Below are 57,671 nucleotides of genomic sequence, written 5' to 3' on the forward strand. Positions count from 1 at the left end.
AGGACGAGGCCCTGGCCCACTACCGCGAGGAGGGCACTCCTCTGGTCAGGGGGCAGGTCGACGGCCGCCGGGTCGACCTGGCAAGGGCACGCTGGACGGGGCCGCCGCGGAACGGGTGACCGGCCGATCCGGGGTGCCGCGAAGGGGCTGTCGGGTCCGGGTGATGGAATCTGGGGCGTGCTGACCCTGCGCCGATCCCCGGGCCTGGCCGTCGACGCCCCGCGGCTCGACGCGCAGCAGCGCGCTGCCGTCGAGCACCGCGGACCGGTGCTGCGGGTGCTCGGTGGCCCGGGCACGGGCAAGAGCACCGTGGCGGTGGAGGTCGTCGTCCACCGGGTGACGACCGGCGGGGTCGAGCCTGACGAGTGCCTGCTGCTCACCTCCTCGCGGCTGGCCGCGGCGGGGCTGCGTGAGCGCGTCACCGCCCGGCTGGCCCGGACCTCGACCGAACCCCTGGCCCGCACCCACCAGTCGTTCGGGTTCGGCATCCTGCGCCAGGCCGCGGCCCTGCGCGGCGACCCGGCCCCCCGGCTGCTCAGCGGCCCCGAGCAGGACGTCATCCTCCGCGACCTGCTCGAGGGGCACCGACGCGGCGACAGCCCCGCGCCCGACTGGCCCGAGCGCGTGCACGAGGCCCTGGCCACGCGCGGGTTCCGCGCCGAGCTGCGCGACCTGCTCATGCGCGCGGTCGAGCACGGACTCGAGGCGTCGGACCTCGCGGCGCTGGGCCGCGTCCACGGCCGCGACGAGTGGGTGGCCGCAGCCCAGGTGCTGGCCGAGTACGACGAGGTGACCGCCCTGTCGGCGCCCGGGGCATACGACCCCGCGTGGATCCTGGGCGCTGCCGCAGACCTGCTCGAGGACGACGCCGACGCACTCGACCGCCTCCGCTCCTCGGTGCGCCTCGTCGTGGTCGACGACGCCCAGGAGATGACCGCCGCGGCGGCCAGGCTGCTGCAGGTCGTGGTCGGCCCGGCCACCGACGTCGTGCTGCTCGGCGACCCCGACAGCGCGGTGCAGACCTTCCGCGGAGCGGACCCCCGCCACCTGGCGTCCGGGTGGACCGCCCTGGGTGAGGGGCCGACGGTGGTGCTGCCCACGGCATACCGGCTGCCTGCCGCGGTGGCCCGGGCGGCAGCGGCGGTCACCCCCAAGATCGGGGCGCTCGGAGGCGGGCTGCAGCGCGAGGCGACCCCGAAGTCGGACGGCGGTCGCGTCGACGTGCACCTGCTGCGCGCGGTCTCGCAGGAGGCGACGATGGTGGCGGCCGAGCTGCGCGAGGCGCACCTGCGCGGCGGTATGCCGTGGTCGGACATGGCGGTCATCGTCCGCGGGCAGGGACGCACCGCGACGCTGCGCCGCGTGCTCATGGCTGCCGGCGTGCCCGTCGCGGGCTCGGCCACCGACCTGCCGGTGCGCGACGAGGTGGCGGTGCGGCCGCTGCTCGCGCTGCTCCGGGTGGTGCTCGACCTCGCGAGGGGGCAGGCGGCGGGCGTGGACCCGCAGGTGGCCGTCGACACCCTGTTGTCGCCGATCGGCGGTGCCGACGCGGTGGCGCTGCGGCGCCTGCGCCGTGCCCTGCGACGCGAGGAGCTCGCCGGGGGCGGCGGCCGCACCAGCGACGAGCTGCTCGCCGAGGCGCTCGTGCACCCCGACCGACTGGCGACCCTCGGCGCCGAGGCGTTCCCCGCCCGACGGGTGGCCCGCACGATCGCCGCCGGTGTCGAGGCAGCCCGGGTGCGCGACGACGGGGGCGTCGTGCGGTGGGAGACCGGCGTGAGCGCCGAGTCGGTGCTCTGGGCCATGTGGTCGGCCACCGGGCTGGCGAGCGCGTGGCAGGAAACCGCCCTCGGGTGGGGCCCGGGCGCCCAGCGCGCCGACCGCGACCTCGACGCCGTGCTGGGGCTGTTCGACGCCGCGGCGAAGTTCGCCGACCGGCTGCCGCAGGCCGGCCCGGAGGAGTTCCTCACCCACATCCAGAGCCAGGACATCCCCGGCGACACCCTCGTCGCGCGTTCGCCGGTGGGCGAGAGCGTCACGCTGATCACCCCCCAGGCCGCGGCCGGGCGGGAGTGGCGCTTCGTCGTCGTCGCCGGTGTGCAGGAGGGCGTGTGGCCCGACCTGCGGCTGCGGGGCTCCCTCCTCGGCTCGGAGCAGCTCGTCGACGTGGTCACCGGGCGCAGCGGGTCGTTCCGCGGCGCCCAGGCGGCCGTGCGCTACGACGAGACCCGGCTGTTCCTCGTGGCCCTCACGCGGGCCAGGGAGCGCGTGCTGGTGACCGCGGTGCGCAGCGACGACGAGCAGCCGTCGGTCTACCTCGACATCGTCGACCCCCTCCCCGACGAGAGTGACGGGCAGCGGCCGTTCACCGAGGTGCGCCGGGCCATGACCCTGCCGACGCTCGTGGCCCAGCTGCGGCGCGAGCTGGTCGACGCCGACGAGGACAAGCGAGCCGTGGCGGTCGGGGCACTGGCCCGGCTGGCGGCCGAGGGCGTGCCCGGCGCCGACCCGTCGGGCTGGTGGGCCCTGCGCGACCTCAGCGACGACCGGCCGCTGCGCGGTGCCGACGAACCTGTGCGGATCTCGCCCTCGAAGGTCGAGTCGTTCGGCCAGTGCGGGCTGCGCTGGCTGTTCAGCGCCTGTGGGGGCGACGGGCCGTCGGTCGGAGCCGCGAGCATCGGCACCCTCGTCCACGACATCGCCGCCGAGCTCGGTGACGTCGACGCCGCCAGGCTGCGGGCCGAGGTCGACGCCCGGTGGGGGCGCCTCGGGCTGCCCGCCGGTTGGGCCTCGGACCGCAAGCGCACCGAGGCGCACGCGATGGTGGGCTGGCTGGCCCGCTACTTCGAGCGGGCCGAGCGCGAGGGCTGGCAGCGGCTCGGCGCCGAGCTCGAGATGAAGGTCACCCTCGGCCGGGCGGTCGTGAGCGGCCGGGTCGACCGGCTCGAGCGCCTGCCCGACGGCTCGCTGCGCGTCATCGACTACAAGACCGGGTCGTCGAAGCCTCGCGAGGACGACCTGCCCACCCACCCCCAGCTCGGCGCCTACCAGGTGGCAGTCGACGCCGGCGCGTTCGGCGAGCACGGCACCACCTCCGGTGGCGCGGCCCTGCTGCAGATCGGCAAGGGCGCCAACAGGCGCGACATCACCCTGCAGGAGCAGCGGCCGCTGCACACCCACGACGACCCGCAGTGGGCGCAGCGGCTCATCGCCGAGACCGCCGACGGCATGGCCGGCGCGACGTTCACCGCCACGGTCGGCACGTGGTGCGAGCAGTGCGCCGTGAGGTCGAGCTGCCCTGCCCAGCCCGAGGGGAAGACGCTGTGACGACCCGGACCGACCTCGCTGGCACCTCGCCCACGGCCACGGCCACGCTGGCCTACAGTGCCGACGACATCGCGACCGCGCTCGAGATGCACCGGCCGACCGACGAGCAGCGCGCCGTCATCGAGGCGCCCCTCGCGCCCCTGCTCGTCGTGGCCGGCGCCGGGTCGGGCAAGACCGAGACCATGGCGTCGCGCGTCGTCTGGCTGGTGGCCAACGGGCTCGTCGACCCCGACCAGGTGCTGGGCCTGACCTTCACCCGCAAGGCAGCCACCGAGCTCGCCGAGCGCATCACCCAGCGCCTGCGCCGCCTCCAGCGCGCCGGCCTGTGGACCCCCGAGGACGAGGAGGACGCCGAGACCCTCGGCGGCACGCCGACCGTCTCGACCTACCACTCGTATGCCGGTCGGCTGGTGCGCGAGCACGCGCTGCGGCTCGGCTACGAGTCGGAGTCCCGGCTGCTGTCCGAGGCGGCGGCCTGGCAGTACGCCGCCGAGGTGGTCGCCTCCTACGACGGGCCCATGGACGCCGTGACCAAGGCCGAGAGCACGATCACCGCAGCCGTCGTCGACCTCGCGGGCGAGATGGCCGAGCACCTGCTCACCCCGGCCGACGTCGGCGACTACCTCGCCCGGGTCGACGCCGCGCTCGCCGCGCTGCCCAAGGGCTCCAGCCGCGCCAAGGACCTGCCCAAGGAGACCAGGGCCGCGCGCGACGCCCTGCGGGAGCGGGCCGCCGTGCTGCCCATCGTGGAGCGCTACCTGCGGCTCAAGCGCGAGCGCGACGCCATGGACTTCGCCGACCAGATGGCCCTCGCCGCCCGGCTGGCGACCCGGTTCGACGACATCGGCGCCATCGAGCGGCAGCGGTTCAAGGCGGTGCTGCTCGACGAGTTCCAGGACACCTCGGAGGCCCAGCTCGAGCTGCTGCGGGCGCTGTTCGTGGCACCGGGGGAGCCGGTGCCGGTGACCGCGGTCGGCGACCCCAACCAGTCGATCTACGGTTGGCGCGGGGCGAGTGCGACGACCCTCAGCCGCTTCCCCCGTGCCTTCCGCGAGGAGCAGGACGCCCTCCAGCTGCCGCTGTCGACCAGCTGGCGCAACCACCGGGCGATCCTCACCGTGGCCAACCACGTCGCGGCCCCACTGCGGGAGGCCGCCAGGGTGCACGTCGAGGAGCTGCGGCCGTCGCCCAGCGCCGGACCGGGGCGGGTCGGCGTGGCCCGACTGCTCACGGTCGAGGAGGAGGCCGCCCACGTGGCCGAGTGGATCGCCGACCGACGGACCGCCGGGGCGCAGACCGCGGCGGTGCTCTGCCGCAAGCGGTCGCAGTTCGCCCCGGTGATCGACGCGCTCGAGAGCCGTGACATCCCCTACGAGGTGGTCGGGCTCGGCGGTCTGCTGCTGACCCCCGAGGTCGAGGACATCGTGGCCCTGCTCCACGTCGTGCAGGACCCGACCCGCGGCGACCAGCTCATGCGGCTGCTCACGGGTCCGCTCTGCCGGCTCGGACCGGCCGACCTCGACGGCCTCATGGCCTGGGCGCGCCACCAGCAACGGGTCCGCAGCGGGCTGGCGCCGGACGACGCCGCTGCCGGCGCGGCTGCCGGCGCGGGCGAGGCGACCGCCGAGCCTGCTGGCAACGGCGACGAGGACGGGCCGGTCACCGACCCCTCGGGGGTGCGCGAGCAGTCGCCCGACGCCGTCGACCAGCCGAGCATCGTCGAGGCCATCGACGACCTGCCCCGCCCCGGGTGGCGCAGCCACACCGGGCAGTGGGTGAGCGAGCCCGCGCTGCAGCGCCTGGCCGGGCTCCAGCAGGTCATCCGACGGCTGCGGTCACTCACCGGCCTGCCGCTGGCCGACCTCGTGGGGGAGGCCGAGCGGGCGCTGGGCCTCGACATCGAGGTGCTGTCCCGACCCGGCTACAGCCCTGCGGCGGCCCGGGCCCACCTCGACGCCTTCGCCGACGTCGCGGCCGGCTTCACCGCCAGCGCCGACCGGCCCAACCTCGCGGGCTTCCTCAGCTGGCTGGAGGCGGCCCTGAAGGAGGAGCGCGGCCTCGACAAGGGCTACATCGAGGCCTCGCCCGACGCGGTGCAGATCCTCACGGTGCACGCCGCCAAGGGGCTGGAGTGGGACGCCGTGGCGGTGCCCGGCCTGGTCGAGGGGTCCTTCCCGGCGCTCAACTACGCCAAGTCGACCCACGACGGCGCCGAGTGGGTCGTGGCCGCCCCCAAGGACCGCGGCTGGTGCGGGGGGCTGTCGGGCGTGCCCTACGACCTGCGCGGCGACCGCGACGGCCTGCCGGTGTGGGAGTGGCGCAGCGCCGAGGACTGGACCGACGTCGAGGCCAAGGCCAACGCGTTCATCCAGGCCGGGGGAGAGCACGGAGTCGTCGAGGAGCGCCGGCTCGCCTACGTCGCCCTCACCCGCGCACGCGGCGAGATGCTGCTGACCGCCCCGGTCTGGGCCGGCCCCGGCACTCCGAGGGTGACCTCACGCTTCCTCACCGAGGTGGTCGAGACGCCCGGGCTGCCCGTCGAGCGGCAGGTGTGGGTCGAGATGCCCGACCCGGAGAAGCCCGAGACCTGCCAGAACCCCCGTGACGCCGAGGCCCTCGCGGTGCAGTGGCCGGCCAGCCCCGAGCGGGCCGAGGACCTCGTGCGCGCGGCGGCGGCCGTCAGGTCGGCCGTGGAGACGGCCGTCCCCACCCGCAGCGAGCCGCGCGGCATCGACGGCCAGGCCCCCCTGCCGATCCCCGGTGAGGAGGTGCCGATCCTCGAGGAGCTCGAGCTGCTGCTCGCCGAGCGCGCACGGCTGACCCAGCGCCGTGAACAGGTTGTCGCCGTGCCGCGCCACCTCTCGACGTCGGCGCTGGTGGCGCTCGCACAGGACGCCGGCGCCTTCGCCACCTCGCTGCGCAGGCCGATGCCGCAGCCGCCGGCGCTCGCCGCCCGCCGGGGCACCGCCTTCCACGCCTGGGTGGAGCAGCACTACGCCCGGGCGGCCATGGTCGACCTGCTCGAGCTCCCCGGCAGCGCCGACGAGGACCCGGGCGACGACGCGGAGCTCCCCGCCATGAAGGAGCACTTCCTCGCCAGCGAGTGGGCCGGCCGCGCCCCGGTGGAGATCGAGATCGCCGTCGAGACCGTCATCGACGCGATGGCGGTGCGTGGGCGCATCGACGCGGTCTTCCGCCGGCCCGACGGCGGGTTCACCATCGTCGACTGGAAGACCGGTGCCAAGCCGACCGGTGAGGCCGCCCGGACCCGGGCGCTCCAGCTGGCCGCCTACCGGGTGGCGTTCGCCCGACTGCGCGGCCTGGACCTCGAGCAGGTGGACGCCGCGTTCTACTACGCCGTCAGTGGCGAGACCGTCTGGCCCGACCTTCCCGACGAGGCGGGCCTGGCCGAGGTGCTCGGCGGCATCCCGAGCTGACCGGCCTCAGGGCCGGGGGTCGTAGCCGGGTTCGAACTGCGGGCCGGGCTCCTCGAACTCGACCTCACGCCGGGACCCCTCGGCGTCGGCGGGGTCGGTGGGGTCGGCCCCCTCCGGTGGCGCGTCCTCGTCGGAGGCGGTCCTGGCGAACATCACCGCGACGTCGTGGTCGACGTCGTCCTCGTGGTCGTCGTCGCCGAGGTCGAAGTGCGGCGGCACCAGCAGCGGACCGGTGCGGGCCGGGCGCACCTCGGCGGCGTGGCGGTAGTCATCGGCCGCCTCCGCCTCGGCGTGCACGCGGTCGTCGAGCCGCCGCAGGGCCGCCGCGTGGCGGTCGATGAGCCTGCGGTCGTCGGAGGCCACCGCCCCCATGAGGTCGGTGACGACGCGCATCTCGGCGGCCAGGCGGGCCCGCTGCTCGAGGTTCTTGTCGGGCCGCTCGACCCGCGCGTGCGCGTAGGCCTCGAGCACCGTCTCGAAGGCCTCCGGGGAGGCTTGCCACACGAGGGAGGCGAAGTCGTCGGCGGGGTCGGCCACCTTGGCGTCCTCCCAGCCGGTGAACGCCCGGATGCGTCCCGTGGAGACGTCGCCCTCGTCGTCGAAGACCGCGAGCACCTGGTCGCCCGTGAGGTCGCCATGGGTCGGAGTCGGGGCGAACCGCCACAGCGAGACGTCCTCGAGGGCACGCTCCCACCGGCCGAGCAGCGCGGTGGGCACGTGGCCGGTGGCCGCGGCCCGGTCGAGCTCGGCGAGCCGGCGGGTGCGGTAGGTGTCGGGGTCGTAGGCCGGGAGGCCCGCCTCGTCGAAGAGCTGGTGGTCTGCGTTGTGCAGCGCCGCGATGGTGCGGCCGAGCTCAGCGGCCAGGCCGGGGCCGGGCGGCAGCGCCGCGAAGCTGATGTTCTGTCCGGCCAGGTAGGGGTAGACGGCGGCGCGCCCGCCCTCCTTCAGCTGGGCGAACCCCTTCGGTGTGGGGACCGCGAACGGCAGGCGGCGGGCCAGGAGTCCCAGCAGCGCCACCGTGACGTCCATCTGCGCCCCGGCTGCCTGGGTGCGTGGCGCCCGCACGACCCACCGCCGGTGCTGGGTGTCCTGCACGAAGGCCACGTCGAAGAGCTGGCCCGGCTCGCTCGGCAGGGCCTCGACGCTCGCCGGGTCGAGGCCCGGCACGGCAGCGCTGGCCAGGGCGGCGAGGTAGAGGGGGCTGCGATCCACGCGCCCACCGTATGCCGGGGACCGGCCCTAGGGTTGGACCTGTGGGCCGACCCCCCGAAACTCTCACGAATCTGTCCCTCGCCCGGACCGCGCTCGACCGCGCGGCCCACCGCCGCGACGACCCGCAGCTGGTGGCGGGCCTCCTGGACGACCCGGCCACCCGGGTGCTCGCAGTGGTCGACGGCTCGGCCGAGGTCTGCCAGCAGGACGGCCGGCCGGCCCTGGCCCTGCGGGGTCCGCTCCCGGCGGACCGCAACGCGCTCGCGGTCTTCCTCGGCGAGGACGGTGACGGCACGGCATACCTCGCAGTGGACGAGACCGCGGCCGACAACGCCGATGCGCGCGACCTGCGCACCCTGCGGCAGGTCGGGGTCGACCTCGACGCTCGTGACGCCGGACTGATGACGACCGCGCTCGGGCTGCTCAACTGGCACCGGACCCACGGGCACTGCCCGCGCTGCGGCACCCCGACCGTGCCGGAGCAGGGCGGCTGGCTGCGCCGCTGCCCGGCCGACGGCAGCGAGCACTACCCGCGCACCGACCCGGCGGTGATCATGTCGGTGGTCGACGACGCCGGCCGGCTGCTGCTGGCTCGCGGGCCGCAGTGGGCGGAGCGGCGCTACTCGGTGCTGGCCGGCTTCGTGGAGCCGGGGGAGAGCCTGGAGGCCGCGGTGGCCAGGGAGGTGCTCGAGGAGGTGGGGGTGCGGGTGGCCGACGTGCGCTTCCTCGGCAACCAGCCGTGGCCGTTCCCCTCCTCGCTGATGCTGGGGTTCACCGCCCGGGCCCTCGACACCGACCTGACACTGCAGGCGGGCGAGATCGCCGAGGCCCGGTGGGTCACCCGCGAGGAGCTGCTGGCCGAGCTGGCCGAGGGCGGCACGGGCATCCCGCCGCGGCTGTCGATCGCCCGCAGCCTCATCGAGCACTGGCTGGGGCAGGAGGTGCCGGGCCGCCCCTGAGGGCTCAGCTCAGGCGCGCCTTGACCTCGTTGATCGAGGGGTTGGTGGCCGCCGAGCCGTCGGGGAAGAGCAGGGTCGGGACGGTCTGGTTGCCGCCGTTGACCTTCATGACGAACTCCGCGCTCTGCGGGTGCTCCTCGATGTTCACCTCGGTGAAGTCGATGCCCTCCCGGTTCATCTGGGACTTGAGCCGTACGCAGTAGCCGCACCACGACGTGGTGAACATGGTGACGGTGCCGGCAGCGGGAGCCTCGATGGTCATGGGCCAACTCTCGTTGAGGGGTCAATTAACAGGCGGTTCAACGCCGCAATCCTCTCAAAACTTCCCGATCGAGCTCCGTCGGGGAGGTCTGAGAGACTCACCTGCGATGTCGACGACCAGCCCTGCCCTCCCCACCCATCCCACCGCCGACGCCGTCCTGGCCGCGCTCGACCCCGAGCAGCGCGAGGTGGCGGCGAGCCCGCTGGGGCCGATGTGCGTGCTCGCCGGGGCAGGCACCGGCAAGACCAGGGCGATCACCCACCGCATCGCCTACGGCGTCCTCGCCGGCGCCTACCAGCCGCAGCGGGTGCTGGCTGTGACCTTCACGGCGCGTGCGGCCGGTGAGATGCGCACCCGGCTGCGCGACCTCGGCGTCGGCGGCGTTCAGGCCCGTACCTTCCACGCCGCTGCGCTTCGCCAGCTCCACTACTTCTGGCCCCAGGCCGTCGGCGGAGCGGCGCCGGAGGTGATGAGCCACAAGGCGCCCGCCGTGGCGCAGGCCGCGGCGTCGCTGCGGCTGCAGTTCGACCGCACCGGCATCCGTGACCTCGCCGCCGAGGTGGAGTGGGCCAAGGTCAACATGCTCACCCCCGAGACGTATGCCGCGGCCGCCACCGCCGCGCGTCGGGAGCCACCGGGCATCGACGCGACGGGGATGGCTCGACTCCTCGAGGTCTACGAGGGGGTCAAGGCCGACCGGGGCGTCATCGACTTCGAGGACGTGCTGCTGGTGACGGTGGGCATCCTCGCCGAGCACGACGACATCGCGCGCACGGTGCGCCAGCAGTACCGCCACTTCGTCGTCGACGAGTACCAGGACGTCAACGCCCTCCAGCAGCGCCTGCTCGACCTGTGGGTGGGCGAGCGCGACGACGTCTGCGTGGTGGGCGACCCCGCCCAGACCATCTACTCCTTCACGGGCGCCAGCCCTCGGCACCTGCTCGGGTTCACGCAGAAGCACCCCCGGGCCAAGGTGGTGCGGCTCGTGCGCAACTACCGGTCCACGCCCCAGATCGTCTCGCTGGCCAACCTCGTGGTCCGCGGCCCCGGAGGCCAGGCGCGCAGCCACAGCGTCCAGCTCGAGGCCCAGGGCGAGCCAGGGCCGCAGCCCGTGCTCAGCTCCCACCCCGACGACCCGGCCGAGGCCGCGGCCATTGCGGGGGAGATCGCCGAGCGGGTGGCTGCCGGCGCCTCGCCCGCCGACATGGCGATCCTCTTCCGCACCAACGGGCAGTCCGAGGCCTTCGAGTCGGCGCTGGCCGAGCGCGACATCCCCTACCTCGTGCGGGGTGGTGAGCGCTTCTTCGCCCGCAAGGAGGTGCGCGACGCCATCCTGCTGATGCGCGGCGGGGCCCGCTCCGACGACGGCAGCCAGCCCCTGACCGACCTCGTGCGCGACATCCTCGTCGGCGCTGGGTGGACGCGCGAAGCCCCCTCGAGCGGAGGAGCGACCCGTGAGCGCTGGGAGTCGCTGGCGGCGCTCGCCGCGCTCGCCGACGAGCTCGTCGCGACCAGTCCCGACGCGCGGCTGTCCCAGTTCGTGCGCGAGCTCGACGAGCGGGCCGCCGCCCAGCACGCGCCCACCGTGCAGGGCGTGACGCTGGCGTCGCTGCACGCCGCCAAGGGCCTGGAGTGGGACACCGTCTTCCTCGCCGGGGTCTCCGACGGCTTCCTGCCGATCACCATGGCCGACACCGCGGAGGCGATCGAGGAGGAGCGTCGCCTGATGTACGTCGGCATGACCCGCGCCCGCCGCGAGCTGCGCCTGTCGTGGGCCGGGGCCCGCACCCCCGGCGCGCGGGCCACGCGGCGGCCCTCGCGCTTCCTCGACGGCACGGCGAGCATCCTCGGCGACGGTGCGCGGGCGCCCCGCAAGGCGGCCCGTGCCGCAGGCTCGCGGGGAGCCTCCCTCAAGCCGTCCCTGCCGGCGAAGTGCCGCGGCTGTGGCGCCGAGCTGGCCACTGCGGCCCAGCGCAAGACCGGCCGGTGCGACGAGTGCCCGCCGAGCTACGACGAGGCGACCTTCGAGCGCCTGCGCGAGTGGCGGCTGGCCACCGCGCGCGCGGCGAGCGTGCCGGCCTACGTCGTCTTCACGGACGCGACGCTGACCGCCATTGCCGAGGCGGAGCCGGCCGACGAGTCCGATCTGTCACGCATTGCCGGTGTGGGCGCACGCAAGCTCGGCCTCTACGGCGCGCAGGTCCTGGCCATCCTCGGTGGGTCCGACGCCGTCGAGGTCTTCGAAAGCGCCTCTGCCGCAAGGGAATCCGGGGGCTGAAAGGAAGTCCTGCAAATTCTTGGCAGGAAACCCGATAAATACGTTGCTGGCCCTTCTCGCCAGCCGCTACTCTTTTCGAACGTCAAGCCCAGCGGCCCGCCGGCCGGCTGGGGACCGCGAGAAACAGAAGGAGGGATGGCCCTGATGGAGAGCATCACCATGACGACGACGACGCAGATCTCCAGCGTCCTTTCCGTCTGCCCGCAGGCCAACCCGATCCGCCTCGCGGACACTCGTGTCTGGATCCAGGGGACCACTGTGTCCGGCGTCGCCTCCGATGCCCGTGGCGTGTTCGCCGTCAAGGTGCGCCCGGCCTTCTACGCCGGTCGCCGCTTCGGCGCCACCGCCCCCAAGACCACCGTTCTCGACCACATGGATGTCGTCCACCTCCGCACCGGAGAGCCACCTGTCTAGGCGAAAGCCCCAGGTCTCTCCAAAGGCCGCGGAACCCGACATCCGGGATCCGCGGCCTTTCTGTTTGTCCCAGCAGACGGGTTTGCCTCGGACCACACCAGCAAAGGCAGACCAGCACCAGATGGCAGCACCACCGATGAATGAGCAGGACAGCACCGATCAGTACCGGTCGAAGGCCCTCCACCAGGGGTTCGGAGACCTGACCAGCAGCCGAGAGGCCGTCACCACCGTGACGGGGACGAAAAGGGGAGGTGACACCCGATGCAGTTGAGCGCACTCCACGACCTGAACGAGCAGGCCGCTGTGGCCGGCGCCGGCATCCCGTGTCAGGAGAACGACGCCGAGATGTGGTTCGCCGAGAGCCCGGAGGGGGTCGAGTTCGCCAAGGCGCTCTGCGGCACGTGCCCGGCCCGCGCCGCGTGCCTGGCGGGAGCCATCGACCGCGCCGAGCCGTGGGGCGTCTGGGGCGGTGAGCTCTTCATCCAGGGGGCGATCGTCGCCCGCAAGCGTCCCCGTGGCCGCCCGCGCAAGAACCCGGTGGCTGCCTGATGACGACCACCGCCGCCCTCCACACCTCCGGTGCGCTCGTGGGCTCGGCCGTTGCCGCCGAGCCCGCGGGCCGCACCCACCCACCAGATGTCTTCAGTCTTGTCCTCACCAGGAGATCCACCATGTTCCAGTCCTTGCACGCGGACCTCGCCCGAGCCCATCGCAGGCGCCGCCAGCGCGAGTTCGAGCGCCAGCTCCAGCGGCGCGCCCAGCAGGAGCTGATGCTCCAGCTGCCGCGCATGCTGGCCCGATGAGGTGACGCACCACCACGCGAACCCACCCGGACGCCGAGTCCGGGTGGGTTCGCCGTTGTGCGGCAAGGGGCGCCCCTAGGGTTGGGCCATGTCCCGTGATGCCGTCATCGCCGCGCTGTGCGCCCCCGACCTCGCCGCCATGGTCGACCTCGTGCTGTGGGTGGAGACCGCGGGTGACGGCAGCCGCGTGGCACACGCCGCCAACCACCTCGGCCGGGTGAGGCTGCACCCCGGTGGTCGGCACGAGGTGCTCGAGGGCACCGACCCGATCGCCAGCGAGGACCCGATGGCGTTCCTGCCGTACGAGCGGGAGATCGACGGCGAGGGGCCGCGGGTGTCCACCGACAACGCCTACCCCTATGCCGCCGAGCGCATCCTCTCGCTGTTCGCCCACCCCGAGCGCAGCCCCGACGTCGCAGTCGTGCACACCCCGCGCCACTTCTTCCCCGATGAGGGCGGGCACCACGGCGAGCACGGCTCCCTCGACGTCATCCAGTCCCGGGCGCCGCTCATCCTCTCGGGGGCGCGGGTCACCCGCCGTGGGCCGGTCGACGAGCACGCGCGGCTGGTCGACGTCGGGCCCACCCTGGCCCACCTGGCCGGCGTGCCAGACTCCGACCTCGTTGACGGAGAAGGGGACCCGCTCGACGGCAGCCCGCTCACGGCATACCTCGAACCACTGCCCGAAGGGCAGCCGCGCCGGGTCGTCGGCATCCTGTGGGACGGCGCCCACTGCAGCGACCTGCTGCACCTCGCCGAGAAGGGCGAGCTGCCGGGCGTGGCCCGGCTCATCGAGCGCGGAGTGGCCCTGCGCGGCGGTGCGGTGGCGGAGTTCCCCAGCGTCACGCTGACCAACCACACCTCGATCCTCACCGGACTGGGGCCGGGGCGGCACGGCGTGCTGGGCAACGTCTACTTCGACCGGGCCACCGGCGAGCGCGTCGTGCCCAACGACGAGGCGACGTGGCACCGCAGCGCCGAGTGGCTGCACCCCGAGGCCCGCACCGTCTTCGAGATGGTGAACGACCACGTGCCGCCGCGGCAGGGCCCGCGCACGGCCAGCGTCGACGAGGCCATCGACCGCGGCGCCGACTACGCGACGATGCAGCTCATCCGGGCCAGCGGCAACAGCCGGGGCGCAGGCGGGCTCGGTGACCAGCTGCCCGACCCGCACACCTCGCCGTTCCTGGGCGACCCGGCGTACCTCGACGACGGCTACTTCCGCTGGGGGGTCCAGGTCGACGACCTCGGCCTGCAGCAGATGCTGCAGCTGTGGGCCGACCCGGCCACCGCGCCGGTGCTCACCTGGTGGGCCAACGTCGTCACCGACGCCGGCCACCACGGGGCGGGTCCGCGCTCCGACATGGCGCGTGACGCCTTCCGGCAGGCCGACCGGCGGCTGGTGGCGTTCCTCGACCACCTCGACGCCCTGGGGGTCACCGACGAGGTGACGTTCCTGCTGACCGCCGACCACGGGTTCGAGGGCGCCGACCAGACCGTGACCGGCTCGTGGGCCCCGGCGCTCGACGCGCTCGGCATCCCCTACCGCGACGAGGGACCGGGGTTCGTCTACCTGCACTGACCCACGCACGGGTACCGGCCGCCGCGCGCCGCTGGCTACGCTGCCGCCATGGCCACCGCCCAGCCCACCATCCGCATCGCCCAGGACGAGCACGCAGACGAGGTGCTGAGCAGCGACCCGTTCGCCCTCCTGGTGGGGATGCTGCTCGACCAGCAGTACCCGATGGAGCACGCCTTCCGTGGCCCCGCCAAGGTGCTCGACCGGTTCGGCACGCTCGACCCGGCGCGCATCGCCGAGGCCGAGCCGGAGGCCTTCGCCGACCTGTGCGCGACGCCCCCGGCGATCCACCGCTACGGCCGCTCCATGGCCGGGCGCATCCAGGCGCTCGCCGCCGTGGTGCGCGACGACTACGACGGCCGGGCCGAGACCCTGTGGACGGAGGCGGCTGACGGCGCCGACCTGCTGGCCAGGCTCAAGGCGCTGCCCGGGTTCGGCGACCAGAAGGCGCGCATCTTCGCCGCCCTCCTCGGCAAGCAGCTCGGGGTCCGGCCGGCCGGTTGGCAGGAGGCGATCGGCCCCTACGCCGAGGACGGCTCCTACCGTTCCGTCGCCGACGTCGTCGACCCGGCGTCGCTGCAGAAGGTGCGGGAGTTCAAGCAGGCCGCCAAGGCGGCGGCCAAGGCGTCCGGCCCGAAGAAGGGCTGAGGGGTATGCCGGGGGGACCGGACCCCGCCGAGACGCCGGCCGCGGTGGGGCAGGCGGGCCCCGTGGTGTGCACCACCTGTGGCGCGACCCCCGGGGACGAGGCGCTGGCCCGGCTCACCTGGACCCGAGGGGCGGAGAACGGCCGCGACGTCTGGACCTGCGACCGGTGCAGCCGGCAGCACCTGCGCAGCATCGAGGGCAAGCTCGACTCGTCGTGGTGGTGATCAGTCGGTGGCGGGCGGCAGGTGGCGCAGCCGCATGCCCGGCATGTGCTCGATGATGATCGCGCGCGCAGGGACCACGCCGTCGAGCTGGCACAGGACGCCGATGCCGCCGAGCCAGACCCGGTGGATCAGCAGGTAGGACGGCGGCAGGTTCAGCTTCATCCCGGTGAGGAACTCGGGCTGGCGCACGTCGTTGATGTGCTGGGCCATGCCGCGCAGCCAGGCCCGGCTGAACTCGAACTCCTCGTGGCGCATCGGCTCGATGAGCGGGTCGAGGTAGGTCAGCACCTCGTGCGGGTCGACCTGCATCGCCGGCTTGATGAAGCCCTCGCGGCGCAGGCCGTCGGCGAGCGCGAGCGCGTCGCCCTCGAGCGCGTCGGAGATGAGCTCTCCCATCGCCGAGGGCAGGCCGCCGGGGAGCCGGTTGACGGCCCCGAAGTCGATGACGCCGAGCCGGCCGTCGGGCGTGAGCCGGAAGTTGCCCGGGTGCGGGTCGGCGTGCAGCAGGCCTGCACGGTGCGGGCCGACCATGAGGAACTCCAGGTAGAGCCGGGAGGCCTCGTTGCGCTGCTCTCGGGTGCCGGAGGCCACGATCTGCGACAGCGGGGTGCCGTCGAGCCACTCCGAGACGATGACGTGCTCGCTGTTCACCAGCACGTCGGGCACCACGAAGTGCGGGTCGTCGCGGAACACCTTGGCGAAGCGCCGCTGGCTGGCCGCCTCGAGGTTGTAGTCGAGCTCCTCGCGCATCCGCGACTTGAGCTCGTCGGTGATCGGCTTGATGTCGATGCCGGGGATCCAGCCACCGGCCACCCGGGCCACCCGGGCCAGCTGGTTCAGGTCGCTGACGAGGGCCTCCGCCGCCCCGGGGTACTGGATCTTCACGGCCACCGGCCGCCCGTCGCGCCAGACCGCCCGGTGCACCTGCCCGATGGAGGCGGCCGCCGCGGGGGTGTCGTCGAAGGACTGGAACTTCGCGGTGCGCCAGCGTGGCCCGAGCTCCTCCGCCAGCACCCGGTGCACGGTGGCGGCGGGCATGGGCGGGGCGGCCTCCTGCAGCTTGGTGAGGGTCGCCCGGTAGGGCCCGGCGATCTCCTCGGGCATGGCCGCCTCCATGACGGACAGTGCCTGGCCGAACTTCATGGCGCCGCCCTTGAGCTCGCCGAGGACCTTGAACAGCTGCTCGGCTGTGCGGGCCTGCAGCTCGGCGGCCACCGCCTCCGCGGGCTTGCCACCGACGCGCTTGCCGAGCCCCACAGCGGTCCGCCCGGCGAACCCCAGCGGGAGGCTGGCGAGGCGGGCGGTGCGGCTGACCGCTTTGCGCGGAAGGTCACTCACCCCGCCATTGTCGCTGACGCACCGGAGGATCGGCGCTCCGGCTCGGGCTTTGCCCCACCCGCCCCAGCCGGGGCGTCACCGGCGGGGCAGCCGCACTGCGGGTGCGGTGCCCAGACCCGCTCGCTCAGGCGGGGGACCGACAGGCCGATCCGGACGGAGGTGCCGGGGGCGCTCTCGTGGCCGTCGAGCGCGGCCAGCACCGTCATGGCCGCCAGGCCCGCCGTGGCGAAGACCAGCGAGGTCTCGCCCGAGACCTCCGCCGGCGGGCCCACCGCGGCCGGGGTCAGCTGGGCCAGCACGGCGGGCCAGGCGGGGTCGTGGTCGGCCCGGGTGAGGTCGAGGCAGCGCAGGCACGGCCCGGTGCCGGGCACGACCAAGGGGCCGACCTCGGCGCTGGTGCCGTGCAGCACCACCGGCAGGTGCGGCACGCGGGCGCGCACCCAGGCGTTTGCCGCGTCAGCAGCCAGCGCGCCGACGGCGACGAGCACCACGACGTCGGGCGGTGCCCCGGTTGGCGCGTCGGCCGCGTACCGCCCGCTCGTGACCAGGCCCACCCCGGCCTGCCGCAGCGCCTGCGCGAGCAGGGCCGGCAGGCTGCCGGCGCCCACCACCAGGACCCGGCGGCGCGTGCGGCGGCCGAGCACGGCATACCCGTCGTCGCGGTTGCGGTAGGCGCAGGCGAGGGCCTCGGCGTCCGGGCGCAGGGTGGCGCGCAGCGGCGAGGGCAGGCTGGCGAGGTCGAGCCGGTGCGCCGGCGACTCCACCGTGAGGGCGTGGCTGCGCAGGGTGTGCAGGATGGCGGCCACCCGTTCGGACGGGATGCCGCGCTCGGCCGCCCAGGCGGTGGCGCCGGGCTCGTCGAGGCTGCCGTCGAGCCGCTCGAGCAGGCAGATCTCGTCGTCGGCGAGCCCCTCGAGCACCACCCCGACGGCGGGGTCGAGCCCGAGCTGCACCTGCCCGGCACCACGCCGCAAGGGGCGGAACTGCGCCTTCAGGCGGGGCCGGGCGACCATCGACCGCCTCCTCGCGGGCCGGGCTGGTGGGGTGGAACGCCCAATCTGGCACAGCGCGGGGGAGCCGCAGCGGCGTCGTCCACAGGGCCCCCCACCGCCGCAGCGCCCGCCGGGCACGCGAGAGGGGCGGGACCCGGCCGAAGCCGGACGTCCCGCCCCTCGCGCGTTGGCTAGCTGGGTGAGGCTGTGCCTCAGGCCTTGCCGAGAATGCGGTTGAGGTTGGTGCCGCAGACGGGGCACACACCCTTGGCCATGCGGCGGCCGTTGGTCTCGACGACCTTGCCCTCGGCCTCGCGCTTCTCCTTGCACTTCACGCAGTAGAACTCGCCCTTGTAGGTCTCGTCAGCCATCGCGTCTGTCTCCTTGTCGATATCACCGCACGGTTGCGGTGCTGGACTTCGGCAACCGTAGACCATGCTGAGCACAAAATCGCGTACCGGGGCGTGTCGGCCGTGCTCAGCGGGACCCCCCTAGGCTCTCGCCCATGACCCCCGAATCGCCGGCGCAGTGGTGGACCAGCCCCTTCGAGGACCTGCGGGTGGAGGCGCGGGAGGCCTCCGGCCGACGGATCGCCGTCGTCACCTTCGACCTGCCCGAGCGCCGCAACTCGATGAGCACGGCGATGACCCGGTCGTGGGTCCGGCTCGTGGGGCTGCTCCGCGAGGACCCCGGGCTGGCCGCCGTGGTCGTCACCGGCGAGGGCTCGGCGTTCAACGCCGGCGGCGACCTGTCGTGGATCGTCTCCGAGCCCGACGCACCCGTCGTCGACCTGCGCGAACGCATGCTGGCGTTCTACCGCTCATGGCTGACGGTCAAGCAGCTCGAGGTGCCGACCATCGCGGCCCTCAACGGCCACGCCATCGGGGCCGGCTTCGCGCTCGCCCTCGCCATGGACATCCGGTATGCCGCCGATGACGCCAGGCTGGGGGTGCCGTTCACCTCCCTGGGGCTGCACCCCGGCATGGCGACGACCTGGTCGCTGCCCGACGTCGCCGGTCACGCCGTGGCCCGCGACCTGCTGCTCACCGGTCGCATCGTCACAGGTCAGGAGGCTGTCGGCCTGGGGCTGGTCTCGCTGGCGGCGCCGGCCGAGGAGGTGCTCGGCCACGCCCTCGAGGCGGCCGACCGGATCGCCGCGGCCGCCCCGATCGCGACCCGGCTGACGCTGCAGGCGGTGCGCGACGGCGGCCACGCCACCTTCGAGCGGGCGCTGGAGTGGGAGGCCCTCGCGCAAGCCGTCACGCTGGCGAGCGAGGACCTGCACGAGGGCATCGCGGCCGCCGCGCAGAAGCGTGCGCCGGTCTTCCACGGCCGCTGACCTGCTTCCCCGTTCGGGGTATTCGCGCGCATCATGACCCTCGCAGATACCCCGACCCGGTGTGGGGTTGGCCGCAAAAACCTAGGTCAGCGGGCATCGGTGGCCTATGTTCGGGGAGTGGACACGCCCGAGGTCGAGGTCCGGCGCAGTCGCCGGCGCCGTCGCACGGTGAGCGCCTACCGCGAGGACGGGCGCACCGTCGTGCTGATCCCTGCCCGCTTCACCAAGGCCGAGGAACGCCAGTGGGTGTCGACGATGGTCCACCGGCTCGACGCCGGTGACCGCCGTCGCAGCCCCAGCGACGCGGAGCTGACCGCCCGCGCCGAGGAGCTCTCCCGGCGACACCTCGGCGGGCTCGCCAAGCCGGCCAGCATCCGGTGGGTCGACAACCAGCAGTCCCGGTGGGGGTCGTGCACCCCGGCCGACGGCAGCATCCGCATCTCCACGCGGGTACGCGGCATGCCCGGCTACGTCCTCGACTACGTCGTGCTGCACGAGCTCGCCCACCTGATCGTGCCCGGGCACGGCAAGGACTTCTGGTCGCTCGTCGGCGGCTTCCCCCGCACGGAGCGGGCCCGGGGCTACCTCGAGGGCGTCGCTGCCGCGGCCCAGCTCGACCTGGCGCAGGCCGGCTCCGGCGGGGAGCCCGAGGAGGCCAGGGGGCAGGACGGCGTCGCCGCGCTCGAGGTCGACCCGCCGCCGGGCTCAGCCGAGTAGCCGGCGCGCGGCTCGGGCCAGGGGCAGGATCTCCTCGCCGCTGTCTGCGGGCAGGTCGTCCACGTCCCACCAGCGCACGTCGAGCGACTCCTCGCTGACGGCGAACCCGGCCTCGTCGGTGGCCACGCCGGCATACCGCAGGTCGAGGTGCTCGCGGCAGCGCCCGAACCCCGACGCGATGAGGCGGTGCCGGTCGACGTGCACCAGCGCCGGGACCAGTTCCAGGGCGGCGATCCCGGACTCCTCGCGGGCTTCGCGCGTGGCCGCTGCCAGCACCGAGGTGTCCTGCGGCTCGAAGTGGCCGCCGAACTGCAGCCACAGGCCTGCCTTGGCGTGCAGGGTGAGCAGCACCTTGTCGAGGCTGGGGTTGAGCACCAGAGCGCTCGCGGTCAGGTGGGCGGGCGGTCCCTGCTTCCACATGGCGTCCTCGTGCACGTCGAGGTGCTCGAGCAGCTCGACGCGCAGCGCGTCCTGCTGCGCGTCCGGGGCGTCCCACGAGCGCAGCACGGCGCGCGCGTCCTCGCGCAGCGCGAGGTATGCCGTGGGGGCACCCGTCGAGGCAGCCGTCACCGGCCGTCCCCGCCGGTGCCGCCCTCGCCGCCGGTCCCGTCCTCGCGCAGCAGCTCGTCGAGGGCGGCATCGAGGTCGCTGCCGGTGGGGGACCCGACGCGCTCGACGTAGCCGAGCGGGTCGTCGAGGTCGGCTGCGGTCGGTGCCACGTCGGGGTGGCCCCAGGCGGCGTCGCGGGCGGCGGCACCGTGCTTGGCCTCCACCGCTGCGAAGAGGTTGGCGGCGTCGCGCAGGCGTCGCGGGCGCAGCTCGAGGCCGACCAGCCCGCTGAACACCTTCTCCGCCGGCCCACCGGTGGCCCGGCGGCGGCGCACCGCCTCCCCGAGGGCCGCGGTCTGCGGCAGGTGGTCGCGGGTGGCGCGCTCGGTGACGACGTCGACCCAGCCCTCGACGAGCGCGAGGTAGGTCTCGAGCCGGCCGAGGGCGGCCTTCTGGGCAGGGCTGGGGTCGGGTCGGAAGAGCTGGTCCTGCAGCGCGGCCTGCAGGGCCTCGGCGTTGGTGGGGTCGACCTGCTGGAGGCCGGCCTCGATCCGCTCGGTGTCGATGGTGATGTCGCGTGCGTAGTCGCGCACCGCGGCGAGCAGCTGGGGCCCGAGCCAGGGCACGTCGGCGAACAGCCGCACCCGGGCGGCCTCGCGCACGGCGAGGTAGATCCGGACCTGGTCGAGGTCGACCTCGAGGCCCTCCGCGAACGCCGCGACGTTGGCCGGCAGCAGGGCCACGGCCTGGTCGCTGACCAGGGGGAGCCCGACCTCGGTGCCGCTGACGATCTCCTGGGCGAGCGCGCCAACCGCCTGGCCGACCTGGAGGCCGAACATCGAGCCGCTCATCCGGGCGAGCATCGGCTCCACCTGCCCGAGCAGCGTCTTGGGGTCCATGCCGGCAGGGAGCACGCCCTCGGGCAGGGCGCCCTCGCCGAGCTGCTCGAGCTGGCCGCGCATGGCCGCGCTGATCGCGCGTCCGACGCCCTCGGCGACGGGCTCGACCAGGCTGCGCCAGGTGGGCATGGTGGCCTCGACCCACTCCGAACGGCTCCACGCGTGGGTGCTGATCCCGGGCGGGCCGAAGTCGGTCACCTGGTCGAGCCAAAGACCGGCCACCGAGGCGGCCTGAGCGACCTTGGCCGCCTCCGAGGCGGAGACCGACGGGTCACCGGCGGCGGCCACGGCCTTGCGCGCGGCGTCGGTGGCCATGGCGAGGTTGAAGGGCTCGTCGCTCGAGCCGGAGAACATCGCCTGCACCTGCGCGGTCATCATCTGGAGCATGGCGGGGTCGATGTTCTCGATGCCCATGCCCTGCAGCATCCGGGCCATCTCGGGGTCGAGGCCCTGACCTCCGGTGAGGCCGGAGAGCATCGCCTCGATCTCCGGCGGGAGCCCGGAGCCGCCGGTGCCCTCGCCCGGAGCCGCCCCGGCTCCGGCTCCGAAGCCGGCGGGGCGCGACGGGCCGGGCGTGCCGGACTGGCCGGGCGAGCTGGGGCGCAGCGGCTCGAAGCGCGGCCTGCCGTCGCCCTGGTCGCCCGCGTCGGGCTGGTCGGGCTGCTCCCTGTCGTCACCCCGCTGGTCCCGCTGCTCGTCATCGGGATCGGATGGTCCGGGGGTGATGGGCTGGTCTGGCACGACGGCTCCTGTGGCCTGCTGCGAGGATGTGTCTCCACTAGACAACCACGTGGAGGCCACAGTGAGTTCCCCCCGGGGCGCGGTTCGCTCCCGGCGTAGCGCCGTCACCGTCGCCGTGGTCGGCGCGCCGGGGCCCGTCGGCCGTGCCGTGCTGCGCGAGCTCGTGGGGGCGGCAGCCCGTGGCGGTGCGGGCGAGCGCGGCGGCGCCCGCATCGCGTCGGTGGTGGCGGTCAGCCCCGAGCCTCCCGAGGTGGGCGGCACCGAGTGGCGCCAGGGCGACCCAGGCGACCCGTCCCTGGCCGCAGCCTTGCACGACGTCGACACCGCGGTCTACGTGGCGGCGCGCGACGACCTCGCCCGCGAGCTCGCGGAGGGGCGGGCCGTCCGCCGGGACCGCAGCCTGCGGCGGGCGCAGACGGTCATCACCGCGGCGGCGGCGGCCGGCGTGGGCCACCTGGTCGTCGTCACCAGCGCGAAGGTCTTCGGTGCGCGACCGGACAACCCCGTGCCCCTCGACGACGACGCGCCGCTGAGGGCGGTGGCCGACGGGGGCCAGGTGGGCGACCTGATGGACGTCGAGCAGCTGGTGGCGGTGGCGCGTGAGGTCCACCCGGGGCTGCGGATCACGGTGCTGCGGCCGGCCGCCCTGGTCGGCGACGGCGTCGACACGGTCATCACGCGTCACTTCGAGGCCCCGCGGCTGCTCACCGTCAAGGGCGCCGAGCCGGTGTGGCAGTTCTGCCACGTCGACGACCTCGGATCGGCGGTTGCCGTGGTCGCCAGCCACGGTCTCGGCCCCGCCCTGACGGTGGGCAGCGAGGGTTGGCTGACCCAGGACGAGGTGGAGCGCCTCACGGGCATGCGGCGGGTCGAGCTGAGCCTCGCCGTCGCCCAGGGAACCGCGGACCGGCTCCACCGCGTTGGGGTGTTGCCGACCCCGGCCAGTGACCTGGCCTTCGTGCTCCACCCGTGGGTGGTGTCCTCCGGGACCCTGCGCGCACACGGCTGGGAACCGGCATACGACAATGCAACGTGTCTCGGCGTCCTGCTCGACGGGATCCGGGGATCGCACGCGGTGGCCGCCCGACGGCTCGACCGCAAGGACGCGGCGCTCGGCGCCGCCAGCGCCGCAGTGGCCATGGTGGGCACGGCGGCGATCATGCGGCGCAGGCGCCGCAGGGGAGGTGGATCGTGACCAGGCTGACCGGCGAGGGTGCCACGAGCGGCGAGGACGCCGCTGCGGCAGCACCGCCCACCACGGTGGTGCTGTGCGACGTGCGCGAGGAGCGGCTGTCGGTGGACGAGGTGCTCACGGCGGTGAGGCACCCCGAGTGCGGCGGCATCGCGCTCTTCGTCGGCGTGGTGCGCGACCACGACCACGGCAGTGACGTCGCGGCGCTGGACTACTCCGCGCACCCGAGCGCCGTCGAGACCCTGCGGCGGGTGTGCGAGGAGGTGGGTGGCCGGCACGGCATCGGGCGCCTGGCCGCCGTGCACCGCACGGGCCACCTCGAGGTGGGCGACACCGCAGTCGTGGTCGCCGTGGCCGCCCCGCACCGGGGCGAGGCGTTCACCGCCTGCCGCGACCTCATCGACACCCTCAAGTCGACCGTGCCGATCTGGAAGCACCAGCGCTTCTCCGACGGCTCCGACGAGTGGGTCGGCCTCCCGTGACCCGGATGCCCAGCCCTCCGCCCCCGTCGTCCGGGCCGCCTGCACCGGCGCTCGACGGTCCCGACCCCTACCGGTTGTCCCGCCGCTCGGTCTACACGCTCGCCGGGGTCTTCCTCGGCATCGCGCTCGCGGCCGTGCTGTCGATCGTCGGCATGCCCTACGTGGTGATGCAGCCGGGTCCGATCTCCAACACCCTCGGCACGATCGAGGACAAGCCGCTGATCACGGTCAAGGGCGCCGAGACCTTCCCCACGAGCGGGACCCTCGACTTCACGACCGTGCGCGTGCTCGGCGGCCCCGGCGACAAGGTCAACGCCTGGGAGGTGCTCTGGGCCGCGATCGACCCGACCAGCGACCTCTACGACGAGGAGCTCATCTTCCCCAAGGGCCTGACCAGCAAGCAGGTCGAGGAGGAGAACACCGCCGAGATGGTCGGCTCCCAGCAGGAGGCCATCGCGGTGGCCCTCAAGGCGCTCGGCAAGCCGGTCACCGAGCGGGTGACCATCGCCAAGGTCGCGGACGACGCGCCGTCGGCCGACCAGCTGAGGAAGGACGACCAGATCGTCGCCGTCGACGGCCAGCCGATCCGCAGCTCCGAGGACGTGCGCACGGTGATCCAGAAGCACGAGCCCGGCGACACCGTGTCGATGCAGCTGCGCCGGGACGGCTCCCTGGTCGACGTGGAGGCCACGACCCGCGACTCCGACGGGCGCGCGACGATCGGCGTCTTCCTCGGGCGCGAGTTCGACTTCCCGGTCGACGTGCAGATCCACGCCGGCGACGTGGGCGGTCCGTCGGCGGGCACCATGTTCGCCCTGGGCATCTACGACACCCTCACGCCCGGAGCCCTGACCGGCGGGCAGCACATCGCCGGCACCGGGACGATCGACTCCTCCGGCGCGGTCGGGCCGATCGGAGGCATCCGGCAGAAGCTGGTGGGTGCCCGCGACGGCGGTGCGAAGTGGTTCCTCGCCCCTGCGGACAACTGCGACGAGGTCGTCGACCACGTGCCCGACGGGCTCCGGGTCGTGCGGGTCTCGACGTTCGACGAGGCGCGCAAGGCCGTGCAGGACATCGCCGCGAAGCAGGCGGACGCCCTGCCGACCTGCACGCGCTGACGCGCAGCCCTGCCGGTATGCCGCGTGCAGGGCTCAGTCCTGCAGCGTCGCCCTGAGCGCGTGCACCAGGCCGGGGGCGAGGTCCTCGCCCATGGCGACCTGGTCGTCGCTGTCGTGGGCGCGCTGGCGCAGCAGGCAGCGGCTCTGCCCGTCACGGGTCACGGCGACGAGCAGCCGCACGTCACGCCGGTCGGGGTGGCCGGCGAGCGCCTCCACCGCCTGCTCCGGGTTGGCGGGCAGGTCGCGCTCGGCCTCCGGCGGCACCACGACGCGCTCGACGGCGAGGGCGACGCCCACCACGGTCTCGGGCCACGACATCCGGCCCAGCAGCGACTCCATCGAGGAGGTGCGGGGCAGGTCCTCCTGCTCGACCGCCGACAGGGCGCCGGGTGCGAGGTCCGGGCCGCTCAGGCCGGCCCGCAGGTGCGGCTCGCGCTCGAGCAGGTCCGCGGTGGGCACGAGCGCGAAGATCCGGGGGTTCTGGTCCCACCCCGAGGCGGCGACGTGGCGCTCGGTGTCGAGGGCGGCGATGGTCAGCGGGTCCGCGACGGGCTGGGGCTGGGAGGTCACGGGGCCATGGTGCCCCATGCCCGGCGGCACACGGCACGGGGGCCGGACCCGGTATTCGCAGACCCTGTGGGGAACCCCGACAGCACTCGGTAAGTTGGCACTGAATGAGGCGGTGCTTCGGGTGCCCGCCCCAGGCAGATCGGGCGTGTCGTGAGTTCTTCAGAGTGGTTTGGCGCCGGTGGCCCTCCGCACGAGGGCGGTCGGCCCACGCCCCCGGGCATGGGACGCCCCGGCGGTGGGCGTCCGGGCGGACGTGGTCCGCTGGGCCTGCGCAGGAAGCGGGGACCGCTCGGACCCACGGTCGCGATCCTAGGTGCCCTGGCTGTGCTGGTGTCGCTCGCGGCAGGCCTGTGGACCGACATCCTGTGGTTCGACTCCCTCGGCTACACCCACGTCTTCACCACGGAGGTCACCACCAAGGTCCTGCTCTTCACGGTGGGGTTCATCCTCACCGCGGGCCTGGTCGCCTCGAGCCTGGTCGTCGGCTACCGGACCCGGCCGGTCTACGCGCCCGTCACGCCGCAGCAGCAGAACCTCGACCAGTACCGCGAGGCCATCGAGCCGCTGCGCCGCGTCGCGACGATCGGCATCCCGGTGATCCTCGGGTTCCTCGCCGGCACCGGCGCCGCAGGGCAGTGGAAGGCGTTCCTCCTGTGGCGCAACAGCGTGCCGTTCGGGAAGAAGGACCCGCACTTCGGCATCGACATCGCGTTCTTCGTCTTCACGCTGCCCTGGCTCAGGTTCGTGCTGGGCTTCCTGACGATGATGCTGATCATGGCGCTGATCGCGGCGGCCTTCACGCACTACGTCTACGGCGGGGTGCAGCTCCAGGGCCGCGGGGAGCGCACGACCCGGGCGGCCCGCACCCACCTCGCCGTCCTGGTCGCCGCCCTCGTGGTCGTCCGCGCCGGCAGCTACTGGGTCGACCGCTACTCGCTGGTGACCAAGGAGTCGGACCTGCTGACCGGCCTCAAGTACACCGACGCCACGGCCGTCATGCCCACCAAGGCGATCCTCGCCGTCGCGTCGCTGATGACGGCAGCCCTGTTCATCGCCTCCATCTGGACGCGCTCGTGGCGCCTGCCGGTCATCGGCGTGGCGCTGCTGACGGTGACCGCGGTCGTGGTCGGCGGGATCTACCCGGCCCTCATGCAGAACTTCCGCGTCAAGCCGTCGGAGAAGACGTACGAGGCGAAGTACCTCGACCGCAGCATCAGGGCGACCCGGGCCGCCTACGGCCTCGAGGGGGTCGAGACACAGGTCTACGAGGCCGGCACCACGGCGACGCGGAACCAGCTGCGCGACGACGCCGACACCATCCCCGGGATCCGGCTGGTCGACCCCAACGTCGTGTCGCCGACGTTCCAGCAGCTGCAGGCGGTGAAGTCCTACTACGGCTTCCCTGACTCCCTGGACGTCGACCGCTACACCATCGACGGCAAGAAGCAGGACACCGTCATCGCGGTGCGCGAGCTCGACCTGGCCGGCGTGCCCGCGAACCAGCGCAACTGGCTCAACGACCACACGGTCTACACCCATGGCTTCGGGCTCGTGGCGGCCTACGGCAACCGTCGCGGCGAGGACGGGCAGCCGGTCTTCTACCAGCAGAACATCCCGCCGGTCGGCAAGCTCCCTACGTTCGAGCCGCGCATCTACTTCGGCGAGAAATCGCCGACCTACTCCATCGTCGGTGCCTCGGAAGGCACCCGGCCGCGCGAGTTCGACTACCCGGACAGCAGCGCGGCGGGTCAGAAGAACAACACCTACAACGGCAGCGGCGGCGTGGAGATCGGGTCGTTCATGCGCCAGGCGGCCTACGCCATCAAGTACCGCGAGCTGAAGTTCCTGCTGTCCGACGCGGTGAACGAGGACTCCCGGCTGCTCTACACGCGTGAGCCGCTCGAGCGCGTCAAGAAGGTCGCGCCCTGGCTGACCCTCGACGGGAACCCCTACCCGGCCGTGGTCGGCGGCCGGATCCAGTGGATCGTCGACGGCTACACGACCTCGGCCGACTACCCGTACTCGCGCCTGCAGGACATCGACAACGCCACGTCGGACTCGGTCACCGAGACCTCGAGCGCGGTCCGGGCCATCAGCACGGGGCAGATCAACTACATCCGCAACTCCGTCAAGGCGACGGTCGACGCGTTCGACGGCAGCGTGCGGCTCTACACCTGGGACGAGCAGGACCCCGTGCTGAAGGCGTGGTCGAAGGCCTTCGACGGCACGGTGCGGCCGATGAGCGAGATCAGCGGCGACCTGATGTCGCACCTGCGCTACCCGGAGGACCTGTTCAAGGTGCAGCGCATGGTGCTGTCGCGCTACCACGTGACCGACGCGGACTCCTTCTACGGCGGCCAGGACTTCTGGCGTGTGCCCAACGACCCGACCCGGGAGGACACCGCCTCCGCCGTCTACCAGCCGCCCTACTACCTGACGCTCGCCATGCCCGGCCAGCAGTCGCCGAGCTTCTCGCTGACGACGACCTTCCAGCCCACGGGTGACCGCGAGGTGCTCTCGGGCTTCCTCGCCGTGGACGCAGACGCAGGCTCCGAGGACGGCACGCGCAAGGCCGGCTACGGCAAGCTGCGGCTGCTCGAGCTGCCGCGCGACACCACCGTCAAGGGTCCGGGTCAGGTCGCGAACGACATCAACTCCTCGAACGTGACGTCCGAGGCGTTCACGCTGACGCTGAACCAGTTCCTCAACCAGAGCCGGCAGCAGGGCTCGCGCGTCACGATGGGCAACCTGCTGACGCTCCCGGTCGGCGGCGGGCTGCTCTACGTGCAGCCGATCTACGTCCGTGCCAGCGGGACCTCCGCCTACCCGCTGTCGCGGGCGACCGTGGTGGCCTTCGGTGACAAGCTGGCGTGGTCCGACACCCTCACCGGCGCCCTCGACGGGCTCTTCGGGGGCAGCTCCGGCGCCGAGGCCGGCGACACCGGCAGCGGGTCCGGACCAACGCCGACGAAGCCGCCGACCGGCAGCGATGCTGCTGCGCTCGCCCAGGCGCTCGAGGACATCCAGGCCGCCTACGACGACGGCCGGGAGGCGCTCAAGAACGGTGACTTCGCGGCCTACGGGGAGGCGCAGAAGCGCCTCGACGACGCCATCCAGCGGGCGGTCGAGGCCGCTCCGCAGGGCGGCACGGCCACGGTCACCCCGACCCCGACGGGCACCGCCACGCCGACCCCGACGACGACCAGGTGAGGCAGCCGGGGGCGGGTGCGCCCGACCCGGTCCGGGGGCGGATTTGCCCCTGAAAGGCCCGCTCGCGTAAGGTTGGTCCTACCGACGCGGGGTGGAGCAGCTCGGTAGCTCGCCGGGCTCATAACCCGGAGGTCGCAGGTTCAAATCCTGCCCCCGCTACTGAAGGCAGTAGCCCGAAAGCGGCCCTCACAGACACTGTGAGGGCCGCTTCCGTCTGTCCACCGGTCACCCGTCGGATCGCGGGCCTCGCCCACTCGGAGCCCGTGCCTCATCCGTTCGGCCACAAAGAGCAGGCCGCAGGTCCCGTCCACGCCCCGGCGCGCCCTCGTCGCCGCCGCCGACACCTAGCCTTGCGCCGGCCGATGTCCACCCGGACGGCCCCCGTGCCACAGCGAAGGACTGCCCACGGCCATGACGACCCCGCCTGCCACCTCCCGCCGACGGATGATCGCCACCGTGCTCGCCACCGCCCTCATCGGCACGGTGGCCTTGGCGGCCACCGGGCTCGACGCCTACCGGTTGCTGGCGAGTGGTCCGCAGGCCGCCGTCCTGGGGCCGCTGGACTGTCCCAGCGGCCTCGAGCGCATCCCGCCGGCCGCGGGCTCCACGCTGTGGTCGTGCGGCCACGGTGACGTGGCCCCGCCGGGGGTCGACGTCACCAAGGCGCGCGGCACCGCTGAGCTGGTGGCGCGCGACGGCGCCGCGGAGGCCGCCATCGACGCTGCCGAGGTCGCCGGCGTGCCCACCCCCGAGGCGCTGGAGGCGGCCGCCACCACGGGGTCGCGCAACGTGACGTGCGACGGCGACGGCACGTCCGGCTACCGGGTCCAGGCGATGTACGCCTACGACCCGGCCAAGGCGGCGGGGAGCGCTGGGGGAGACCGGTATGCCGCCCTCAAGGCCAGCATCCAGACCTGGGCGGCCGGCGTCGACACCGTCTACAACCGCTCTGCCGCCCTCACCGGCGGCTACCGCAAGATCCGCTGGGTCACCGAGCCCGACGGCGCCGGAGGCTGTGTGCCCTCGGTCGTCAAGGTGCCCGTCCCGGGCACTGCCCTGGCCAGCGGCTCGCTGACCCCCACCCGCGACGCCCTGGTCGCAGCCGGCTACAACGCGAACATCCGCAAGTACGCGGTCTGGGCCGATGCCACCACCCTCTGCGGCATCGCCAGCGTCTACTCGCAGGGCAACCTCGGCGGCCGGTACTCCACGCCCACTCAGGACAACTGGAACAACGGCTTCGCGGCATCCCACGCCCGCATCGACACCGGCTGCTGGGGCCTAAGCGACTCCGTCGAGGCGCACGAGATCTCGCACATGCTCGGTGCGGTGCTCAACACGGCCCCCAACGCCACGGCATACGGCCACTGCACCGATGGCGCGGACCGGATGTGCTACCAGGACGGGGCCGGCACCGTGATGCGCAACGTGTGCCCGCCCGACACCGAGGCCCTGCTCGACTGCAACGGCAACGACTACTTCTCCACCTACCCCGGCCCCGGCACCTTCCTGGACCAGAACTGGAACAGCGCGAGCTCCCGGTTCCTGCTCGGCGGCGGCAACGGCGCCACGGGCGGCACGGCCGGCACGAACCGGGTCGCAGTCCTGGGCAACGACGGGGCCGCCGGCCTGCCGACCCAGGTGTCGGCCGCCGTGACGGTCCCCGTGGGCCGCACCCACACCACGGCGTGGAGCACCCGCACCGGCGGCTGCGCGCTCACCGCCGAGGGCGGCCAGGCGACGGTGCGCTGCTCCCCGTCGGTGGCCGAGGCAGCGGTCACCGCGACGGTCACCGACTCCGAGGGCGTGGTGTCCACCGGCTCGCTCCGCCTCGTGTTCGACCAGGCCGCGCGGCCGTCCACCCTGGCCCTCAGCAGCCAGGGCACCGCGGCGTGCCTGCCCGCGTCGCCCGCCCTGGCTGCCCGCCTCACCGACACGGCCACCGGGGCAGGGGTGTACGGCGCGCAGGTGCAGTTCGTCCAGGACGGCGCCCTGGTCGCGCAGGCCACGACCGACGCCACCGGTGTCGCGCGAGCCACCCCGACCATCAACGCCCCCGGAACGGTCACCGCGGTGGTGGTGGACCCCATGTACTCCGGAGCCACCCGCACCGGCGTCGTCACCATCACCGACGAGTGCCCGCCCACGGGCGTCGCCGGTGCCCTGTCGGCCACCTCCATCCGCCACGGCGACCCCGTCAGCGCCTCCGGCACCGTCACCGGCGTGCGGGGCGGGGTGCCGGACCAGGCCGTCGCCGTCACCGTCGGCGGCAGCACCACCACCGTGCGCACCGACGCCTCGGGGGTGTGGACGGCCTCGTTCACCGGCGTGACCGCCGGGGGACCGGCCAGCGTGGCGGTGGCCGGACTGCCGCCGGTGTCCCTCGGCACCCTCACCGTGGCCTCGTGGCAGACCACGCTCGCCACCGGCTCGGTCAGCGTCGACGCCGGCTCCGCCGCGGTCCTGACCGGCCGCCTGTACGCCTACGACCCCGTGACCGGCCGCACCACCGCGCCCGGCCCGACCGCCATCACCGTGGCGGGGGGCGGCTGGACCGGGACGGCCACCACCGCCGCGGACGGCACGTTCGAGGTCGAGACGCCGCCGCTCTCCGAGGCGACGCGGTTCACCATCACGTCACCGGCCAGCGCCGCCCTCGCCGGTGCCACCGCCACCGTGCTCGCCGGCATCCGTGGGACGGGCACCCACGGCTCTGCGCTGGCCCTGACCGGCCCGGAGTCGGTGTGGTCCGGCGCGAGTGCCACCCTGTCCGGCACGCTGACCGTCACCGGCGCCGACGGCACCGCCAGCCACCCGGGCGGGCAGGAGGTGGCGGTGACCTGGTCCCGGGCCGGCAGCGAGGCCGTGTCGGTCGTCCCGGTGGTCACCGACGCCGACGGCTCCTTCTCGCTGGTGCTCGACGACGTCACCGCCGATGTCACGGCGTATGCCGCGTTCGCGGGCTCCGACGCGGGCCCGGCGGTTACGAGCGCGACGGTGACGGTCACGGCCACCCCCGTCACCTATGCCACCACCACCGCGATCACGGCGGTCCCGTCCTCGGTGCTCTACGGCACGACCCCGACGGTCACCGGCACCCTGGCTGTCACGGCCTCCACCGGTGAGACGGTGGGCACGGCCGGTGCCCGGGTCCGCGTCGTCCACACCCCCTCGGGGCTCTCCCCGGTCACCGCCTACGCGACGGTCGCCTCCACCGGCACCTGGAGCCTGCGGCTCCCCGCCCAGACGCGCGCGACCACGGTGGCCGCGTACTTCGACGGCACCGACCTGTGGCCGGCCTCGAGCTCGGGGTCCGCCCGGACGATCGCGGTGGCCAGCTACACCGCTCTGCCGGCCGTCAGCTCTTCCACGGCCGCGCTCACCGGCGCCGGCACGACCACCGTGACCGGGACCGCCTACAAGACCTTCGGCACCACCAAGGTGCTCATGCCCGGTGCCAGGGTCTCGGTCGTGCACCACGACGCCTACGGGAAGGCTCGCGGTGTCGGCACGGTCACCGCCGACGGTTACGGGATGTTCACCGTCCGGGGCACCGTGCACTTCACCGGGACCCTGCGCACGTCCATCGCCTCAGCGGCCGGCGTCACGGCGGCAACCGCGCCGGCACGTTCCATCACGGTCAGGGCCAGGCCGGCCATGGCCGCCTCGACCAGGTCGACCTACTACAAGCGGTCGGTGACGTTCTACCTGTCCACGTCGCCGGTGCGCTCCTCCAAGACCGTCTACCTCCAGCGCTACCACGGCGGCAGGTGGGCCACCGTCAGCTCGGTGAAGACCGGCACGACCGGCAAGGCCTCGCGGGCGTACACCCAGACGATCCGGGGCACGGTCGGCTACCGCTGGTACTTCCCCGGTGACCGCTACAACACCACCGGGTACTCGGCGAACCTCTGGGTGAGCGTCCGGTGAGCCCCGCGCAGGGGTGAGGCGACCCCGAACCCCGGCGAACAGCCGTCCCGGACCACGTCGGTGGTCCGGGACCGCTGTCGGTTCGTGCCGTCAGTGGCAGGTGGTCGTGCCCTTGTCGGTGAAGACCGGTGAGGCCGGGTAGGCCTGGACGTACTCCCAGTCGTAGCTGCTTGCGCCGAGGTCGAGCCTGAGGACGCCGAACGTCTTGTCGTCGCCGGCCTCGAAGTTCGGCAGCCTGGGGCTGGCGAGCGTGGAGTGGCTCTTGCCGCCCGTGCCGACGATGAAGGCCCGCAGCCCCTTGGCGGTGTCGACCTTGCTGTCCGGGTTCTGCTGCGCGTACCGCGCGTACAGGTGCGAGTTGCCGGTCAGCACCACGTCGGCACCGCCGTCGTAGAGGGCCTGGATGATCGGCTTGAACTTCCGCACCGTGTTGCCGTTGGACCAGTAGGGCCGGTGCATGACGGCCATGATGCAGCGCGCGTTGGTGTCGGCCAGGTCCTGCTTGAGCCACTTCACCTGGGGGCTGCTGCCGCTGCAGCCGCCGACGCCCGGTTCGGCACATGCGGTGTTCAGGGCCACCACGTGCCAGTTGTCCCCGATGTCGTAGCTGTACCAACCCTTGCACGCCTTGGTGCAGTCGCCCTGCTGGGCCCGGGAGGCGAAGTAGGTGAAGTAGCCGGAGGCGCCGGGCGTCGAGCAGCCGCCACCCGAGTACTCGTCCTCACCGACGACGGGGTAGGTCTTGTCGAGGTACTTCCCCCAGGTCTTGTCGTACGCGTTGTAGTACGCGTTCAGCTGTCCGCAGTTGTACTGGTTGTCGCCGACGGTCAGCACGTGCGTGGCGTCCGCCAGCTTCTCCGCCGTCAGGTCGTCGCGGCACTTCCGGCCGCGGCTCGAGCCCGGGGCGCAGGCGATGTCGCCTGCGACCATGACCACCGGGTCGCCCGTCAGCTCTGCCGTGGCACCGGTCGTGGTTCCCCCCGGCGTGGCGGCCACCGCGCTGGTGCCCCATCCGAGACCTGCCACGGTGAGCACCGCGGCGGCCACTCCTGCGGCCGTTCGCCCCCACGTTCGTCGCATACCCATCCCCTCTGCTGTGTTGTCAGTCGACGTCGCTGCCGGCCGGCAGCTGTACGAGTGAGAGTCGACCGCCTTCGGCGGCCATGGCAGTGAACGACCCCCGACCCACGGGGATGCGCCACTGCTCGCCATCGGTGCCCTCGAGCGCCGCCACGGCCAGCCGGATCATGACCGCGTGCGAGATCACCGCGACGCGCTCTCCCTCGTGGCGGGCGGCGATGATCTGCAGCGCTTCCAGCATGCGCTTCTGCGCGTCACGCAGGCGCTCGCCGTTGGGACAGACCGCCGTCGAGGGTGAGGTGCGGTAGGCCTCGAAGGCCTCCGGGTCGTACATCTGCGCCTCGTGGGCGGTCAGGCCCTCCCACGCCCCGTAGTCGACGTTGATGAGCCCGTGCATCACGCGGATGTCCGGGATCCTCGCCTCGTCGGCGATGATCTGCGCCGTGGCGATGGTCCGGCGCAGGCCACCGGTGTAGACCGCCTTGAGGCCCACCTTGGAGAGCTGGCGCGCCGCGTCCACGGCGTCCTGGTAGCCCTGCGCGTCGAGCGGGACGTCGCACCGGCCTCGATAGCGGTTCTCGACGTTCATGGTCGTCGTCCCGTGCCGGACGACGTACATCAGGCAGGTCTTCTCGTTGAGTGGCAGCTCCCACGCCGGCGTGCGTGGCGCCACGATCTCCTGTGTCACTGGTGTCTCCCCTCAGTTGTGCCCCGGCGCCGAGTCGGTGAGCTCGTAGCCGTAGGTGGCAAGCGGTTTGGCGATGGTGCGCTCGAGCATGTGGACCTGCTCGGCGCTGAGGTCCCGCTGCCAGGCCACACCGCGGCTGGCCTGGAACGTGTGCCTGCGGAAGCCGGCCTCGTACTGCGGCGTCCACTCCAGCCCGAGGAAGTCGATCACCTCCGCGGTCTTGCCGCGCGGGTCCTCCATGAGGTCCTCGAGACGCACGTCGAGCCACTGGTCCTCGGGGACCAGCGCACGGGCCTGGTCGATGGCGTCGATCAGGATCCGCCAGCCGAGCCCGGCGAGGACCACGAACGAGCGGTTGGACTCCTCCCACTCCTGGCGGTCGGCGTGGGAGAGCGGGCCGAGGTACCAGCTGTCCGGTCCCCGGTACCCGTCCCACCAGCCCATCTGGAGCCACGAGTTGGCGACGGCGCGCCCGTCCCTGACGACGTGCACGAACCGGGCCTGCGGGTACACCGTCCTCAGCAGGCCCGAGCGGGGCCAGCCCGTCAGGTGGTGCACGAACACGGGCTTGCCCTGGGCCTCCATGCGGCTGTCGAAGAAGTCGGCGATGCGCTTCTGCAGCCAGGGCGTGGCGTCCGCGGCGACGAGGTCACGACACGGCTGGGGGAACATCGCGGAGACCTGACGCTCCAGCACCTCCCAGCCCTCGGACGGCGCGACCCGGAAGCGGCCCGGCTCGATGACCTGGCGCCGGTCCTTGAACGGCCGCAGCGACGGGTCCCGCTCGGACGAGCGGTTGAAGAGCGCGTTGTTCCACCGGCCCTTGAGGTTCAGCAGCCCGAACTTGTCGTCGACGTTGGAGATGAAGCCGACGTCAGGATGACGAGCGGCCAGCTCAGTGACCAGCGTGGACCCGCACCTGCCCGAACCCAGAACGAACGACAGCACGCCGCAACCCCCTCTGTCGCAGACCCTCGGCGGCCCTTCCCGCCCGTGGTGACTCGCCAGCATAGGCATGTCGTAGACGGTGTTAGTCCGCTGTTTGCATGGGGTCCGCCGCACCGCGGCAAATGGTCGCCGAAGTGTCCGGAAACGCGCCGATTTCGTTGTGTCGCAAGGGAAAAATATGGCCCGTGCGGGCTAGTCCGCGGGCTAGTGCACGACGTACGTCAATTGCGGGTGCTGGGGCCCCCGGGGACACCGGCCCGTGGCAACGTCGCCCGGTCGTCCGGGCGCAGCGGCCGCCCGGAGCGGACGATGTGGCCGAGCCAGGTGCCGGCCAGCATGGAGGTGACGAGGGCCAGCATCACCAGGGCTGCGTAGAACTCCTGGCTGATGATGCCCGCGGCATACGTGACCGAGGCGAGCACGATGCCGGGGCCGCCGCGGGCGTTGGTGGCGATCGCCAGGTTGCGCGAGGCGCGGGATCCCTCACCGGCCAGCCGGGCACCCAGGTAGACGCTGCCGGACTTCGCGAGGCAGGCGAAGAGGAGGAACCAGGCGAAGAACACGATGTCGAAGTGACGCACCAGGTCGAGCTGGAGGCCGACGGTGGCGAAGTAGACCGGGATGAAGAAGGCGAAGGAGATCGACCGGATCGACTCCCTGGCGGCGACGACCTTCGGCCCCTTGGCCGCACTGGCCGCGATGCCGGCCAGGAACGCGCCGAAGAGAGCCGTCACCCCCAGCGCGATGCACAGCAGCGCCCCGCCGAAGATGAACAGCAGCAGGTAGGCGAGCGGGTTGCTGCTGGCCACGAGGTTCCAGCGCTGGCGCCGGGTCCAGCGGAAGCCGCGCGGCCCGAGGGTCAGCATGAGGGCGAAGACGGCCAGCGTCGCGAGCCCGTGGAACACCATGCTGCCGGTGCTGCCGGCCTCCAGGCCCAGCAGGCCGGGCACACCGAAGTCCGCGCTGCCCTCCACGCTGACCATGCCGAGGGCGAGGGCGAGCACCACGTAGACCACGACGTCCTCGATGACCGCCACCCCGAGCACGATCCGGGCGAAGGACGACTCGATGACGCCGAGATCGAGCATGATCCTCGAGATCACGGGGATGCTCGTCACCGCGATCGCGAGCCCGAAGACGAGCATCAGGGCCGTCCCGTTCTGGGCCGGCCCGAGCAGCTCCTCGGAGTCCAGGAACCTGAACAGCAGCGCGCCTGCCGCGAACGGCAGCACCACGCCGGTCACGGTGACCAGGCCGACCAGACGGCTCTCGTCGCGGCGGAAGAGGGAGCGCATCTCGGCGCCCGAGCAGAACATCAGCAGCAAAAGCCCGAGCTGTGAGGCCCAGCCGAGCACCGCCGCGACCGACCCCTCGGTCGGGAACACGCGGGCCTGCAGGTCGGGCCACAGGTACCCGAGCAGCGTCGGGCCCAGCACGAGGCCTCCGGCGATCTCGCCGATGACGCGCGGCTGGCGCAGCAGGGTGAACAGGTGGCCGACGCCGTGGGCGGCCGCGAGCAGCAGGGCCAGCGCCACCAGTGTGTGTGCGAAGTCGGCTCCGCCCATGGTCAGCTGGCCCCTCTCCCGTGCCGGGTACCCCCACAGCTCTCCTGACGAAGCGTGACACGCCCGGGGGAGGACCACCGACCGATTGGCCAAACCCCATTCGGTCCGGGAGCCCGGCGGGGCACGTGGTCCGCGGCATACCGGACCTTTGCCGCACGGCGACTCGGCCGGGAGGGGCATCGGGCGGTACTATCGGTGGTGAAGGGGACCCGGCCCACGCCAGTGCGCCGCCTCGGCGGCGGGCAGCTCGTCGTCGACGAGGAGCCGGGGGTCACCGCTGGACGGTCCGTCGAGGGTCGCATCCGGTCGTCGTTGGCAGCGCGTTCTGCTGGTCATCGCGACGGAGACCCGCTGGGAGTGCCCAGCCGGCCCGTTCCCCTTCGCTGACACAGCGCCCCGGCCGCAGGGCCGGGGGACACGGGTATGCCGTGTTCCCACCTGCACGCCGCGGCACCCCTGAGGAGGAGTTCTTGGCTCAACGAGGCCAGCGCCAGGCCGGCGCGACCCGCACCGCACCCCGCGCGCAGCGGCGCTACCGCGAGCGTGACGACGAGGGTCTCTTCCCCGTGCTCGCCAAGGCGGTGCGCGAGGTGGAGGGGGCGGCCCAGCGCGGTCGCCTGCGGCCGTCGTCGCGCACCAAGTTCCAGGTCATCGCGCTGCTGGTGCGCGAGGAGCGCGCCCGCCTCAAGGACGACGCGACGGTGACCGAGGGCCAGCGGGCCGAGCAGCTCAAGCGCCTCGACGGCATCGCCACGATCCTCGCCAAGACCGCGGCCCGCGACACCTCGCTGCTGTCGCTGCTCGCCGAGGACGCCGTCGTGGCCGGCGCCGCGAAGGCGCTGCGGCAGGAGATGCTCGCTGCCGCGGGGATGGAGCCCGAGCCGGAGCCTGAGCCGGAGCCGGAGCAGACCGTCACGACGGCCCCCGCGGAGCGGCGCGTCGTGCCCCAGTCAGTGGTCTCCCGCCAGCTCGCCAACCCCTTCCTCGCCCCCGACTTCTCCGCCGTCCCGCAGCGCCGGGTCCGCCACGGGAGACTCTCCGGCTGGGAGCTGCTCGGCCCGCTGTTCCGCTCCTTCGAGGAGGGCGGCGGCTCGTCCTGCATGGACCTGCCCGAGCCGACCTCGCTCCAGGCGCCCGGGGGGCACGAGCTGATGCACCACCAGGCGCAGGTGGTCGAGGCGGCCCGCGAGGGCCACCGCACCTTCCTCCTCGCCGACGAGCCGGGCCTGGGCAAGACCGCCCAGGCGCTGCTGGCGGCGCAGGCTGCGGACGCCTACCCGCTGCTCGCGGTCGTCCCGAACGTCGTCAAGGCCAACTGGGCCCGTGAGGCGCAGCTGTGGACGCCGAAGCACAAGGCCACCGTCATCCATGGCGACGGCCACACGATCGACGGCTTCGCCGACATCATCGTCGTCAACTACGAGGTGCTCGACCGGCACGTCGGCTGGCTGGGCGACCTCGGTTTCCGCGGCATGGTGGTCGACGAGGCGCACTTCATCAAGAACAAGTCCTCGCAGCGCTCGCAGCACGTGCTCCAGCTCGCGGAGCGGATCCGCCAGCGCACCGCCAACCCGCTGCTGATGGCGCTCACCGGCACCCCCCTGATCAACGACATCGAGGACTTCCGGGCCATCTGGCAGTTCCTCGGCTGGATCGACGACAAGCAGCCGCGGCCCCGCCTCATGGAGAAGCTCGAGGAGGTCGGGCTGAGCCCGGCCGACGCCGGCTTCTACGCGTCGGCCCGCGCGAGCGTCATCGACCTCGGCATCGTCCGGCGCCGCAAGGTCGACGTGGCCTCCGACATCCCGGCCCGTCGCATCGCCGACCTCCCGGTCGAGCTCGACGACGAGGCGGGCCGGTCGATCCGCGCCGCCGAGCGCGAGCTGGCCCGTCGCCTGGTCCAGCGCTACGAGAGCGCGCTGGCCGCCCGCGGCACCGGCGCGCCCGTCGAGGGCATCGACCACGACCTGGTGCGGCGTGTGGCCACCTGGGAGCGCGAGGAGGCGAACGCGAGCAAGGCCGACGGCAACGTCTTCGGCATGCTGCGCCGCATCGGCCGGGCCAAGGCCGAGCTCGCCGCCGACTACGCCGCCCAGCTGGCCCGCAGCGTCGGCAAGGTCGTCTTCTTCGCCAAGCACGTTGACGTCATGGACGCCGCCGAGGAGCTGTTCGCCAAGCGCGGCATCCGCTACTCCTCGATCCGCGGCGACCAGACCTCCAAGGTGCGCCAGCAGCAGGTCGACGCCTTCATGACCGACCCCGACGTCGCGGTCGCGGTGTGCTCGCTGACCGCGGCCGGCGTCGGCCTCAACCTGCAGGTCGCCTCCAACGTGGTGCTGGCCGAGCTGTCGTGGACCGACGCGGAGCAGACCCAGGCGATCGACCGCGTGCACCGCATCGGCCAGGGCGACCCCGTCACGGCATGGCGCATCATCGCCGCCCAGACGATGGACACCAAGATCGCCCAGCTCATCGACAGCAAGGCCGGGCTGGCGGCCCGCGCGCTCGACGGTTCCGACGAGGAGGTGTCGTCCTCGGCCGACATCCAGCTCGAGGCCCTGGTGGCGCTGCTCACCGACGCGCTGACCGCGCAGCTGCCCGCCTCCTCGTAGACCGACGTGCCCGCTCAGCTCGGGGGCGGCACCTGGGCTCGGCGGGGCAGGCCACGCACCGGCAGGTCCGCGGTGGGTTCACCGTGCGGCGCGCCCGCTCCGGCGGCGCGCTGCCGGTGTCCGTAGCGGGCGGCCAGGGGGCCCGCGCTGACGCCGTGGGCCAGCACGCTGAGGAAGACGGTCACGGCGATGACCGACACCGCCTCCTCGGCGCCCGGTCCGAGCTCTTCCAGGGCGAGCAGCGCGAAGACCAGGGACGCCAGTCCCCGCGGCCCGAACCAGCCGATGAACAGCACCGTCTCGCGGTCGAGCCGGGCCCCCAGGGAGCCCAGCGCGACGGGGACCATCCGCACGAGCGTGAGGCTCAGCACGGCATACAGCAAGGTGGTGGGGTCGGGGTCGTCGACCACGATCGGCACGGCGATGGCGCCGAAGGCAAGCCACACGAGCAGGGACACCAGGCCGCTCGCCTGTTCGAGGAACATGAGCTCGGCAGGGCCGCGCCGCCCGGCCGTGGCGCCGAAGGCGAGCCCACCCATGAAGGCCGCGACGAACCCGTTGCCGTCCACGCTCGTCGACGCCACGTAGGAGAGCAGGGCCAGGGCGAGCACCGCGATGCCGGCGAACTCCTCCGAGGCCCAGTGGGCGCGACGGGCCCTGCGCAGGAGCCATCCGCCGCCGGCGCCGACGGCGATCCCCACGCCCGCGCCGATCAGGAGCTGGACCGCTGCATCGCCCAGACCCGCGCTCTCCGGCAGCGACTCGGCGGCGGCTGCACCCGCGATCGCCATCATCACCACCGGCGTCGCGATGCCGTCGTTGAGGCCGCTCTCGACGGTGATGAGGCGCCGCACCCGTGAGGGCACCACGGGGTTCGTCACCACCGGCACCCCCAGGGCGGCATCGGTGGGCGCCAGGGCGGCCGCCACCAGCAGCGCCAGCCACACACCGAGCGACGGGAACAACCAGGCGGCCAGACCCCATCCCAGCAGGATGGTCAGCGGCAGGCCGATCGCGAGCAGCCGCACGCACACACCGAGGTCGGTGCGAAGGTCCTGCAGCCTGAGGCGGGCGGCGTCAGAGAAGAGCACCCACACGAGGGTGATCTCGACCAGGGGCTTGACCGTCTCGGGCGCCGATGGTCCGTCGACCGCGCCGACGCCGGCCAGCACCGCCCCGACCGCCATGAAGACGATCGGGGCCGTGAGGTCGGCCCGCTCGAGCCGAGCGGAGATGACGCCCCAGAGGAAGATCGAGGCGGCAAGGACCAGCACGATGGTCTGGCTCATCTGTGCCTACTGCCTGGCCATGGCGACGCGCAGCTCGCTCTCCTTGTCCTGGATCAGCTCGCCGGAGAGGTCCACCGTGACCTTGTGCAGTCTGCCGGTGAAGCGGAACGGCGCAGCGTATGCCGTCGTGACCGGCGAGCCCGGGTCGGCGCCGCAGGTCAGGGCGCCGGGGTTGAATGCGAAGGGCGTGGTCCAGGGGACATCCCGGGACCCGACCAGCTCGTTGTCCACGTAGAGCTGGAAGCGGCCGGGCATGCCATGGCCCTTGGCGAGGTCCGGCTCGCCCCGCGGCTCGAACTCGAACCGCAGCTCGTGGTCGCCGGAGGGCACCGGCTCGTTGGAGGCGACGGCGAACAGCTCACGGCCCACCCAGTTGTGCACGTAGTGCAGGCGCCCGTCCTGGACGTAGAAGGAGAACCCGCCGGCGCCGGTGCCCTGGGCCAGCAGCACGCCCTCGGCCCCGTCCTCGGGGATGCTGACCGCCGCCGAGATGCTGTGCGGGCGGTTGAGCAGGCGCGGCCCCGCGAAGAACGGCACCGACTGCGTGTGGGGGTAGAACGTGTAGGAGCTGCGGGGCGGCGCCACGAGGGGCTTGTCCGCCGCGAAGCGGGCGAGTCCGCTGCCGTCGACGGGAAGGACGTCGTACTTGCCGGCCTCGGCGTACCAGGTGGCGATGAGCGCGATCAGGGTGTCGCGGTTGCCGTCGGCGACGTTGTGGCACTCCGCGAAGTCCTCGGCGACGTGGTAGAGCTCCCAGCCGTGCGCGTCGAGGTCGCTGAGCGTGACCGCGGAGATCGGCTCGCCGAACCCCTTGCCCGCCTCGGCGAAGGACGGGCCCGGCCAGGGGCAGACCGCGCGCCACCCGTCGTGGTAGAGCGAACGGTGCCCCAGCATCTCGAAGTACTGCGTCCGGTGGCGGCTCTCCGCCTGACCATCGCCCAGGGAGTAGCCGAAGCTCACGCCCTGCAGGGGTGACTGTGTGACCCCGCGGATCGTCCGGGGCGGCTCGATGCCCAGCAGCTCGAGGACGGTCGGCACGATGTCGATGATGTGGGTGTACTGCTGGCGCACCTCGCCCGTCGCGCTGACGCCCTGTGGCCAGCTGACGATGAACGGGTCGGAGGTGCCGCCCCGGTACGTCTCACGCTTCCAGCGGCGGAACGGCGTGTTCCCGGCCCAGGTCCAGCCCCACGGGTAGTGGTTGAAGTGGTTGGGGCCGCCGATCTCGTCGATGGCGGCCAGGCTGTCCTCGAACGGCTCCGGGGCATTGTTGAAGAACTGCGCCTCGTTGGTCGTGCCCGTCGGTCCGCCCTCGGAGCTGGCGCCGTTGTCGGAGATCACCATCACGAGGGTGTTGTCGAGCTCACCGATGCCCTCGAGGTAGTCGAGCACCCTCCCGATGTGGTGGTCGGTGTGGGAGAGGAAGCCGGCGAAGACCTCCATCATCCGGGCGTAGAGCCGGCGCTGGTCGGCGCTGAGGGTGCCCCACTCCGGCACGTCGGGGTCGTGCCGCGACAGCTCCGCCGTCTCGGGCACGATGCCGAGCTCCTTCTGCCGGGTGAAGACGCCCTCGCGGTAGGCCTCCCACCCGTCGTCGAAGGCCCCGCGGTAGCGGTCCGCCCACTCCCTCGGCACGTGGTGCGGAGCGTGCGTGGCGCCGGGGCAGAAGTGCAGGTAGAAGGGCTTGCCCGGGTCGATCTGCTTGGCGTCGGCGATGAACTCGATCGCCTTGTCGGCGAGGTCCTCGGTGAGGTGGTAGCCCTCCGCCGGTGTCCTCGGCGGCTCGACCTGGTGGTTGTCGTAGACGAGGTCGGGGTCCCACTGGCTGGTGTCGCCCCCGAGGAAGCCGTAGAAGCGCTGGAAGCCTCGACCGAGCGGCCAGCGGTCGTAGGGACCGGCGGGGGTCTCCTCGCTGCTCGGCAGCAGGTGGTACTTGCCGACCATGTACGTGCTGTAACCGTGCTGCAGCAGCATCTCCGACAGGAAGCCGTTCTCGAACGGGATCGACCCGTTGTAGCCCGGGTAGCCGGTCGCCCCCTCGGTGACGCACGCCATGGCGTTGCTGTGGTGGTTGCGCCCGGTCACGATGCAGGAGCGGCTCGGGGAGCAGAGCGCCGTCGTGTGCATGTTGTTGTAGCGCAGGCCACGCGCGGCCAGCCGGTCCAGGTTCGGCGTGGCGATCGGGCTGCCGTAGCACCCGAGCTGCCCGAAGCCGGTGTCGTCCAGCACGACGATCACGACGTTGGGCGATCCCGCGACGGCGCGCACCGGCCGGGGCCAGGCAGGGACCGACTCGTCAGCTGTGCGTCCGATGACGCCGGGGAAGCTGGTGCCCGGCTCGTACTCCGTGAAGGACATGGGGGAGTCACCTTTCTGTGGAAGCGTTCGCTCCACCGTCGGGTGACTGGGCGTCCCTCGGCATCACCCGAGGGGGGTGAGGTGCTGCGGCGCTAGCGGGGCACGCTCTCGAGCAGCCCGACCAGCTGCCGGCAGACGGTGCTCGCCGTGAGGTGGGTCCAGCGGTGTGCCGTCAGGAACGCCACGAGGGCGTCGGCGCGCGGGTCGTCGGCCGGCGCCGGCTCGACCTCGCGCCACAGACCGGGGGAGGCGCCCGGCACGCCGGCCAGCAGCCGCTCCACCGCGTGGCGGTCCCACTGGGCCAGCGCCAGCCTGGCGAGCAGCTGCGGGGTGAAGCTGCGCCACGGGTACCGCTCGAGGGTGAGGCGCAGGGCTGCGGCGACAGGGTCGTCGTGGGGGCGGGTCGGCGTCATGAACGGTCCTGCCTGGCGTCTGCTTTGTGCGCTTTGTTCTCGTGCACGAGGGCACCCTCTCACCCCGAGGGGGTGATGTGGGGCTTAGGCGCCGGGCAGAGCATGGCAGGACCGCGAGGACCGCTTCCCAGGTCCTTTCCCCTGAGCGCAGGAGGCATGACCATGACCGACCAGCTGAGCCGGGAGACCGCTGAGTCCGTTGACGAGCTCGGCCCCGTCGACTGGCTGGTGGTGGAGTTTCCCGGGAGCCGCTTCAAGGGCGAGATCGCCCCGGCGCTCGACGAGCTGGTGGAGGCAGGCACCATCCGGGTGCTCGACCTCCTCCTGATCAAGAAGGGCGAGGACGGCAGTCTCGACTTCTACGAGCTCAGCGACCTCGAGGAGAGCGAGCTCGGGACGCTGCGGGCGTATGAGGCAGCGCTCGCGACGCTGCTGAGCGCCGAGGACGTCGAGGCCGTCGCCGAAGCCGTCGAGCCGGGCAGCAGCGCGGCCCTGCTCGTGTGGGAGAACTCCTGGGCGGCGCCGTTCGCGTCGGCCGTGCGACGCGCCGGCGGACAGCTCGTGGCCACGGGACGCATCCCGATCCAGGCGCTGCTCGCGGCTGTGGAGGCCGACCTCGAGGACGCCGAGGACAAGACGGACGAGACCAACGAGAAGGAGGACTGACATGCCACTCGCAGCACGCAGGGCACGCAGGGGCGGCGTCATCGGGCCAGCGCCCGTGGCGCGCACCGCCGCCACGGTGGGCACGGTCGCAGTCGTTGCCCACGGGGTCGATCGACGCAGTGACCGGCGCGAGGACCGCAGGGACCGGCGGCGTTGAGCCTGACCGCACCCGCGGCCTTCCACGTGATGGCGAAGCCGACCGGCGCCATCTGCAACCTGGACTGCGAGTACTGCTTCTTCCTCTCGAAGGACCAGCTCTACCCGGACGGCGTCTTCCGCATGGACACGGAGGTCCACGCGGCATACATCGGCCAGCTCCTGGCGGCCCACGGCGGCGCCGACGAGGTGGTCGTCGCGTTCCAGGGCGGGGAGCCGACCCTCATGGGCCTGGACTTCATGCGCCGGACGCTGGCGCTCGAGGAGCAGCTCCGCCGTCCCGGGCAGCGGGTGCTCAACACCCTGCAGACCAACGGCACCCGGCTCGACGACGAGTGGGGTGCGTTCCTGAAGGAGCACGGCTTCCTGGTGGGGCTGTCGATCGACGGCCCGCGCGAGATGCACGACGCCTACCGGGTCGACAAGGGCGGCAAGCCCACCTTCGACCGCGTCCTGCGCGGCCTCGGCGTCCTGCAGCGCCACGGCGTCGAGTGGAACGCCCTCACGACCATCAACGCCGCCAACGGTGACCACGGCCGGGAGGTCTACACGTTCCTGCGCGACGAGCTCGGTGCGCAGTTCATCCAGCTCATCCCCATCGTGGAGCGGGTGACGGCCGAGCAGCTGCCGCTGGCCGAGGCCGGGTGGGGCCGGCGCAGTGGTCAGCGTCCGCTCTACCGCCAGGAGGGCGACCTCGTCACCCACCGCACGGTCGGCGCCGAGCAGTTCGGGCAGTTCCTGGTCGAGGTCTTCGAGGAGTGGGTGCGCCACGACGTCGGCGACGTCTTCGTGCAGATGTTCGACACCGCGCTCGCGCACTGGATGGGCATGGACCAGATGGGGATGTGCGTCCACGCCCGGACGTGTGGCTCCGCCCTGGCGCTCGAGCACAACGGCGACCTCTACTCGTGCGACCACTACGTCGAGGAGAAGTACCTGCTGGGCAACATCAGGGGTGGCCGGACGCTGCTGCAGCTCGCGACGTCACCGCAGCAGCAGGCGTTCGGTGAGGCCAAGTCCACGACCCTGCCGGCGTACTGCCGCAGCTGCGACGTGCGGTTCGCCTGCAACGGCGGCTGCCCCAAGGACCGGTTCCTGACGACACCCGACGGCGAGCCGGGCCTGCACTACCTCTGCACCGGCTACCAGCGCTTCTTCCGGCACGCCGACGAGCCGATGCGGGTGATGGCCGCGCTGCTGCGCCAGGGGGCGGACGCCACGGGCATCCGGGACTGGTATGCCGCGCGCGACGCCTGCGCGTCCGCGGTCGCGGACGAGACGACCCCAGCGCGTTGACCCTCGCTGGGTGGGCAGCGGATGATCGACGGGGTGGAGCCGCAGACGCGCTACGCCCGGAGCGGGGACCTCTCGATCGCCTACCAGGTGGTGGGCGACGGCCCGCACGACGTGGTCCTCGCGCCCGGCTTCGTCTCCCACGTGGAGCTGGCCTGGGAGCAGCCGGCCCTGCGCCGGTTCCTGCTGCGACTGGCCGCGTTCAGCCGGCTCCTCATCTTCGACAAGCGCGGCACGGGCCTGTCCGACCCGGTCGCGGTGGCCCCGACCCTGGAGGAGCGGGCCGACGACCTGCGCGCCGTGATGGACGCCGCAGGCATGGAGCGGGCCGCGGTGCTCGGCGTCTCGGAGGGCGGGACCATGGCGCTGATGTTCGCGGCGAGCCATCCCGAACGGACCTCGGCGATCGTGCTGTACGGCACCTGGGCCCGGCTGGCTGTGGGGCCGGACTACCCCGAGGGCGTCGACCCGGCCCTGCTCGAGGACCTGGTCGGGCTGGTCGACCGGTGGGGCACCGGGGTGGGGCTGTCCGCCTGGGCGCCCTCGCGTGCCCAGGACCAACAGATGCGCGAGTGGTGGGCCCGGCTCCAGCGCTCGTCCGCCAGCCCGGCGATGGCCCGCGCCCTGTTCGCGTCCTACGCCGACCTCGACGCCCGCTGCCTGCTCCCCACGATCCAGGCGCCGGCCCTGGTGCTGCACCGGCGCGGCGACAGGCTCGTGCCGTTCGCCATGGGCCGCTACCTCGCGGAGCACCTTCCGCACGCCACGCTCGTGGAGCTGCCGGGCGACGACCACCTCTTCTTCGTCGGTGACACCGACACCGTCCTCGACGAGATCGAGCTGTTCCTCACGGGCACCCGCCCGGCCCAGCCCGTCGACCGCCTCGTCACCAGCGTGCTGTTCACCGACGTGGTGGGCTCCACGGCGCTTGCGGCCGACCTCGGCGACCAGCGCTGGCGCGAGCTGCTCGAGGGGTTCAAGGACGTGGTGCGCCGCGAGGTGGAGCGCGGCGGTGGACGGGTGGTCGACTTCGCCGGCGACGGCGCGATGGCCGCCTTCGACGGCCCAGCACGGGCCATCCGGTGCGGCGTCGCCCTGCACAAGGCGGTGGCGCCGCTGGCCCTGGAGCTGCGGGTGGGCGTCCACACGGGCGAGGTGGAGCACCTTCCCGGCGGCGACCTCGGCGGGCTCGCGGTGCACCTGGCGGCCCGGGTGATGGGCGCGGCAGGGGCGGGCGAGGTGCTGGTGTCGAGCACGGTGCGCGACCTCGTCGTCGGCTCGGGCATCGGCTTCACCCCCCGAGGCACCCGCACGCTCAAGGGCATCCCGGGGGAGTGGGCCCTCCTCGCGGTGGACGCGTGACCCGCCGGCTCACCACCCAGGGGTGAGGCAGGCCCACCCGCGGAGGCAGGAGGCTGGGCACGAACCGACAGGAGAAAGCCGATGCGTGAGCAGCACGTGTTCGAGACCCCGGAAGCCAGGGCGGCGAAGGGCCTGGCCGCGCGCAAGCGGCTCCCGCCCGAGGCCCACGCGGCGCTGGACCTGCGCGCCGACCGCGACCCCGTGAGCGTGCTGGCCCAGCAGCTGCCCTCACGCCTGCCCGACCTGGTCGGCCTGCGCAACGAACGGATGTCGGCCTCGCCGTTCGCCTTCTACCGCGGGGGTGCGGCCGTGATGGCCGCGGACCTCGCCCCCAGCGCCCACACCGGGCTCTTCGCGCAGCTCTGCGGTGACGCCCACCTGGCGAACTTCGGGATGTTCGCCTCCCCGGAGCGCAACCTGCTGTTCGACATCAACGACTTCGACGAGACCAGCCCCGGGCCGTGGGAGTGGGACGTCAAGCGACTGGTGGCGAGCCTGGTGGTGGCCGGGAGGTCCAACGGGTTCACGGAGAAGCAGAACCGCAAGGTCGTCGTCGCCGCCGCGCGCCGGTACCAGGACGCGATGAACGGTTTCGCCGTCCAGGGGAACCTCGCGGTCTGGTACGCCCGGGTGTCCGTCACCGAGCTGCGCAGCCTGCTCGCCGACGACATCGACGCCAAGGCGAGCAAGCGGTTCGACAAGGTCATCGCCAAGGCCATGGGGCGCGACCACCTCCGCTCGGTGGCGACCTTGACGCAGGTCGTCGACGGGGTCCGCCGCATCAACAGCGACCCGCCGCTGCTGGTCCCGGTCGCCGAGCTGGCCCCGGGAGTCACGCGCGACGAGCTCGAGGAGTCGATGGAGAACCTGCTGTGGGACTACGCCGACTCGCTCGCTCCCGGTCACCGTGAGCTGGCGCGCTCGTACTCGTTCGTCGACATGGCCCGCAAGGTGGTCGGGGTCGGCAGCGTCGGCACCCGCTGCTGGGTCGTGCTGATGCGCGGACGCGACGACGGCGACCCGTTGCTGCTCCAGGTCAAGGAGGCGCAGCCGTCGGTGGTCGCCGCGCACCTCGGCCTGCCGAAGCAGCGGCACGAGGGCGTGCGCGTCGTCGCGGGCCAGCGGGTCATGCAGGCGGCAAGCGACATGTTCCTGGGCTGGCAGCGCGCCATGGGTCTCGACCAGAAGATCCGCGACTTCTACATCCGGCAGCTGCACGACTGGAAGGGCTCGGCCACGATCGAGGACATGGTCCCCAAGGGCCTGCGCCTCTACGCCGAGGTCTGCGCGTGGACTCTGGCCCGGGCGCATGCCCGGTCCGGCGACCGCATCGCCATCGCGGCCTACCTCGGCGAGGACGAGCAGTTCGCGCAGGCGATGGCATCCTTCGCCGACTCCTACGCCGAGGTGAACGCCCGCGACCACGCCCGGTTCGTCGAGGCGGTGCGCAGCGGGGCACCCATGCTCACGGCCTGAAGCCGCGCCGGGTCACGTCACCCTCTGCGGTCCGCGCGGCGCCGGAGCAGCCAGATGGTCAGGCAGGCCAGCGCTCCCGCGAGTGGCAGCACCGGTGTCGACAGAGCAGCGAGGAACACGGTCCCGTCATACGGCGTGAGGGTGCAGCCGAAGCCGATTCCCTCGCACTGGCCGCTGCTGTTGTGGTCGGGCGCCGTGAGGAGCAGGGCCGCGAAGACGACGGCGGGCAGGGCCCACAGGAGGCCCAGCGCCCAGACGTAGGGCATGCGGCTGCGGTGGTTCGTCATGGGCAGAGGGTGGACCCGTCGGGGCCGCCCTGTCATGGGCGCGGGTACTCAGGTCTCGTTCACCGCCGCCGGATCAGGGAGCGCAGGACGAGGAACATGACGATGGCCACCAGCTGCCCGCCCAGGACGACCCGGTTGACGTCGACCGACGGGCGCCAGGTGACCTCACCGTTCTTGACGACGTAGACCCCGGCGGGCTCGGCGGTGAACCCGCCACCGCCCCCGCTGCCCGAGCCCTCGTTGTCGGGACCGGTGCCGGTGCCACCACCCCCGCCGGCGCGCACGCGGGCGACGGGCACGAGCATCACGTCGCCCTCATGGATCGGCTCGCCGAAGACGCGGGAGACCTTGGCGGCGTCGGTGGCCTGGCTCAGGAGCTGCTCGATGTCCATGGCGCCACCGTAGGCAGGGCGTCACGGCGCGGCGCACACCCAAAAGTCCTAGCCCGGCACTCGGGCTCACACGACCTGGCGCACGCCGGGCGCGCGGACGAGCAGGGCGGCCAGCGCGAACGACGACGCCACGCCACCCGCGGCGACGACCAGCGCCTTGACCTCGGCCGGCGCCGGCACCGGGCGCAGCGCCACGGCCAGGGCGAGCAGGGGGAGACCCTGGACCAGGAAGGCGGGGTAGGACCACCGGGCCAGCTCGGTGCCGCGCGGGCGGGGGCGGGCGAGCCGGCGCTGTGCCAGCGCCAGCAGCCAGACCGAGCCGAAGACCGTGAGCACGCCCTCCAGCACCACGAAGACCGCTGACTCCCAACGCAGTCCGCCGGTCAGGGCCGCGAAGTCCATGCCGAGCGGCCCGGCCAGGCCGACGTATGCCGCGGCGCCGAGGACGGCTGCTCCCGTCACCTGCCCGGCCCTGCGGGCGAGCGGGCGCGGCACCACCTCGAGCCACCCCTGCCCGGCGGCCACCACGCCGAGCCCGAAGAGCCCGGCGCACTCGGGCCACTGCCACTCGTTGAGGTCCAGCGGCGCCTCGCTGGCGTAGGGGATCCACAGCCGGACGACGAACGAGGCGGCGGCGACAGCGGTGGCGAGCAGGGCCAGCGACCCGGCGGTGACGGGACGGCGCCGGCGCCGCGCCCAGGCGCGGTGGGCGCGCAGCGCCGCCCACGCGGCATACAGGAGCGAGAGCACCAGCAGCACCCCGATGAACCAGGCCGGCCCGGTGTCGGGGACGTTGAGGCGTGTCTCGGTCCAGAAGGAGCCGGACACGTGACCCAGGGGCCGGTAGAGGGCGTAGAGGAGGACCGGCCACACCAGGGCGACGAAGACGAGGAACGGCACCCCGAGGCGCAGGAGGCGGTCGCGGACGAAGCGGCGGACACCCTTGCAGCGCAAGGCTCCCGGCGTCAGCAGGCCTGCGACGAGAAACAGCAGGGCCATAAGGAAGATGGCGAACGGCCCCGCCGCCGCGAGGGCCGCGACGTGGCTGGGCTCGGCCAGGGTGGTCTCGCGCACCAGCGCGTACGGCCACACCTCCAGCGGCGAGTAGCTCAGCAGCCCGTGCAGTGCGATGACCCCGGCGATGAGGACCACCTTGAGGTTGTCGAGGTAGGTCCACCGCATGGTCCGACCCTCCGCCGGTCAGCGGTGGGTGCCCCGCACCAATGTGACCAGCGCGGCGACGATGCCGATGGCGCTGCCGACGATGCCGACCGCGAGAACCCAGCGGCACAGCGTGTCCCACGGGAAGCCGTCGGGGTCGAAGGAGAACGGGAAGACCTGCCAGATCCGCACCATCGCCGCCAGGCCGATGCTGATCGTCACGAGGTCACCCAGGGAGCGCAGGCGCGGTGGGTCGGCGACGAGGTAGACGAGGTTCGCGGCGACGCCGGCGACGATCGAGGCGTTGACCAGCCCGAGCACCTGCTCGGTCTCGGCGGTCAGGAACGGCACGGCCTCCCAGCCGGGGCGCCGGTTGACGAGGTAGAGGAGCAGGCCGTTGATCAGGGCGGCGGCCACGTAGCCTGACCGCCGCGCGGCGACCGTCGGTCGCTTCCTGGCAGCGGCGGTGGCCACGGCGCCTCCGGTCAGCCGACGGGGTGCAGTCCGAGGAGGGTGATGCGCGAGGACTCGTTCACCAGGAACCGGACTCCCTCGTGGATGGTCCACAGGCTGTCCGCGTCGGCGTCGTCGAGGTGGACCTCGAAGCCCGCCAGGTCGCTCAGCGTGGTGACGAACCGCCGGAAGCGCTCCTGGTCGAGGCGGCACACGTACCGGACGTCGGCGCCGGCACGGACGGCGGCGAGGTCGGCCTCCGGGGCGACGGCGCGAACCGCCTTGAGGTAGGTCGCGCGTGCTTGGTCGGGGGTCACGGGCACTCCACGTCAGGTCAAGCCGGACTGCTCCGGCGTCGGGTCCTTCCCCTGCACTGTGCAATATGGATGAGGGTCCTGTCCGTCAAACAGGGGCCATAGGCCCTGGCAGGCACCAGAATTCGCCGCGCCGGCCTCCCGGGATGTCCCCATGGGTCCCCGGTTGTCCCGATAGGTCCGGTGGCTCGGGAACACCGCCGGTGGGCTCGCCCGGGTCTGCTCGTCTCGGGGTCTCAGTCGCCCAGTGCCCAGGACTCGCCGGGGTGCAGCACGACCGGCTCGCAGTCCGGAGCCAGGCGCCTTACGTCGCGGGCGAAGGCCAGCCCCGGCCGGTCCATCCAGCCGCGGGGGAGGTGCTTGCCCGCAGGGACGTGCAGGGTGCCCCAGTGCACGGGGATCGCGTACCGCGCGCCGACGAGGTCGCACGCCCGGGCCGCCTCCTCGTGGTTCATGTGGCCGCCCGACAGCCGGGGGGCCCAGCCCGACACCGGCACCACCGCGAGGTCGATCGGGGCGCCGGCCAGCGCGGCCAGCTCGCCCATGTCGGGGTAGAGCTCGGTGTCGCCGGCCACCCAGACGGTCGCCGTGGCGGACTGCACGAGGTGGCCGTGGGCGTCGTTGGGGCGGTGCGGCATGGGCCGGTGCGCGTGCACGGCGCGCACCAGGCGCACCCGTGCCTGCGACCGCACCCCGACCGTGGCCCACTCCCCGCCCTCCAGCCCGGTGCCGCCGTCGATGCCCTTGCCCTCGAGCCACCCCGCACAGGCGGGAGCGGTGAGCACCGGTGTGCCGGACAGCTGCCGGAGCGAGGCGAGGTGGGCGTGGTCGTGGTGCAGGTGGGAGAGCAGCACCGCGTCGGCGCCCTCCCACGCGTGGGCGCGCGGTGTCTCGAACCGGCGTCGCAAGATCCCCGCGTGGCGTTCGAGGAGCGGGTCCGAGACCAGCCGGGCGCCGTCGATGTCGAGGACGACGGTCGAGTGGCCCAGCCAGGTGACACGCAGGCTCACGGGCGCACCCCGAGCTGCCTCATCCACGCCACGAGCTGCTCGTGCACCGTCTCCGCCCCCACCAGGGGCGCCCGGCGGTCCAGGGGCAGGTCGGCGGGATGGAGGAGCACGGCCTCATTCTGCTGCCCTCCGATGCCGCCGTGCGAGCCGACCTGCTCCTCGAAGGCGTGCACCTGCCCGGAAGGGTCGACGGAGGAGACGATGACCAGGTCGCCGGTGTTGGCCAGCCCGGCCAGCCGCAGCAGGTCCTCGCGACCGTGCGGGCCGTACTGCGGCAGGGGGTCGTCGCCCTCGACCGTGCCGTCGCGCAGCAGGCACAGCCCGGACACGCCGATGGCCACCGGACCGCGGCTCTCCGTCTCGGCGATGACCACCCCGATCGACCTGCGGTTGACCAGGCCCGGGACCAGCCGGGGCCAGCGCTCGTGGATCTCCTCCAGCGTGAGCCGGCCCGGCAGCCGCGGGAACCACACCATGCCCAGGTTGCCGGAGGCGATCACCGCGAGCTCGGGGAGCCGCGCCGTCGCCGCGGTCTCGGGGAGGTGGCGGTCGGGGCCGACCACGACGGTGCGGCGGGCGGGGCGGGTGTTGAGCAGGGTGGTGAGCAGGGTGTTCACCGGGCCCCACGCCTCGCCCTCGAAGGCCTCGACCGACTCGCTGTCCGGAACCTGCAGCAGCCGGCGGCACATGGTCGCGAGGTCGGCGCCCTCCATCTGGCGGAAGGTGGCGCCCAGGCTCTGGCCGTGGTCGGAGAGCACGACGATGCGGTAGGCCCGCCCCGAGGCCCGCACCACCTGCTCGAGCAGGCCCAGGACGCCGTCGAGGCCCTCCAGGGCGCGCAGCGCCTCGGGTCTGCTCGGTCCCGCGTGGTGGGCGATCTCGTCGTAGTCGACGAGGTTGACGTAGATGGCCGGCGTGCCTCGCACCAGGTGCTCGGCGACGAGGGAGACGTTGAGGTCGCGCAGCAGCACGTTGCTGATGCCGCGCAGCACGACGTACCACCCCCGACGCCGGACCCGGGGTACGACCTGGCGCACCCGCTGCCGCCTGCCCTGGTAGAGCTCCTTGAGCATCTCGACGAGGCTGCGGCTGAGCGCCCGCGAGAGGACGAACGGGCTGGCGAAGAAGCGCAGGAAGCTCGGCCCCGGCCCAAGGCCGCCGCCGCTGCCGGCCGCGCTCATGACCAGCAGACGCGTCGGGGCGTCGCCGGAGAACATGGTGCTGATGGCCGCGCCGCCGTGGGCCAGCAGGCCGTTGCCGTCACTGACGCGCGACTCGACCAGCGCGGAGTCCTGCGGGCGGTTGGCCACCACCAGGCGCCCGAGGTCCTTGTCCCACCAGCGGAAGGCGGGGACGGGGTGGCTGTTGCCGTGCAGCAGGCCGGCCTGCGCGGCTGGGGTCGTCGAGGGCACCCGCGACCACCAGGGGGTCAGGAGGTGGCTGCCCTCGCGCAGCCAGCGAGCCATGGTCGGCGCGAGGCCGCCCTCGATGGCCTGCCGGAGCGCGGTGTGGGACAGGCCGTCCAGCTGCACCACCAGCAGCCCCGCCTCGGTGGGCAGCGCCGCCTCGCCCTCCCGCTCCCGGGCCCGCTCGTGGGAGCGGGCCCTGCGCAAGATGTCGCCCAGCACGTACGAGCTGTCGTTGGCGCCGACCAGCCAGCGGCCGAGGGCCATGATGGCGGAGGCGACGACGACGACGGCGAGCACGGCCCGCCAGTCGGCGACGCCGATGCCCGGCACCAGGGCGAGCGCCGCCCATGCGATGAGCATCTGGACCACCAGGCCGGCCACCATGGCGCCGACGGCGCCCACACCCAGGGCCAGCAGCCGCAGCCCGGGGCGCAGCAGGAGGTCGCCGGTCGACACGGCGACCGCCACGAGCATCACCGGCAGCGGCCCGTCAGCGGTCGCGCCGTCGACGACCGCGATCGCCGCCCCCAGGCCGAGGCTCGTGGTGAGCAGCCCCCAGCCGGCGTCGGCGAGATCGCGCAGCGTGGGGACGAGGGGCCCCCTACGGGCCAGGTGCGGCACGTCCCGACCCTATCGACCAGCAGGCGGCGTCAAGGTCGCGTCAGCCAAAAGCCGTGGCTGCCGGGCCGGCCGGCGCCCATACTCCTCAGGTGCCACCGCGCCGCCTCGACGCCCACCGGACCTGGCTCGTGTATGCCGGGGCGTGGGCCTTCGTGGGCACCCTCTCGTGGACGACGGCCGCGGTCCTCCTGGTGCGCGAGGTGGGCCTGTCGCCGCTTCAGCTCGTGCTGGCGGGCACGGCCCTCGAGGTCGCCTACTTCCTCGCGGAGGTGCCGACCGGCGTCCTGGCCGACCTGTACTCGCGCCGACTGTCCCTGGTCGTGTCCGCGCTGGCCTGCGGGCTCGGCATGGTCGGCGTCGGGATCGCGGAGGGTGCGCCGGCGGTGTTCGCCGCGATGGCGCTGTGGGGGTTCGGCTGGACCTTCCGCAGCGGAGCCGAGGACGCCTGGCTGGCCGACGAGGTGGGACCGGAGCGGCTCGGCGCGGCATACCAGCGCGGCGCACAGGTGGAGCGCGTGGCAGGGCTGGCGGGCATCATCGCTGCGGTCGCGCTCGCCACGGTCGACCTCCGCCTGCCCCTGCTCTGTGCGGGCGCCGTCGCGGCGGTGCTGGGTCTCTTCCTCGCAGTGGCGATGCCCGAGCGCGGTCACGCCCGCCAGCCCCGGTCGTCCGGGGCCGTCGGGCCGCTGCGGTCGGCCCTGGCCACGGTGGCCGCCGGGCGACGCGAGGTGGCCGCCCGCCCGGTGCTGCTCGCCGTGCTGGGCATCGTCGCCGCGCTCGGGGCCTGGAGCGAGGGGTGGGACCGCCTGTGGGAGGCGCACCTGCTGCTCGACGTCGGACTGCCGCCGCTGTTCGGGTTCGACGACGTCGCGTGGTTCGGCGTGCTCGCCGCCGGCACCCTGGTCATCTCCTTCGCGGTGGCGGCACCGTTGGTGGCGCGGATCGAGGGGCTCGGCCCGGCGCGGCTGGCGCGGCTGCTGGTGGTGCTGCACGCGGTGCTCGTCGCCTGTGCGCTGGGCTTCGCGCTCGCGGACCGGCTGTGGGTGGCCGTCGCGGCCTACTGGGCGACGACCGTGGTTCGGTCGCTGGCCTCCGCGCCCTTCCGCACGTGGCTGAACCTCGGCATCGGCGACTCCTCGACGCGGGCCACGGTGCTGTCGATCGCCAACGTCGCGGGCAGCGCCGGAGAATGGGGCGGTGGGCCACTGCTGGGCTGGGTGGGCACCCGCTGGACGGTGCGCGCGGCCCTCGCCACCGGCGCTGCGCTGCTCCTGCCCGCGGTCGTCCTGCTGGCCCGGGCCGGGCGCGGCACCGCCGGCGCCCGGTGGCAGGTGCGGCCCAGACGGTGGGTCAGACGGGGTGCGGCGTCCCGCGACTGAGCAGGCCGACGATGGCGTCGATGGTGCGCAGGTCCTCGTCCTCCTCGACGCGGAAGCCGGCGCCCTGGCTGAGGCGTTCCACGACCTCGACGAAGTCGAGCGAGTCCAGCTCGTACCTCTCGCGCAGGTCGGTGTCGCCGGGCAGGCCGCTCAGGTCCGCCTCGGGAACGATGGCTCGCAGCGACTGCTCCAGCAGGTCGCGGGCCTGGTCGGGTGTCATAGCTCCTCCGGTTTGCGCAGAAGTCGGTCGAGGTGCTTGAGGTACCGGGCGCCGACCGCGCCGTCGCTGGCGCGGTGGTCACCTGCCAGCGTCGCGGTCACCAGCGGCCGGACGCCGAGCAGGCCGTCGACCGCCCACGGTCGCTCGGAGACGGCCCCGAGCCCGACGAGGGCGACCTGCGGCGGGTAGATGACGCCCAGCACGCTCTCAACGCCCTGGTCGCCGAGGTTCGAGACGGTGATGCTGGGCTGGACCAGGTCCGAGCCGCGCAGCCGTCCGGCCCGGGCGCGGCTGGTCAGCTCCCGCACCGCGGCCATCATCTCCGGCACGCCCAGGCTGTCGGCCCGGGCGATGGCGGGCACCAGCAGCCCGCCCCGGCGCAGCGAGAGGATGAGGCCGAGGTCGACGGACCCGCTCGGGCGGAACCCACCGTCGACCCAGTGCCCGTTCAGGTCGGGCACCGCCCGCGCGGACCGGGCGGCCGCCACGAGCATGAGGGCCGCAGGCACGAGACGCTGCTCGACGGGCAGCTCGCGGTTGCGCGCGCGCATCCACTCCAGCGCCGCGGTCAGGTCGATCGTGGTGCTCAGGTAGTAGTGGGGGATCTCCCGGTTCGACACCGTCATGAGGGCCGCGATGCTCTGGCGCATGCTGTCGGCGTCAGCGCGGCGGGCTGGGGCCGCAGCCGCCCTCGCCTCTGGCGCCTCTGGCTCCGGACGCGCAGGAGCCGCCGCGCGGCGCACGTCCGCCGCGATGACGGCACCCGCCGCACCGGTTCCCCGTATGCCGTCGAGCGCGGTCCCCGCCTCGCGTGCCAGCCGGCGTGCGTAGGGTGACACACGTTGGCGCTCAGGGGTTTCGGAGGGCTGGGGTGTGCTGGGGGTCGGGGTGGCCGCGGCGCGCTCGAGGTCCTTGCGCGTCACGGCGCCGTGCCGACCGGTGCCCGTGACGGTGGCGAGGTCGATGCCGAGCTCGTGGGCCCGGTGGCGCAGCACCGGCGAGACGGGAGGCACGTGCGCCGCGGGTGCCGGCACTGGCGGGCCCGGCTCGGGGCGCACGACGGGCACGGGGGCGGCAGGCACGGCGGCGGCAGGCACGGTTGCAGCAGGCACGGCGGCGGTCTCGAGCCGGGCGAGCACCCCGCCGACCGGCACGACGTCGCCCTCGCGGGCGAGCAGCTCGGCGACGGTGCCGTCCTCGAAGCACTCGACCTCGACGGCGGACTTCGGCGTCTCGACCACGGCGATGACGTCACCACGCCTGACCCGGTCGCCCGGGTGGACGAGCCACTCGATGAAGGTGCCCTCGACCATGTCGGCGCCCAGGGAGGGCATCACGAAGTCACCCATCGCCGTGCACCGCGCGCCGGGCAGCGGCGGCAATCCCCTCCGGCTGCGGAAGGGCGGCCTGCTCGAGGTGCGCGGCATACGGCAGTGGCACCTCCGCGCCGCAGACACGCTCGACGGGGGCGTCGAGGTCGTAGAAGCCCTTCTCCGACAGGCGTGCCGACACCTCCGCGGCGAGGCTCCCGGAGCGCCAGGCCTCGTCGACGACCACGGCCCGGTGGGTCTTCGCGAGCGAGCCGAGGAGGGTGGCCTCGTCGAGCGGCCGCAGCACGCGCAGGTCGACCACCTCGGCCTCGATGCCTTCCGCCGCAAGCAGGTCCGCGGCCGCCACGGTCTTTCCCAGACCTCCGCCGTACGCGACGAGCGTGACGTCGCCGCCGGCCCGGCGGATGGCCGCGTGCGCGATGTCTACCTCCGGCGGCGGGTCGGGCAGGGTGCCCTTGAGCGGGTAGAGCGAGCCGTGCTCGAAGATGAGCACCGGGTCGGGGTCCTCCAGGGCGGGCCAGAGCATCCCGCGCGCGTCCTCGAGGGTGGCGGGGGCGAGCACCCGCAGCCCGGGGATGTGGGCGTACCAGCCCTCGAGGGAGTGCGAGTGCTGGGCGGCGAGCTGTCGTCCGCCTCCGGTGGTCATGCGGATCAGCAGGGGCACGGCCAGCTGCCCGCCGGACATGTGCAGGAGGGTGGCTGCGTTGTTGAGGATCTGGTCGAGGGCCAGCAGGCTGAAGTTGACCGTCATGATCTCGACGATCGGCCGCATCCCGCGCAGGGCGGCACCGATGCCGGCCCCGGTGAAGGCCGACTCCGAGAGCGGTGTGTCGCGGACGCGCTCCTCGCCGAACTCCTCGGCCAGCCCGAGGCTGACGGCGAAGGAGCCTCCGTAGCGGGCCACGTCCTCGCCCATGAGGAAGACGCGTGGGTCGCGCCGCAGGGCCTCGCGGTGCGCCTCGCGCAGC

The 57,671-nt window shown here is 73.2% G+C and carries 49 protein-coding genes and 1 tRNA gene (2 of these 50 running past the window's edge); 25 read left to right on the plus strand and 25 right to left on the minus strand.

Annotated elements, in window-relative coordinates:
* The 3 genes in view from P0Y31_RS13890 to P0Y31_RS13900 are tightly spaced (at most 58 nt apart) and all read left to right on the plus strand, a layout consistent with a single transcriptional unit that may run on beyond the window.
* Positions 1-119, plus strand: the final stretch of a protein-coding gene (locus tag P0Y31_RS13890; protein ID WP_275870350.1) for an MGMT family protein. The gene continues 226 nt to the left of window position 1, outside the view; only the last 119 of its 345 coding nucleotides appear in the window; its start codon lies off the left edge, out of view; it ends in the stop codon at positions 117-119.
* 58 nt (positions 120-177) lie between these two features.
* Positions 178-3,327, plus strand: a complete 3,150-nt coding sequence (locus P0Y31_RS13895; RefSeq protein WP_275870352.1) for an ATP-dependent DNA helicase — start codon at positions 178-180, stop codon at positions 3,325-3,327.
* Positions 3,324-6,764, plus strand: a complete 3,441-nt coding sequence (locus tag P0Y31_RS13900; RefSeq protein WP_275870354.1) for an ATP-dependent DNA helicase — start codon at positions 3,324-3,326, stop codon at positions 6,762-6,764. The genes P0Y31_RS13895 and P0Y31_RS13900 overlap by 4 nt, the downstream gene beginning before the upstream one ends.
* Before the next feature lie 6 nt (positions 6,765-6,770).
* Here the strand turns inward: P0Y31_RS13900 and P0Y31_RS13905 are convergent, their stop codons facing one another.
* Entirely contained in the window at positions 6,771-7,976 is a 1,206-nt protein-coding gene (locus P0Y31_RS13905) for a macrolide 2'-phosphotransferase (protein ID WP_275870356.1), read from the minus strand.
* A gap of 41 nt (positions 7,977-8,017) precedes the next feature.
* On the opposite strand from P0Y31_RS13905, the gene nudC reads away from it, so the two are divergent.
* Entirely contained in the window at positions 8,018-8,935 is a 918-nt protein-coding gene (gene nudC / locus P0Y31_RS13910; RefSeq protein WP_275870358.1) for an NAD(+) diphosphatase, read from the plus strand.
* Between the two features lie 4 nt (positions 8,936-8,939).
* Here the strand turns inward: nudC and P0Y31_RS13915 are convergent, their stop codons facing one another.
* Positions 8,940-9,197, minus strand: coding sequence for a mycoredoxin (locus tag P0Y31_RS13915; RefSeq protein ID WP_275804579.1), 258 nt, complete (start codon positions 9,195-9,197; stop codon positions 8,940-8,942).
* Positions 9,198-9,303: 106 nt separating this feature from the next.
* Here P0Y31_RS13915 and P0Y31_RS13920 point away from each other — a divergent pair, with 106 nt between their 5' ends.
* From P0Y31_RS13920 to P0Y31_RS13950, 7 genes are all read left to right on the plus strand, one after another.
* Positions 9,304-11,475 (plus strand): ATP-dependent DNA helicase UvrD2, encoded by a 2,172-nt coding sequence (locus P0Y31_RS13920; protein ID WP_275870360.1) that lies wholly within the window; start codon positions 9,304-9,306, stop codon positions 11,473-11,475.
* Positions 11,476-11,610: 135 nt separating this feature from the next.
* Positions 11,611-11,889: a hypothetical protein gene (locus tag P0Y31_RS13925; RefSeq protein ID WP_275870362.1), complete on the plus strand. Its 279-nt coding sequence runs from the start codon at positions 11,611-11,613 to the stop codon at positions 11,887-11,889.
* 261 nt (positions 11,890-12,150) lie between these two features.
* Positions 12,151-12,438: a WhiB family transcriptional regulator gene (locus P0Y31_RS13930; protein ID WP_275804574.1), complete on the plus strand. Its 288-nt coding sequence runs from the start codon at positions 12,151-12,153 to the stop codon at positions 12,436-12,438.
* Positions 12,438-12,692: a hypothetical protein gene (locus P0Y31_RS13935; RefSeq protein WP_275870364.1), complete on the plus strand. Its 255-nt coding sequence runs from the start codon at positions 12,438-12,440 to the stop codon at positions 12,690-12,692. The genes P0Y31_RS13930 and P0Y31_RS13935 overlap by 1 nt, the downstream gene beginning before the upstream one ends.
* 88 nt (positions 12,693-12,780) lie before the next feature.
* Positions 12,781-14,274: an alkaline phosphatase family protein gene (locus tag P0Y31_RS13940; protein WP_275870366.1), complete on the plus strand. Its 1,494-nt coding sequence runs from the start codon at positions 12,781-12,783 to the stop codon at positions 14,272-14,274.
* A 48-nt stretch (positions 14,275-14,322) separates the two neighbouring features.
* Positions 14,323-14,919: an HhH-GPD-type base excision DNA repair protein gene (locus P0Y31_RS13945; protein WP_275870368.1), complete on the plus strand. Its 597-nt coding sequence runs from the start codon at positions 14,323-14,325 to the stop codon at positions 14,917-14,919.
* A 5-nt stretch (positions 14,920-14,924) separates the two neighbouring features.
* Complete coding sequence (locus tag P0Y31_RS13950) at positions 14,925-15,143, plus strand: hypothetical protein (protein WP_275870370.1); 219 nt, start codon at positions 14,925-14,927, stop codon at positions 15,141-15,143.
* Here the strand turns inward: P0Y31_RS13950 and P0Y31_RS13955 are convergent, their stop codons facing one another.
* The 3 genes from P0Y31_RS13955 to P0Y31_RS13965 all read right to left on the minus strand — a co-directional run bounded on the left by P0Y31_RS13955 (position 15,144) and on the right by P0Y31_RS13965 (position 17,844).
* On the minus strand, positions 15,144-16,481 hold the full coding sequence (locus P0Y31_RS13955) for an AarF/ABC1/UbiB kinase family protein (RefSeq protein WP_275870372.1): 1,338 nt from the start codon (positions 16,479-16,481) through the stop codon (positions 15,144-15,146).
* Positions 16,478-17,494, minus strand: coding sequence for a TOMM precursor leader peptide-binding protein (locus tag P0Y31_RS13960; RefSeq protein WP_275870374.1), 1,017 nt, complete (start codon positions 17,492-17,494; stop codon positions 16,478-16,480). The genes P0Y31_RS13955 and P0Y31_RS13960 overlap by 4 nt, the downstream gene beginning before the upstream one ends.
* A gap of 191 nt (positions 17,495-17,685) precedes the next feature.
* A complete protein-coding gene (locus P0Y31_RS13965; protein ID WP_091756008.1) occupies positions 17,686-17,844 on the minus strand; it encodes a DUF5679 domain-containing protein in 159 nt (52 codons plus the stop codon).
* Between the two features lie 134 nt (positions 17,845-17,978).
* On the opposite strand from P0Y31_RS13965, the gene P0Y31_RS13970 reads away from it, so the two are divergent.
* Together P0Y31_RS13970 and P0Y31_RS13975 are read left to right on the plus strand one after the other, a co-directional pair.
* On the plus strand, positions 17,979-18,812 hold the full coding sequence (locus tag P0Y31_RS13970) for an enoyl-CoA hydratase/isomerase family protein (protein ID WP_275870376.1): 834 nt from the start codon (positions 17,979-17,981) through the stop codon (positions 18,810-18,812).
* A gap of 117 nt (positions 18,813-18,929) precedes the next feature.
* Positions 18,930-19,529: a M48 family metallopeptidase gene (locus tag P0Y31_RS13975; RefSeq protein WP_275870378.1), complete on the plus strand. Its 600-nt coding sequence runs from the start codon at positions 18,930-18,932 to the stop codon at positions 19,527-19,529.
* On the opposite strand, the gene P0Y31_RS13980 is transcribed toward P0Y31_RS13975, so the two are convergent.
* Together P0Y31_RS13980 and P0Y31_RS13985 are read right to left on the minus strand one after the other, a co-directional pair.
* A complete protein-coding gene (locus tag P0Y31_RS13980; RefSeq protein ID WP_275870380.1) occupies positions 19,518-20,099 on the minus strand; it encodes an NUDIX domain-containing protein in 582 nt (193 codons plus the stop codon). The genes P0Y31_RS13975 and P0Y31_RS13980 overlap by 12 nt on opposite strands.
* Positions 20,096-21,718, minus strand: a complete 1,623-nt coding sequence (locus P0Y31_RS13985; RefSeq protein ID WP_275870382.1) for a zinc-dependent metalloprotease — start codon at positions 21,716-21,718, stop codon at positions 20,096-20,098. Before P0Y31_RS13985 ends, P0Y31_RS13980 begins: the two co-directional genes overlap by 4 nt.
* Before the next feature lie 61 nt (positions 21,719-21,779).
* Here P0Y31_RS13985 and P0Y31_RS13990 point away from each other — a divergent pair, with 61 nt between their 5' ends.
* The 3 genes from P0Y31_RS13990 to P0Y31_RS14000 are packed head-to-tail and all read left to right on the plus strand — an operon-like array spanning position 21,780 to position 24,510.
* Positions 21,780-22,913, plus strand: a complete 1,134-nt coding sequence (locus tag P0Y31_RS13990; protein ID WP_275870385.1) for an NAD(P)H-binding protein — start codon at positions 21,780-21,782, stop codon at positions 22,911-22,913.
* Positions 22,910-23,392, plus strand: a complete 483-nt coding sequence (locus P0Y31_RS13995) for a molybdenum cofactor biosynthesis protein MoaE (protein WP_345803639.1) — start codon at positions 22,910-22,912, stop codon at positions 23,390-23,392. The genes P0Y31_RS13990 and P0Y31_RS13995 overlap by 4 nt, the downstream gene beginning before the upstream one ends.
* 5 nt (positions 23,393-23,397) lie before the next feature.
* Positions 23,398-24,510, plus strand: coding sequence for a PDZ domain-containing protein (locus P0Y31_RS14000; protein WP_275870387.1), 1,113 nt, complete (start codon positions 23,398-23,400; stop codon positions 24,508-24,510).
* Positions 24,511-24,543: 33 nt separating this feature from the next.
* Here the strand turns inward: P0Y31_RS14000 and P0Y31_RS14005 are convergent, their stop codons facing one another.
* The gene (locus P0Y31_RS14005; RefSeq protein ID WP_275870389.1) at positions 24,544-25,098 is read right to left on the minus strand and encodes a PPA1309 family protein; all 555 of its coding nucleotides are present in this window, start codon (positions 25,096-25,098) and stop codon (positions 24,544-24,546) included.
* A gap of 201 nt (positions 25,099-25,299) precedes the next feature.
* Between P0Y31_RS14005 and P0Y31_RS14010 the strand changes: the two genes are divergently transcribed.
* From P0Y31_RS14010 to P0Y31_RS14020, 3 genes are all read left to right on the plus strand, one after another.
* Entirely contained in the window at positions 25,300-28,290 is a 2,991-nt protein-coding gene (locus P0Y31_RS14010; protein ID WP_275870391.1) for a UPF0182 family protein, read from the plus strand.
* 85 nt (positions 28,291-28,375) lie between these two features.
* Positions 28,376-28,449 (plus strand) — tRNA-Met (locus tag P0Y31_RS14015).
* A gap of 252 nt (positions 28,450-28,701) precedes the next feature.
* Entirely contained in the window at positions 28,702-32,220 is a 3,519-nt protein-coding gene (locus P0Y31_RS14020; protein ID WP_275870393.1) for a hypothetical protein, read from the plus strand.
* A gap of 90 nt (positions 32,221-32,310) precedes the next feature.
* Here the strand turns inward: P0Y31_RS14020 and P0Y31_RS14025 are convergent, their stop codons facing one another.
* The 4 genes from P0Y31_RS14025 to P0Y31_RS14040 form a co-directional block, all read right to left on the minus strand.
* The gene (locus P0Y31_RS14025) at positions 32,311-33,300 is read right to left on the minus strand and encodes a metallophosphoesterase (RefSeq protein ID WP_275870395.1); all 990 of its coding nucleotides are present in this window, start codon (positions 33,298-33,300) and stop codon (positions 32,311-32,313) included.
* Positions 33,301-33,322: 22 nt separating this feature from the next.
* On the minus strand, positions 33,323-33,988 hold the full coding sequence (locus P0Y31_RS14030) for a histidine phosphatase family protein (RefSeq protein ID WP_275870397.1): 666 nt from the start codon (positions 33,986-33,988) through the stop codon (positions 33,323-33,325).
* Between the two features lie 12 nt (positions 33,989-34,000).
* On the minus strand, positions 34,001-34,936 hold the full coding sequence (locus P0Y31_RS14035) for a sulfotransferase (RefSeq protein WP_275870399.1): 936 nt from the start codon (positions 34,934-34,936) through the stop codon (positions 34,001-34,003).
* Positions 34,937-35,157: 221 nt separating this feature from the next.
* Positions 35,158-36,501, minus strand: a complete 1,344-nt coding sequence (locus P0Y31_RS14040; RefSeq protein WP_275870401.1) for a cation:proton antiporter — start codon at positions 36,499-36,501, stop codon at positions 35,158-35,160.
* Positions 36,502-36,971: 470 nt separating this feature from the next.
* Here P0Y31_RS14040 and P0Y31_RS14045 point away from each other — a divergent pair, with 470 nt between their 5' ends.
* Complete coding sequence (locus P0Y31_RS14045) at positions 36,972-39,113, plus strand: DEAD/DEAH box helicase (RefSeq protein WP_275870403.1); 2,142 nt, start codon at positions 36,972-36,974, stop codon at positions 39,111-39,113.
* A 14-nt stretch (positions 39,114-39,127) separates the two neighbouring features.
* On the opposite strand, the gene P0Y31_RS14050 is transcribed toward P0Y31_RS14045, so the two are convergent.
* The 3 genes from P0Y31_RS14050 to P0Y31_RS14060 form a co-directional block, all read right to left on the minus strand.
* Positions 39,128-40,402 (minus strand): cation:proton antiporter, encoded by a 1,275-nt coding sequence (locus P0Y31_RS14050; protein ID WP_275870405.1) that lies wholly within the window; start codon positions 40,400-40,402, stop codon positions 39,128-39,130.
* A 6-nt stretch (positions 40,403-40,408) separates the two neighbouring features.
* Positions 40,409-42,760: an arylsulfatase gene (locus tag P0Y31_RS14055; RefSeq protein WP_275870407.1), complete on the minus strand. Its 2,352-nt coding sequence runs from the start codon at positions 42,758-42,760 to the stop codon at positions 40,409-40,411.
* A gap of 92 nt (positions 42,761-42,852) precedes the next feature.
* Positions 42,853-43,173 carry a hypothetical protein gene (locus P0Y31_RS14060; RefSeq protein WP_275870409.1) on the minus strand — a complete coding sequence of 107 codons (321 nt, stop codon included), beginning with the start codon at positions 43,171-43,173 and terminating at the stop codon, positions 42,853-42,855.
* 162 nt (positions 43,174-43,335) lie between these two features.
* On the opposite strand from P0Y31_RS14060, the gene P0Y31_RS14065 reads away from it, so the two are divergent.
* The 4 genes from P0Y31_RS14065 (at position 43,336) to P0Y31_RS14080 (ending at position 48,126) form a co-directional block, all read left to right on the plus strand.
* The gene (locus P0Y31_RS14065) at positions 43,336-43,839 is read left to right on the plus strand and encodes a DUF6325 family protein (protein WP_275870410.1); all 504 of its coding nucleotides are present in this window, start codon (positions 43,336-43,338) and stop codon (positions 43,837-43,839) included.
* A gap of 153 nt (positions 43,840-43,992) precedes the next feature.
* Positions 43,993-45,291, plus strand: coding sequence for an anaerobic sulfatase maturase (locus P0Y31_RS14070; RefSeq protein ID WP_275870412.1), 1,299 nt, complete (start codon positions 43,993-43,995; stop codon positions 45,289-45,291).
* Between the two features lie 21 nt (positions 45,292-45,312).
* Positions 45,313-46,650, plus strand: a complete 1,338-nt coding sequence (locus tag P0Y31_RS14075) for an adenylate/guanylate cyclase domain-containing protein (RefSeq protein WP_275870414.1) — start codon at positions 45,313-45,315, stop codon at positions 46,648-46,650.
* A gap of 81 nt (positions 46,651-46,731) precedes the next feature.
* Entirely contained in the window at positions 46,732-48,126 is a 1,395-nt protein-coding gene (locus P0Y31_RS14080) for a DUF2252 domain-containing protein (RefSeq protein ID WP_275870416.1), read from the plus strand.
* Between the two features lie 17 nt (positions 48,127-48,143).
* Here the strand turns inward: P0Y31_RS14080 and P0Y31_RS14085 are convergent, their stop codons facing one another.
* The 7 genes from P0Y31_RS14085 to P0Y31_RS14115 form a co-directional block, all read right to left on the minus strand.
* Complete coding sequence (locus P0Y31_RS14085; RefSeq protein WP_275870417.1) at positions 48,144-48,413, minus strand: hypothetical protein; 270 nt, start codon at positions 48,411-48,413, stop codon at positions 48,144-48,146.
* A gap of 59 nt (positions 48,414-48,472) precedes the next feature.
* A complete protein-coding gene (locus P0Y31_RS14090) occupies positions 48,473-48,805 on the minus strand; it encodes a spore germination protein GerW family protein (RefSeq protein WP_275870419.1) in 333 nt (110 codons plus the stop codon).
* A gap of 66 nt (positions 48,806-48,871) precedes the next feature.
* The gene (locus P0Y31_RS14095) at positions 48,872-49,987 is read right to left on the minus strand and encodes an acyltransferase (RefSeq protein ID WP_275870421.1); all 1,116 of its coding nucleotides are present in this window, start codon (positions 49,985-49,987) and stop codon (positions 48,872-48,874) included.
* Positions 49,988-50,005: 18 nt separating this feature from the next.
* Entirely contained in the window at positions 50,006-50,440 is a 435-nt protein-coding gene (locus tag P0Y31_RS14100) for a hypothetical protein (protein WP_275870423.1), read from the minus strand.
* Between the two features lie 11 nt (positions 50,441-50,451).
* Entirely contained in the window at positions 50,452-50,736 is a 285-nt protein-coding gene (locus tag P0Y31_RS14105; protein WP_275804523.1) for a hypothetical protein, read from the minus strand.
* 233 nt (positions 50,737-50,969) lie between these two features.
* Complete coding sequence (locus P0Y31_RS14110; protein WP_275870425.1) at positions 50,970-51,743, minus strand: MBL fold metallo-hydrolase; 774 nt, start codon at positions 51,741-51,743, stop codon at positions 50,970-50,972.
* Positions 51,740-53,773 carry an alkaline phosphatase family protein gene (locus P0Y31_RS14115; protein ID WP_275870427.1) on the minus strand — a complete coding sequence of 678 codons (2,034 nt, stop codon included), beginning with the start codon at positions 53,771-53,773 and terminating at the stop codon, positions 51,740-51,742. The genes P0Y31_RS14110 and P0Y31_RS14115 overlap by 4 nt, the downstream gene beginning before the upstream one ends.
* Positions 53,774-53,862: 89 nt before the next feature.
* On the opposite strand from P0Y31_RS14115, the gene P0Y31_RS14120 reads away from it, so the two are divergent.
* Entirely contained in the window at positions 53,863-55,152 is a 1,290-nt protein-coding gene (locus tag P0Y31_RS14120; RefSeq protein WP_275870429.1) for an MFS transporter, read from the plus strand.
* Here P0Y31_RS14120 and P0Y31_RS14125 read toward each other — a convergent pair.
* The 3 genes in view from P0Y31_RS14125 to P0Y31_RS14135 are tightly spaced (at most 7 nt apart) and all read right to left on the minus strand, a layout consistent with a single transcriptional unit that may run on beyond the window.
* The gene (locus P0Y31_RS14125; protein WP_275870431.1) at positions 55,124-55,372 is read right to left on the minus strand and encodes a phosphopantetheine-binding protein; all 249 of its coding nucleotides are present in this window, start codon (positions 55,370-55,372) and stop codon (positions 55,124-55,126) included. The two genes, P0Y31_RS14120 and P0Y31_RS14125, sit on opposite strands and share 29 nt — an antisense overlap.
* On the minus strand, positions 55,369-56,706 hold the full coding sequence (locus P0Y31_RS14130; RefSeq protein ID WP_275870526.1) for a dihydrolipoamide acetyltransferase family protein: 1,338 nt from the start codon (positions 56,704-56,706) through the stop codon (positions 55,369-55,371). The genes P0Y31_RS14125 and P0Y31_RS14130 overlap by 4 nt, the downstream gene beginning before the upstream one ends.
* Before the next feature lie 7 nt (positions 56,707-56,713).
* Positions 56,714-57,671: the 3' portion of an alpha-ketoacid dehydrogenase subunit beta gene (locus P0Y31_RS14135; RefSeq protein WP_275870433.1), read on the minus strand. 71 nt of this gene lie beyond the right edge of the window; only the last 958 of its 1,029 coding nucleotides appear in the window; its start codon lies off the right edge, out of view; its stop codon occupies positions 56,714-56,716.

This window comes from Knoellia sp. 3-2P3, assembly GCF_029223115.1.
Taxonomy (GTDB): Bacteria; Actinomycetota; Actinomycetes; order Actinomycetales; family Dermatophilaceae; genus Pedococcus_A.

Bases quoted from the DNA above. Each gene is read 5' to 3' on its own strand.
- P0Y31_RS13920 (WP_275870360.1), top strand. From the start codon at position 9,304: ATGTCGACGACCAGCCCTGCCCTCCCCACCCATCCCACCGCCGACGCC.
- P0Y31_RS14090 (WP_275870419.1), bottom strand. From the start codon at position 48,805: ATGGACATCGAGCAGCTCCTGAGCCAGGCCACCGACGCCGCCAAGGTC.
- P0Y31_RS14130 (WP_275870526.1), bottom strand. From the start codon at position 56,706: ATGCCCTCCCTGGGCGCCGACATGGTCGAGGGCACCTTCATCGAGTGG.
- P0Y31_RS14010 (WP_275870391.1), top strand. From the start codon at position 25,300: ATGGGACGCCCCGGCGGTGGGCGTCCGGGCGGACGTGGTCCGCTGGGC.
- P0Y31_RS14125 (WP_275870431.1), bottom strand. From the start codon at position 55,372: ATGACACCCGACCAGGCCCGCGACCTGCTGGAGCAGTCGCTGCGAGCC.
- P0Y31_RS14005 (WP_275870389.1), bottom strand. From the start codon at position 25,098: ATGGGGCACCATGGCCCCGTGACCTCCCAGCCCCAGCCCGTCGCGGAC.
- P0Y31_RS14000 (WP_275870387.1), top strand. From the start codon at position 23,398: ATGCCCAGCCCTCCGCCCCCGTCGTCCGGGCCGCCTGCACCGGCGCTC.
- P0Y31_RS13925 (WP_275870362.1), top strand. From the start codon at position 11,611: ATGGCCCTGATGGAGAGCATCACCATGACGACGACGACGCAGATCTCC.
- P0Y31_RS14025 (WP_275870395.1), bottom strand. From the start codon at position 33,300: ATGCGACGAACGTGGGGGCGAACGGCCGCAGGAGTGGCCGCCGCGGTG.
- P0Y31_RS14065 (WP_275870410.1), top strand. From the start codon at position 43,336: ATGACCGACCAGCTGAGCCGGGAGACCGCTGAGTCCGTTGACGAGCTC.
- P0Y31_RS13940 (WP_275870366.1), top strand. From the start codon at position 12,781: ATGTCCCGTGATGCCGTCATCGCCGCGCTGTGCGCCCCCGACCTCGCC.
- P0Y31_RS13915 (WP_275804579.1), bottom strand. From the start codon at position 9,197: ATGACCATCGAGGCTCCCGCTGCCGGCACCGTCACCATGTTCACCACG.
- P0Y31_RS13965 (WP_091756008.1), bottom strand. From the start codon at position 17,844: ATGGCTGACGAGACCTACAAGGGCGAGTTCTACTGCGTGAAGTGCAAG.
- P0Y31_RS13960 (WP_275870374.1), bottom strand. From the start codon at position 17,494: ATGGTCGCCCGGCCCCGCCTGAAGGCGCAGTTCCGCCCCTTGCGGCGT.
- P0Y31_RS13945 (WP_275870368.1), top strand. From the start codon at position 14,323: ATGGCCACCGCCCAGCCCACCATCCGCATCGCCCAGGACGAGCACGCA.
- P0Y31_RS13935 (WP_275870364.1), top strand. From the start codon at position 12,438: ATGACGACCACCGCCGCCCTCCACACCTCCGGTGCGCTCGTGGGCTCG.
- P0Y31_RS13970 (WP_275870376.1), top strand. From the start codon at position 17,979: ATGACCCCCGAATCGCCGGCGCAGTGGTGGACCAGCCCCTTCGAGGAC.
- P0Y31_RS14055 (WP_275870407.1), bottom strand. From the start codon at position 42,760: ATGTCCTTCACGGAGTACGAGCCGGGCACCAGCTTCCCCGGCGTCATC.
- P0Y31_RS13950 (WP_275870370.1), top strand. From the start codon at position 14,925: ATGCCGGGGGGACCGGACCCCGCCGAGACGCCGGCCGCGGTGGGGCAG.
- P0Y31_RS14080 (WP_275870416.1), top strand. From the start codon at position 46,732: ATGCGTGAGCAGCACGTGTTCGAGACCCCGGAAGCCAGGGCGGCGAAG.
- P0Y31_RS14095 (WP_275870421.1), bottom strand. From the start codon at position 49,987: ATGCGGTGGACCTACCTCGACAACCTCAAGGTGGTCCTCATCGCCGGG.
- P0Y31_RS14040 (WP_275870401.1), bottom strand. From the start codon at position 36,501: ATGGGCGGAGCCGACTTCGCACACACACTGGTGGCGCTGGCCCTGCTG.
- P0Y31_RS13930 (WP_275804574.1), top strand. From the start codon at position 12,151: ATGCAGTTGAGCGCACTCCACGACCTGAACGAGCAGGCCGCTGTGGCC.
- P0Y31_RS14020 (WP_275870393.1), top strand. From the start codon at position 28,702: ATGACGACCCCGCCTGCCACCTCCCGCCGACGGATGATCGCCACCGTG.
- P0Y31_RS14060 (WP_275870409.1), bottom strand. From the start codon at position 43,173: ATGACGCCGACCCGCCCCCACGACGACCCTGTCGCCGCAGCCCTGCGC.
- P0Y31_RS14085 (WP_275870417.1), bottom strand. From the start codon at position 48,413: ATGACGAACCACCGCAGCCGCATGCCCTACGTCTGGGCGCTGGGCCTC.
- P0Y31_RS14050 (WP_275870405.1), bottom strand. From the start codon at position 40,402: ATGAGCCAGACCATCGTGCTGGTCCTTGCCGCCTCGATCTTCCTCTGG.
- P0Y31_RS14075 (WP_275870414.1), top strand. From the start codon at position 45,313: ATGATCGACGGGGTGGAGCCGCAGACGCGCTACGCCCGGAGCGGGGAC.